At 62.4% G+C, this 55,991-nt stretch carries 51 protein-coding genes and 2 pseudogenes (1 of these 53 only partly in view); 16 read left to right on the forward strand and 37 right to left on the reverse strand.

The genetic code is table 11. From position 1 onward, the window contains the following. The 4 genes from AC0QUY_RS01665 to AC0QUY_RS01680 form a co-directional block, all read right to left on the reverse strand. A protein-coding gene (locus AC0QUY_RS01665) for a hypothetical protein (RefSeq protein ID WP_475385475.1) crosses the window boundary here: on the reverse strand, nt 1-118 show its 5' portion. The gene continues 65 nt to the left of window position 1, outside the view; the window shows 118 of its 183 coding nt (coding positions 1-118); it begins with the start codon at nt 116-118; the stop codon falls past the left edge of the window. Continuing rightward, entirely contained in the window at nt 115-558 is a 444-nt protein-coding gene (locus AC0QUY_RS01670) for a DUF5681 domain-containing protein (protein ID WP_475385476.1), read from the reverse strand. Before AC0QUY_RS01670 ends, AC0QUY_RS01665 begins: the two co-directional genes overlap by 4 nt. Before the next feature lie 477 nt (nt 559-1,035). After that, a complete protein-coding gene (locus tag AC0QUY_RS01675) occupies nt 1,036-1,566 on the reverse strand; it encodes a discoidin domain-containing protein (protein ID WP_475385477.1) in 531 nt (176 codons plus the stop codon). A gap of 190 nt (nt 1,567-1,756) precedes the next feature. Then, nucleotides 1,757-3,823, reverse strand: a complete 2,067-nt coding sequence (locus AC0QUY_RS01680) for an FG-GAP repeat domain-containing protein (protein WP_475385478.1) — start codon at nt 3,821-3,823, stop codon at nt 1,757-1,759. A gap of 392 nt (nt 3,824-4,215) precedes the next feature. On the opposite strand from AC0QUY_RS01680, the pseudogene AC0QUY_RS01685 reads away from it, so the two are divergent. After that, nucleotides 4,216-4,949 (forward strand): annotated as a pseudogene (locus AC0QUY_RS01685) (IS5 family transposase). Further along, entirely contained in the window at nt 4,949-5,164 is a 216-nt protein-coding gene (locus AC0QUY_RS01690) for a hypothetical protein (protein WP_475385479.1), read from the forward strand. The pseudogene AC0QUY_RS01685 and the gene AC0QUY_RS01690 overlap by 1 nt, the downstream one beginning before the upstream one ends. 224 nt (nt 5,165-5,388) lie before the next feature. Here the strand turns inward: AC0QUY_RS01690 and AC0QUY_RS01695 are convergent, their stop codons facing one another. The 23 genes from AC0QUY_RS01695 to gatC all read right to left on the reverse strand — a co-directional run bounded on the left by AC0QUY_RS01695 (nt 5,389) and on the right by gatC (nt 32,848). Next, entirely contained in the window at nt 5,389-7,329 is a 1,941-nt protein-coding gene (locus AC0QUY_RS01695; protein ID WP_475385480.1) for a hypothetical protein, read from the reverse strand. A gap of 33 nt (nt 7,330-7,362) precedes the next feature. Then, on the reverse strand, nt 7,363-11,010 hold the full coding sequence (locus AC0QUY_RS01700; RefSeq protein WP_475385481.1) for a hypothetical protein: 3,648 nt from the start codon (nt 11,008-11,010) through the stop codon (nt 7,363-7,365). Between the two features lie 315 nt (nt 11,011-11,325). After that, nucleotides 11,326-11,466, reverse strand: coding sequence for a hypothetical protein (locus AC0QUY_RS01705; protein ID WP_475385482.1), 141 nt, complete (start codon nt 11,464-11,466; stop codon nt 11,326-11,328). Between the two features lie 343 nt (nt 11,467-11,809). Then, nucleotides 11,810-12,022 carry a hypothetical protein gene (locus AC0QUY_RS01710; protein ID WP_475385483.1) on the reverse strand — a complete coding sequence of 71 codons (213 nt, stop codon included), beginning with the start codon at nt 12,020-12,022 and terminating at the stop codon, nt 11,810-11,812. Further along, on the reverse strand, nt 12,013-12,438 hold the full coding sequence (locus AC0QUY_RS01715; protein ID WP_475385484.1) for a hypothetical protein: 426 nt from the start codon (nt 12,436-12,438) through the stop codon (nt 12,013-12,015). The genes AC0QUY_RS01710 and AC0QUY_RS01715 overlap by 10 nt, the downstream gene beginning before the upstream one ends. Beyond that, on the reverse strand, nt 12,419-14,230 hold the full coding sequence (locus AC0QUY_RS01720; RefSeq protein WP_475385485.1) for a DNA polymerase: 1,812 nt from the start codon (nt 14,228-14,230) through the stop codon (nt 12,419-12,421). The genes AC0QUY_RS01715 and AC0QUY_RS01720 overlap by 20 nt, the downstream gene beginning before the upstream one ends. Next, nucleotides 14,220-14,861, reverse strand: a complete 642-nt coding sequence (locus tag AC0QUY_RS01725; protein WP_475385486.1) for a hypothetical protein — start codon at nt 14,859-14,861, stop codon at nt 14,220-14,222. Before AC0QUY_RS01725 ends, AC0QUY_RS01720 begins: the two co-directional genes overlap by 11 nt. Before the next feature lie 271 nt (nt 14,862-15,132). Next, a complete protein-coding gene (locus AC0QUY_RS01730) occupies nt 15,133-15,435 on the reverse strand; it encodes a hypothetical protein (protein WP_475385487.1) in 303 nt (100 codons plus the stop codon). 342 nt (nt 15,436-15,777) lie between these two features. Beyond that, nucleotides 15,778-16,002 carry a helix-turn-helix domain-containing protein gene (locus tag AC0QUY_RS01735; protein ID WP_475385488.1) on the reverse strand — a complete coding sequence of 75 codons (225 nt, stop codon included), beginning with the start codon at nt 16,000-16,002 and terminating at the stop codon, nt 15,778-15,780. Between the two features lie 107 nt (nt 16,003-16,109). Then, on the reverse strand, nt 16,110-16,787 hold the full coding sequence (locus AC0QUY_RS01740) for a hypothetical protein (RefSeq protein ID WP_475385489.1): 678 nt from the start codon (nt 16,785-16,787) through the stop codon (nt 16,110-16,112). Between the two features lie 3 nt (nt 16,788-16,790). Next, on the reverse strand, nt 16,791-17,978 hold the full coding sequence (locus AC0QUY_RS01745; RefSeq protein ID WP_475385490.1) for a tyrosine-type recombinase/integrase: 1,188 nt from the start codon (nt 17,976-17,978) through the stop codon (nt 16,791-16,793). A 413-nt stretch (nt 17,979-18,391) separates the two neighbouring features. Next, entirely contained in the window at nt 18,392-19,369 is a 978-nt protein-coding gene (locus tag AC0QUY_RS01750; protein WP_475385518.1) for an HAD family hydrolase, read from the reverse strand. 127 nt (nt 19,370-19,496) lie between these two features. Further along, entirely contained in the window at nt 19,497-20,984 is a 1,488-nt protein-coding gene (locus AC0QUY_RS01755) for an arylsulfatase (protein WP_475385491.1), read from the reverse strand. A 104-nt stretch (nt 20,985-21,088) separates the two neighbouring features. After that, the gene (locus tag AC0QUY_RS01760; protein ID WP_475385492.1) at nt 21,089-21,880 is read right to left on the reverse strand and encodes a hypothetical protein; all 792 of its coding nucleotides are present in this window, start codon (nt 21,878-21,880) and stop codon (nt 21,089-21,091) included. A gap of 52 nt (nt 21,881-21,932) precedes the next feature. Next, nucleotides 21,933-23,528, reverse strand: a complete 1,596-nt coding sequence (locus AC0QUY_RS01765; RefSeq protein ID WP_161856721.1) for an arylsulfatase — start codon at nt 23,526-23,528, stop codon at nt 21,933-21,935. Nucleotides 23,529-23,664: 136 nt separating this feature from the next. Then, nucleotides 23,665-25,263, reverse strand: a complete 1,599-nt coding sequence (locus AC0QUY_RS01770; protein WP_246738759.1) for an arylsulfatase — start codon at nt 25,261-25,263, stop codon at nt 23,665-23,667. 281 nt (nt 25,264-25,544) lie between these two features. Continuing rightward, nucleotides 25,545-26,471: a formylglycine-generating enzyme family protein gene (locus AC0QUY_RS01775; protein WP_475385493.1), complete on the reverse strand. Its 927-nt coding sequence runs from the start codon at nt 26,469-26,471 to the stop codon at nt 25,545-25,547. Between the two features lie 738 nt (nt 26,472-27,209). Beyond that, on the reverse strand, nt 27,210-27,476 hold the full coding sequence (locus tag AC0QUY_RS01780) for a hypothetical protein (protein WP_161855045.1): 267 nt from the start codon (nt 27,474-27,476) through the stop codon (nt 27,210-27,212). 1,598 nt (nt 27,477-29,074) lie between these two features. Continuing rightward, nucleotides 29,075-30,559: an Asp-tRNA(Asn)/Glu-tRNA(Gln) amidotransferase subunit GatB gene (gatB, locus tag AC0QUY_RS01785; RefSeq protein WP_475385494.1), complete on the reverse strand. Its 1,485-nt coding sequence runs from the start codon at nt 30,557-30,559 to the stop codon at nt 29,075-29,077. Next, nucleotides 30,556-30,849: a hypothetical protein gene (locus AC0QUY_RS01790; protein ID WP_475385495.1), complete on the reverse strand. Its 294-nt coding sequence runs from the start codon at nt 30,847-30,849 to the stop codon at nt 30,556-30,558. Before AC0QUY_RS01790 ends, gatB begins: the two co-directional genes overlap by 4 nt. A gap of 2 nt (nt 30,850-30,851) precedes the next feature. Then, complete coding sequence (gene gatA, locus AC0QUY_RS01795; RefSeq protein ID WP_475385496.1) at nt 30,852-32,327, reverse strand: Asp-tRNA(Asn)/Glu-tRNA(Gln) amidotransferase subunit GatA; 1,476 nt, start codon at nt 32,325-32,327, stop codon at nt 30,852-30,854. After that, nucleotides 32,324-32,536 carry a hypothetical protein gene (locus tag AC0QUY_RS01800; RefSeq protein ID WP_057836657.1) on the reverse strand — a complete coding sequence of 71 codons (213 nt, stop codon included), beginning with the start codon at nt 32,534-32,536 and terminating at the stop codon, nt 32,324-32,326. Before AC0QUY_RS01800 ends, gatA begins: the two co-directional genes overlap by 4 nt. A gap of 24 nt (nt 32,537-32,560) precedes the next feature. Then, the gene (gene gatC / locus AC0QUY_RS01805) at nt 32,561-32,848 is read right to left on the reverse strand and encodes an Asp-tRNA(Asn)/Glu-tRNA(Gln) amidotransferase subunit GatC (RefSeq protein ID WP_161855049.1); all 288 of its coding nucleotides are present in this window, start codon (nt 32,846-32,848) and stop codon (nt 32,561-32,563) included. Nucleotides 32,849-33,247: 399 nt separating this feature from the next. On the opposite strand from gatC, the gene AC0QUY_RS01810 reads away from it, so the two are divergent. From AC0QUY_RS01810 to AC0QUY_RS01820, 3 genes are all read left to right on the forward strand, one after another. Next, nucleotides 33,248-33,415, forward strand: coding sequence for a hypothetical protein (locus AC0QUY_RS01810; RefSeq protein WP_475385497.1), 168 nt, complete (start codon nt 33,248-33,250; stop codon nt 33,413-33,415). A 241-nt stretch (nt 33,416-33,656) separates the two neighbouring features. After that, entirely contained in the window at nt 33,657-34,448 is a 792-nt protein-coding gene (locus tag AC0QUY_RS01815; protein WP_475385498.1) for an alpha/beta fold hydrolase, read from the forward strand. A gap of 30 nt (nt 34,449-34,478) precedes the next feature. Beyond that, complete coding sequence (locus AC0QUY_RS01820; RefSeq protein WP_475385499.1) at nt 34,479-35,357, forward strand: MBL fold metallo-hydrolase; 879 nt, start codon at nt 34,479-34,481, stop codon at nt 35,355-35,357. A gap of 21 nt (nt 35,358-35,378) precedes the next feature. Here AC0QUY_RS01820 and AC0QUY_RS01825 read toward each other — a convergent pair. Together AC0QUY_RS01825 and AC0QUY_RS01830 are read right to left on the reverse strand one after the other, a co-directional pair. Beyond that, nucleotides 35,379-36,454, reverse strand: a pseudogene (locus AC0QUY_RS01825) (NAD(P)H-dependent flavin oxidoreductase). A gap of 114 nt (nt 36,455-36,568) precedes the next feature. Next, entirely contained in the window at nt 36,569-37,600 is a 1,032-nt protein-coding gene (locus tag AC0QUY_RS01830) for an NAD(P)H-dependent flavin oxidoreductase (protein ID WP_475385500.1), read from the reverse strand. A 103-nt stretch (nt 37,601-37,703) separates the two neighbouring features. On the opposite strand from AC0QUY_RS01830, the gene AC0QUY_RS01835 reads away from it, so the two are divergent. Further along, nucleotides 37,704-38,585 (forward strand): LysR substrate-binding domain-containing protein, encoded by an 882-nt coding sequence (locus AC0QUY_RS01835; RefSeq protein WP_475385501.1) that lies wholly within the window; start codon nt 37,704-37,706, stop codon nt 38,583-38,585. On the opposite strand, the gene AC0QUY_RS01840 is transcribed toward AC0QUY_RS01835, so the two are convergent. Further along, on the reverse strand, nt 38,554-38,787 hold the full coding sequence (locus AC0QUY_RS01840) for a hypothetical protein (protein WP_475385519.1): 234 nt from the start codon (nt 38,785-38,787) through the stop codon (nt 38,554-38,556). The two genes, AC0QUY_RS01835 and AC0QUY_RS01840, sit on opposite strands and share 32 nt — an antisense overlap. A gap of 210 nt (nt 38,788-38,997) precedes the next feature. On the opposite strand from AC0QUY_RS01840, the gene AC0QUY_RS01845 reads away from it, so the two are divergent. From AC0QUY_RS01845 to AC0QUY_RS01865, 5 genes are all read left to right on the forward strand, one after another. After that, nucleotides 38,998-39,933 (forward strand): cyclase family protein, encoded by a 936-nt coding sequence (locus tag AC0QUY_RS01845; RefSeq protein ID WP_475385502.1) that lies wholly within the window; start codon nt 38,998-39,000, stop codon nt 39,931-39,933. 97 nt (nt 39,934-40,030) lie between these two features. Further along, the gene (locus AC0QUY_RS01850; protein ID WP_475385503.1) at nt 40,031-40,207 is read left to right on the forward strand and encodes a hypothetical protein; all 177 of its coding nucleotides are present in this window, start codon (nt 40,031-40,033) and stop codon (nt 40,205-40,207) included. Between the two features lie 72 nt (nt 40,208-40,279). After that, nucleotides 40,280-40,762, forward strand: coding sequence for a Holliday junction resolvase RuvX (gene ruvX / locus AC0QUY_RS01855; protein ID WP_161855058.1), 483 nt, complete (start codon nt 40,280-40,282; stop codon nt 40,760-40,762). Next, the gene (locus AC0QUY_RS01860; protein WP_475385504.1) at nt 40,762-41,685 is read left to right on the forward strand and encodes an AEC family transporter; all 924 of its coding nucleotides are present in this window, start codon (nt 40,762-40,764) and stop codon (nt 41,683-41,685) included. Before ruvX ends, AC0QUY_RS01860 begins: the two co-directional genes overlap by 1 nt. A 139-nt stretch (nt 41,686-41,824) precedes the next feature. Further along, nucleotides 41,825-42,505: a P-loop NTPase family protein gene (locus AC0QUY_RS01865; protein ID WP_475385505.1), complete on the forward strand. Its 681-nt coding sequence runs from the start codon at nt 41,825-41,827 to the stop codon at nt 42,503-42,505. A 29-nt stretch (nt 42,506-42,534) separates the two neighbouring features. On the opposite strand, the gene AC0QUY_RS01870 is transcribed toward AC0QUY_RS01865, so the two are convergent. The 5 genes from AC0QUY_RS01870 to AC0QUY_RS01890 all read right to left on the reverse strand — a co-directional run bounded on the left by AC0QUY_RS01870 (nt 42,535) and on the right by AC0QUY_RS01890 (nt 47,945). Next, nucleotides 42,535-43,320, reverse strand: coding sequence for a lysostaphin resistance A-like protein (locus AC0QUY_RS01870; protein ID WP_475385506.1), 786 nt, complete (start codon nt 43,318-43,320; stop codon nt 42,535-42,537). 116 nt (nt 43,321-43,436) lie between these two features. Further along, nucleotides 43,437-45,080, reverse strand: a complete 1,644-nt coding sequence (locus AC0QUY_RS01875) for an acyl-CoA dehydrogenase family protein (RefSeq protein ID WP_475385507.1) — start codon at nt 45,078-45,080, stop codon at nt 43,437-43,439. 134 nt (nt 45,081-45,214) lie between these two features. Continuing rightward, nucleotides 45,215-45,628 carry a hypothetical protein gene (locus AC0QUY_RS01880; protein ID WP_475385508.1) on the reverse strand — a complete coding sequence of 138 codons (414 nt, stop codon included), beginning with the start codon at nt 45,626-45,628 and terminating at the stop codon, nt 45,215-45,217. 131 nt (nt 45,629-45,759) lie between these two features. Beyond that, nucleotides 45,760-46,518, reverse strand: a complete 759-nt coding sequence (locus AC0QUY_RS01885) for a M15 family metallopeptidase (protein ID WP_475385520.1) — start codon at nt 46,516-46,518, stop codon at nt 45,760-45,762. Then, the gene (locus AC0QUY_RS01890) at nt 46,518-47,945 is read right to left on the reverse strand and encodes a caspase family protein (RefSeq protein ID WP_475385509.1); all 1,428 of its coding nucleotides are present in this window, start codon (nt 47,943-47,945) and stop codon (nt 46,518-46,520) included. Before AC0QUY_RS01890 ends, AC0QUY_RS01885 begins: the two co-directional genes overlap by 1 nt. A 148-nt stretch (nt 47,946-48,093) precedes the next feature. Between AC0QUY_RS01890 and AC0QUY_RS01895 the strand changes: the two genes are divergently transcribed. From AC0QUY_RS01895 to plsY, 3 genes are read left to right on the forward strand one after another with little or no spacing between them, the layout of a single operon-like run. Beyond that, entirely contained in the window at nt 48,094-49,047 is a 954-nt protein-coding gene (locus AC0QUY_RS01895; protein WP_161855064.1) for an aspartate carbamoyltransferase catalytic subunit, read from the forward strand. Nucleotides 49,048-49,050: 3 nt separating this feature from the next. Beyond that, nucleotides 49,051-50,352 carry a dihydroorotase gene (locus AC0QUY_RS01900; RefSeq protein ID WP_161855065.1) on the forward strand — a complete coding sequence of 434 codons (1,302 nt, stop codon included), beginning with the start codon at nt 49,051-49,053 and terminating at the stop codon, nt 50,350-50,352. Nucleotides 50,353-50,387: 35 nt separating this feature from the next. After that, the gene (plsY, locus tag AC0QUY_RS01905) at nt 50,388-50,978 is read left to right on the forward strand and encodes a glycerol-3-phosphate 1-O-acyltransferase PlsY (protein WP_161855066.1); all 591 of its coding nucleotides are present in this window, start codon (nt 50,388-50,390) and stop codon (nt 50,976-50,978) included. Nucleotides 50,979-51,065: 87 nt separating this feature from the next. Here plsY and AC0QUY_RS01910 read toward each other — a convergent pair whose 3' ends face one another. Beyond that, on the reverse strand, nt 51,066-52,304 hold the full coding sequence (locus tag AC0QUY_RS01910; protein WP_161855067.1) for an amidase: 1,239 nt from the start codon (nt 52,302-52,304) through the stop codon (nt 51,066-51,068). Nucleotides 52,305-52,525: 221 nt separating this feature from the next. On the opposite strand from AC0QUY_RS01910, the gene dprA reads away from it, so the two are divergent. Beyond that, nucleotides 52,526-53,644, forward strand: a complete 1,119-nt coding sequence (gene dprA, locus AC0QUY_RS01915) for a DNA-processing protein DprA (protein WP_475385510.1) — start codon at nt 52,526-52,528, stop codon at nt 53,642-53,644. 102 nt (nt 53,645-53,746) lie between these two features. Here dprA and AC0QUY_RS01920 read toward each other — a convergent pair whose 3' ends face one another. Next, entirely contained in the window at nt 53,747-54,655 is a 909-nt protein-coding gene (locus tag AC0QUY_RS01920; RefSeq protein WP_475385511.1) for a LysR family transcriptional regulator, read from the reverse strand. Between the two features lie 121 nt (nt 54,656-54,776). Here AC0QUY_RS01920 and AC0QUY_RS01925 point away from each other — a divergent pair, with 121 nt between their 5' ends. Beyond that, nucleotides 54,777-55,748, forward strand: coding sequence for a Bug family tripartite tricarboxylate transporter substrate binding protein (locus AC0QUY_RS01925; RefSeq protein WP_475385512.1), 972 nt, complete (start codon nt 54,777-54,779; stop codon nt 55,746-55,748). Nucleotides 55,749-55,991: the final 243 nt, after the last annotated feature.

Raw genomic sequence — 55,991 nt, forward strand, 5'->3', positions numbered from 1 at the left:
GATCTCGCGCCGCATCGCTGTCCTCATCTCGGCAACACCGAATTGTCACGACCTTCTGCGGGCGGCTGGACGAAATCGGCGCTTCCAGTTTTGAGAGCCGTCTTTCCAGCAGCGTCATTTGTCAATCGCCTCTTCCAGTTTTTGAACGCGCTCTTCAAGCTCTGCCGTCTCGATGATTTTGGCGAACGCCTGCACCATTTTTGTCAGCTCTGCGGCCTCCGCCGGCGTCAGGTCGCCCTGCCCAACCGCTTTGACAAGGGCGCCCATGGCCGGAACCGCGTCGTTGAGCGTTTTCATCTCCGGCAAGTCAAAAGCCACTGGGCTGTCTTTGCGGGGCGGCAGGATACGATCCAGGCAGAGACGCAAAGCCGGGATATCACCGGTCAAGGCAACGTCGATCGCCTTTTGGGTCAACGCCTGCGCCTGGCCGTCAAGGAGAGTCTCAAGGGCGATCGTGGTGGCGTTGCGGGAGCCGTTCGGCCGTCCGTCCGGGTTGCCAGACTGACCTTTCTGAAATGGCCTCCCTCGTTGTTTTCCCACTGTATTTTCAGCCGACATCGGACCAGCACCCCCTCAGGTCAATGAGCAAACGAGTATGTCGCTCCGGAAACGTCCCAAAGGCAATCTATATCCTGATTTAAATTTTTGCGAGTAATGGTGGTCGAACTTGGTGGAGTGACGCTCTGCAACCCACCTCGGCTACAAGCTGTTCACCAGGGGCCTCATTCCAAGAAGCCTTTCTCCATCAAGCAACGCCTTGCGGGTATCCGGCTTACTCCAGATTTGCCGCAATTCGTCCTCGTCCTTAAAGAAGCGTGGAATTTCTCCGGTGTGCGCGGTAGGTTTTGACGCTTTGAAGATGTATCGGTTGGTACTGAAGCATAGGCCCAATAGCCCTCGTCATAGGCGTAAGGCCAGAACGTGTAGTAGAGCATCGCGTGTCCGAACAACAGGCGCTCGTCGTGTGCCGGCGTCGATCGATCGCGTTAGAGCTTGATCGCGCGGCCTTGCGAAGTGGCTCGCCATCGACGCTTGCTAAGGCGCGACGTCGCACGGGAACACGTCGAACTCCCACAGCGAATATCCCCACGGTGTTGCACGAGTTACGCCCTGTATGCGGATGTACTGAGCCGTTCGATAGATATCGACCAGATTTGGATCGGAGTTGTACTTGAATTGACGGACAACCTGCGCCCAGTTAATACCGTCGTCGGATACTTTGACATCATAAGTGGCCGCGTATGCGGTCTCCCAGACTAGGCGGATTCTAGCGATGTCACGTATACTGCCGAGATTGATCGTAATCTGCTCGTTGTCGTTGAAGTCGGATGACCACCGGGTGCCGATCGAGTTGTCGACGGCGTTCGAGGGCACGAACTGCGGCAGGTTGCTCTCGTACGACGACGCAGTCGCCGTCAGCCCACCGAGTTGCGCACCGTCGAACGTCACCGGCTGACATGACGAGTTGTAGAGCGCCTTGATCTCCGACTCCTCGAGCTTGCGATTGATGATCGCGAGCTCCTGGAAGTAGCCGGTGAAGTTTCCGCCGGTACCGACTCGACCCACAGTGACGGATCGGCCTCCACTAAGCGGGACAATGTTCCAGCAGTTCTAACACTTGCCGCTCCCAATATTGATCAGCGGCATATGCAGGATCATTGCCGATGTCGCACGCATGCAAGCAGCTCGGCGATACCGCGTCGTATCCTCATGGTGAACCCTCCTTGAGATCGGTCATCGCGATTTGTCTCGGAATTTAGCGCATAGCGTGCCAGGAAAGCTTTTCGAACCTGTCGCGCCGGCCGCCGCGCCAGATCATGAAGTGGTTGGTTAAGCCCGGGCCTGACTCGGCGGAGTAGTAGCTAACGACCTTGGCGCGAGGATCGCCGTCGAAGTGGCCAACAAGCAGCCGGCTGAGTTCCGGATACGCCCCCGATTGCCCGTCTCCCTCCCGCAAACTGTTAAGTGGGCCGGATCCCCCTGAACTGTAACTCCACATCTGGCGCCCCTCGTCGAAAGCGATGTCGCTTCTACCGTCGCCGTCAAAATCGGCGACGACCGCGCCGCGAAAACTGGGACGTCGCAGGGAGTTCAGCGGCGCCCAGGATCCGGTGGCTCCGCTCGATATCTGCCACTTGCCGCCCGTAATGACGGCAACGTCGGTGCCCTTCCGCTCGTCGAACTCACCGAACAGAAAATCGGTGATGGCGAAACCCGACGTTTGTGTCGGCCGCCAGTCCTTCAGGCTTCCGTACCACACCTGCCATTGCCCATTGTGGGTGTAGAAAATATCCGTCAGCCCGTCGCCGTCGAAGTCTCCGAAACGCACCTCCGTCATGGGCATGAGCGTTGTGGTCAGCGGCGTCCACGCACCTCGGCCACTTTTGAAAAAGCCGAGGTTGCCCGCCGGGTCACGCCAGAGAACATCGGTAATTCCATCATTGTCGATGTCGGCGAAACCCAGCTCGCGCATGAGCTTGTTCGATGGGCGCAGAAACTCCCAAGGTCCCTGGCCTCCGCGCGAGAAGAACCACGCTGTGCCGGTGGCTACAAACACATCGGTGCGGCCGTCGCCGTCGAAATCACCGGTGGCGAGATCGCCCGAGTGGTCGACTGAGAACTGATTGCCGACCGCTTTGAAATTGAACTGATCATGATCTTCACCCCAACCACTGTCGCGCTTGCCCATCTTCAACGAGACAGCGGCGTCAAGATCGTCGTGAACCGCGATATTCGCATCATAGCGCAATTCGATTGTCGGCTTGCCGCGCAGCATCAATGCAGATCGTGTTTTGAGGCAGAATATGAAGCAGTAGTAGGGCTGAGCGCCGCGAATGGCGTTGAACGCGACCTCATAATTTTCTCCAGCCGTTCCGCCATAGCCCGTGCTGATGTTGTTGCCGTTTGTGTCGTTGGTGCCGTGCACGTCGAAGTGTTGGTTGTAGGAGCTGCCCTGTTTGAAGCCGCCTTCGAGAACATAGTTGAAGCGGGTGATGTATCCGGTGTGAGCGAATCCGTCGGAAGTCACCGCGTGGCGGTTGAAGTCGAACACGTTCCCCAGGATGGTCGCGAAAGCCCCCCTGTCCACGCTCACTCCATAGCCGCCGTCCTCCCGTGCATTGTGGTGGAAGAAATTGCGTTCGACGCGGATCAATGCGGCGTCTTCTTTTGTCAGCCGCGCCCATTCCTTGAGGTACTGTTTCGGCGTCCGCGCCACTCGCGTGCTTAAGATTTCAACCGCGGCACCGGTCCATTCATCGAACTCGTTCTCTCCCACGTAGATTCCGCGACCCTGCTTGTTGTCGGGATCGGCGGTGATCTCGATCGCATGGACATAGGGTTGGTCGATGCTACGGCTGCCCATTGCGGGGCCGCGCAGATGCAGGCCGGTGACGGAGATGTTGTTGCCGGTGATCTGAAAGAGTGAATACCTTTGGCAGGCCTTGGACTCGGGGGGACTCGCAGATGGATCGGCGCACTTGGCGTCGGTGAACAAGCTTGGCCGGCTTCCCAATTCGCCGCGCTCGCCTTGTAGCCATACACCGGACTTTATCGGGATAGACAATCGTCCGGTCATATTCAGGAACTTGTCTTTGGCAACAACGACGCATCCGACGAAATCGGAAAAACGCAAAACCTGCTCCAACTGATCAGGCGTCTCCACCACCCGTCGCTCATCGCAAGGTCGTTGCTGTACATCCGGCACTTCGCCGACGCTGATCACCGGGCCGTGCCCGGGCGGCTTCGGCGTTACCGCGAAAAAGAAAAAGACGGCGGCGCTGACGAGCGACGCGGAAGCGACAAGAAGCAATACCTTGTTCATGCCACGGCACCCTAATGATGGGTCGCGCGCGAACCTGCAATTCGGTCTCGCCAGCCAGGCCAGATAGGGCAGCATATCAAATTAGTGGGGGTCCGTCAGCGGGTGCTTGAGTGATTTTGTCAGATCAATTGAAGCGCCGCGAGTTCATCACGTTGCTCGGCGGCGCGGTAGCCACGTGGCCCAATTGGGCCATGATGCGTTCCGGGTCATTTTCGACCGAGACAAGCCTAGCAGCATGTCCTGCCATGTCGGCTATGCCCCGAAAGCGGAAGTAAAACAGGGTACCAGCATCTGCCTCGACGGTCATAGCGGGTTGATGGCGTCGCCCGGCGCGTGATTCAAGCTTGCAAACCGGAGCCTCGAATCATGCGCTACGAACTCACCGACCGCGAATGGACTGCCATCAAGCCGATGCTGCCGAACAAGCCGCGCGGCATTCCCGGGTGAACGACCGTCGTGTGCTCAACGGCATCTTTTGGGTCTTGCGATCTGGGGCACCGTGGCGCGACCTACCGAATCCGTTCGGCCCTTACACTACTTGCTACAACCGCTTCGTTCGTTGGCGGCGTGCTGGCGTCTGGAGCCGGATTATCAACGCACTGGCTGGCGCTCATGACGCCGCCGTGCAGATGATCGACACGTCTATTGTCCGCGTGCATCAGCACGGCGCCTGCGTCACTCGGAACAGAAGACAGTCCATGGGCCGATCACGGGGGGGTTGACCAGTAAGATCCACGCGCTGGTCGATATGAATGGAATGCCGGTCCGGCTCGCCCTGACGGCCGGCGAGGCGCACGACAATCGGCTCGCGGGCGAGCTTCTGTCTCGCTTGAAGTCGGGAACAATGCTGTTGGCCGACCGGGGTTATGACGCCGACTGGATCAGAGCCCTTGCCGCCGACAGGGGCGCTTGGGCAAACATCCCGCCAAGAAGCAATCGCAACGACCCGATCTGCTTCAGCCCGTACCTCTATCGTGCCCGCAACTTGGTCGAGCGGTTCTTCAACAAGATCAAACAGTGTCGGCGCATCGCTACTCGCTACGTAAAGCTTGCGGCCAACTACCTCGCCTTCATCCAGTTGGCATCAATACGGCTATGGCTGCGTGTTAATGAGCCCACGCCCTAGTGACCAAGACCAAGATGATCCTCCTGGCACTGCTGACGCTCGCCGTCCTGATGAGCAAGGTGTCGGCGCATGTGCGCCAGTACTACGGCAGCACGAGCGACAGCAGCGGCACGGTCACGTATTACAATGCGAACGGATGGATCCTCAATCGAGCCGATGAGCCCCTATTTAGAAATATGCCGCGCGTTTCGCCAGGCTCCGTGACCGATGTTTGAGTGATCACTTGTTGGTACCTCAATACGTCGGAGGTTTATCGGTCGTCGGTTGTCACGCGATCATGGAGCTCTTGTCGAGCGGCACCGGCCTGAGCCGCTTGCCACGCTCCTGATCGAGCCTGTCTTGCAGGACGATGGATGCCAATATGGCCTGCACCCGCGGGGCACTCGCTCACTCCGCCCGCGACGCGCGTTCATGGCTCCGGTCGCCGAGGGTCGAGCCGTCACGGCAGCGGCGGTTGCTTCCAGCCGCTCCGTGACCAGAACTCCGACGTGGTTATCTTGCCCTTGGTCGGCTGCTCCCGCTTGGGGTAGTAACCGTCGTGCTCGCTCCGCTTGCAGCGCTCGATGAAGGCCTGGATCTGCGAGGCCAGCTGGGTTGTCTCGAACATCGGGTAATAATCCTTCTTGGGATCGGAGGGGACCAGTGCCTTGAGCTTAGGCGCCAGGAACTTCATCACGCGACTTGCCTCCATGATCATCGCGCGGCGCAGCGGACCGGCTTGCTCCGTGCCGACGAGTGTCTCAGCGGCTTGGTGCTTCTCAAGGAGGTTGCCAAGCTTGGTCAGCCAGTCGCGGACCTCGTAGTACCGCTCGAGGAACTTTTTGTCGGTTTTGGCTTTCACGGGGCCGATGCCGCCAACTACGCCCGTCTGTCCCTCGTAGACCACCAGGAGTGTTTCCTGGAGCCACTGGAGCGCGCCGAGGAGCCAGTCAAACGGCGTGAAAATCGGCTCGGACACAGTAAACACGATTTTCGTCGCCTTCCGATATTCCCGCGTCGGCAAGGCGATGACGACCACTGCGGTCACCAGGTCCCGGACTGGAACATGGTGGGGATTGTACTCGTACTTCTCAGTCTCCACCGGCTTCAGGGACCGCGCGCTCGACGACCACTGGTCCCAGTCCAAGCTATCGATGCTGACGTCCCATTTCTCGCCGCCTGGCAACACCATCATTTCCTGTTTCAAGTAGCGCGTGACCGTGGCGGTGATTCTCGCGTAGACGAAGCCGGGGCCGCCACTGTCTACGAACTCGATCAACTTAGCGGCGGCCTGTTGCCTTTGCTCCTTGACCTTCTGCTCGACCATCGCAGGCAACCTGTTGAGTTGCTTCTGGAAATTCTCCCTTTCCACTTTCTCGAAATAGGCAGTAACGATTTCCGTCAGCGCAAAGATGATAATCTCAATGATGATGGCCCCTGGTGTGAGCGGCGGAATCACCATGCGGAACGCGAACGAGCCGACCGAACGGATTCCGCGAAAGCCCTTGAGCGCTAGTTTCGAAGCTTGCTCGGCGCCCACATCAAGTGCTCCGGCACCTAGGCGCCTCAAGTTCGGTACCTTTGCCTCGGCCGCCAAGACGCCTGGTTCTGCCGCGGCCGTCGCTTGGCCGGCGACCGGGCTGGGTCCGGTTACTCCGGCGCGCGCCGCGATCCCCTCGGTGCGCGCGTCGACCATCTGCGAGCCGGCGGGAATACCCCGGTTAGCGGCCGTGATCTGTCCCCCGAGCGCGCGGGCTGCTCCGGGCGTGGGCTCGGGGACCCGGGAAACGTTGGTAAGTAACTTGTCTGGAACCTGGTGGTAGGTAGGCACCCTGGTCGAGTGCATGCCCTGGGGCGGCAGGTCGTGCACGACCTCTCGTCCAGTCACGGCGTCGTAGCCAGCCACCCGGATCGAGCCCCCTAGCCGCCTGGCCTCGTCGATTATGGCCTGGTCGGTCGCGAGTTGGCCGCGCACCGCAGTCTTCTCCTTGAAAGTGGCCTCTAGGTCTCCCTCGAGCCCCCCGGTGACGCTGTCCTTGATCGCACCGTGGCTCTTCAACTCGAATGGTATCGAACTTCGTTCGTTGTTTATCTGAAGGTTATCCCACGTGCGGGCCTTCTTGGGAGGAACGAGAGTTCCGTCTGGGAGCACGATTCCCTCGTACCTCGCGGAGAACAGCACGGTCGTTTCCGGCACTGCTAGCTTGATGGTTAGGCTCGTGACTCGCTCGAGCGCGTCGTAGATCGGTTTTGTTAGGCGAGCCCGTTGGTTTCTCCAGAGGGTCGGACCGTTCCTGCGCCACATCAGCAGCGCCTTGTGGTCCGCTACCCTCTTGCGGATGTCAGCTAGGACGTCCTTCCATAGTGCCAGCTCGCGGGCAATTTGCCTCGGGTCGCTCATGCCGCCACCTTGAATAACCAGCCGGCGCGGGGCCTAGGGGTGGGGTCCAACGATGCTTCCACCACCCTCGAACACGTACTTGCTTTCGATGTCCGGATCCTCGAGCTCGTTTTGCAGGATGCGCTCGGCCTGGCGAATGTTGTCGAGCTCGATCTCGCGAAGCCGGGCCTGCGCGCTCTTGACGTCGATGATCCGATGCAGGTGCTTGAACTGCTCCATAACCGAATGCGCGCCCGGGAGTGCCTCGATGTACAGGCCGTCCTCACAAGGTATGACAATGTCCTCGTCCCGGTGCGAGCGCTGCAGCAGCTTCTTCAACACAGCACGGAGTTCGGGCTGGAGCTTCTCGAACTCGTCGGTTCGGTTGTTTTTCTGGTAATGCTCGCGGAGGCAACAGACATAGTCGGCGAACTCGTCGAGGGTCATATTGCCGATCGGGTCAGGGTCGGAGAGGCCATATTCACCCTCGGCGAGAGTGACGTAAGGCTCCATCATGAACTCAGTGATCGGGTTCGCCTCATACATGGGCAAGACGAGATAGTTCGCGACGACACCGACCGGCTTGTAGATGTTCGCGACGCGCGACAAGGGCACCGTCTTGATCTTGTCCGCCTCGCTCAGTGGTGGCTGCTTGATACCAAGGCCGCTAGTCGCGTGGACCCATTTAGTGTCGATTGCGGCTACGTCAGTGGCTGCCGCGAAAACCGCGGGATTGATTTTGATCGTCCGCGACTTGTCCTTGGTGAAAACGGGGACCGGCACGTCCTTGAGGCGCAGGAAGCGCTGGTCGTCCGGCTCATGGGCCCAAACCGCCTGCATGTAGTAAAGGATGTTCTGCCAGATATGGTCGAGAAGCCGGTGGACCTGGCCGAGCTGCGAGAGGTGGCGGGACAGGCGCTCCGTATAATCGCGCTGCATCGACTCCAAAGTCGAGATCGCGCTCATCAGCCGTGAGGCGAGGTCCTGCTCCTCGCGCTGTTCGCGCTCATAAGCGTCGCGGGCCGCGCCTTCGCGCAGCTGGTCGGCCTGGCTCGGCTCACCCTCGCCGGTGACCATATCGATCGCACCCTCGACAATGCCGCCGACGATCGGAATGCCGCCGGCGATATCGCCGATCCCCCCGAGTATGTCGCCAAACAGCCCACCGCCGCCCTCGGCGGACTCGGCAGTCTTCTCGATCTGCTTCTGGAGCGCGCCGTAACGCAGCCCGGCTAGTGCGCGGCGATCGGCGAGGTCCTGCTTCAGATCCTCGACCAGTTTGCGCTGGCGGAACAGGCCCTCGCGCATCTCCCGGAGCGCGACATCGTCGCTGATCAGGCTCGTCGAAACATAGCCGAGCGCCGGCGCAAAGGACGGGTCGAGCAGCACGCGGCTAAGAATCCAGTCGTGGCGTATCAGCCAGGTATGGGTGAGCTCGCTTGGCGCCGGAACTTCCTGGGCGACGAAAATGACCGACTGGAGGGCATGGATCTTCTCCTCGATGCCGATCCGCCGCTGCAGCTCGTAGAAGAGGAAAGTGCAGGGAATCTCGTCATTGGGGTTCATGATTTCGCCCGACTGGGTGACCTCCTCCTCGAAGGTTTCTTCGGTCGAAATTTCGACCTTGCGCTCGTTTTTCACCTCCTCGCTCGCCTTGCGGACCGCCTCGTTGAACTCTTTCTTGACGGAGTCGGAATGCTTCTCGACGTCGCGAGTGAAGGTGGTGGTATTCGAGCCGGAGACGCCCATGCCTCCACCGCCACCCTGTTCGCCGCCACCGCCGCCGCTCCCGCCCGCACCATAACTGACGGTGCCGGTCGAGCTCATGGAGAAATTGGTCTTTGATGTCGCACGGTGAATGATCTCGGACTCTATCCGCGCACGGTCCTCGGACTCGCCGGTTCGCCGCTCGTAGCGCGACTCGACTTCCTGAACGGCGCGCTTGGTCCTGCGCAGCGTGCGGCGGTTATATTTGCGGACCTCCTTCGGAGCGAGCGGAACGGTGCTGACCAGCTCGCCGACCTGGTAAGCCTTCAAAGTCCAGATCTGCTTGTAGGTGACGAGTAGGCCGAAATTGACGCTGCGATACTGCGGGCTCGCGGCGAAGTGGCGGAACGGATAGGCGCGGCTGTGCTGCCGCTTCAGGTCCTCGATGATGGTGTGGGTCGGACGGAACGGACGGGTCGCTTCGTTTTCCAGCACGAGGCGGCGCGCTAGCGCAACGATCCCGTCGGCATCGGACTTGAGCAGCCGTAGCTTGGTTCGCAGCTGGATCGCGCTCTTGGTCAGCAGCGGCCCAAGGCCGGCTTGGATCAGGGCGCGGGTGGTGCCTGCTGCGGCCAGCAGGTCGAACAGCGATGTCTCGTCTTCGTCGATCTTGTCGAGCAAGACCTGGCGGATGTTGGCGATCTGGGTCGCGATCTGCGAAAGTTGGTTGCGCGCCAGCGTCGGCAGCGCGTTCCACTCCTCGCGGGTGATGATCAGAGTGCTGGCGACGCCTTCATAAGCGGTGTCGGCCGAAGTGCCGATATCGAGCAGCTCGTTGAGGAAGAAATTGGTGTTAAACACCCCGCCGCCAAGGAAATCCTTGACCCTCTTCACAGCCGGCGCGCCGCCGCGCTCGACGAACTTGTCGTAGGCGGCCTCGACGTCGTTCAGGAATCGGTCGTCGAGCGCCTCCTGCCAGATCGGCTCAAACGCAATCTGGAGGTCGTTGAAGAAATGAAGGGCTGGCACGTCGGCCGGGCCGGGAGCGAAGGTGACCTTGGCGATCGCGTTCGAGACGCCGTCGGCATTGAGGCTGGGCTCGAGCAGCTGGTCGCGCCCTTCCTTCTTCGGGCCAAAGACTAGCAGGTCCTCGGGAGAGGCCTGACGCTCCATCAGCTCGTTGATCGCCTTTTTGCTGACATAGACGGGCGCTTCGCCTTCGCGGGTGATCACGCCCGGCTCCAACGGTTCGGTTGGTTCGTGATGATGATCCTCGTCGCCGTCGAGACAGGCTTCGGCGTCGGTGCGCGGCCGGCAGGGATCGTCGGCGGGGGCAAAGCGGAAGACTTGGGCCGGCTTGTCGAGCGTGGTGCCTAGGATCTTCTCGAGCTTCTCTTCCGTGATCTCCAACGGGGCGGTGCCGCCGCCCGGCAGCCTCTCGAGCTGGGCCTTGGTCAGGCGGAGGCGACCCGTCCGCTCGATCTTGCCGCCTTCCTCCTCCGTGTCTGGATCGCGCGTTCCGGTCAGGGTCTTGAAATCCTTCTTTAGCGCCTGCTCTCCGACCTTGCGAATGTCGGCCGGCATCGGGACGAACCGGCTGCGCTGGCGGTCTTCGGGCGTCACTGTCGAGATGGAGTCGGCGAGCAGGTCGCGAACCTTTTGCCGGAATAGATCGCGCCGTTCCTTCACCTCGCCCAGCGCCTCGGAGAACGCCTTCTCCTCGACCTTGCGAAGCTCGGCACGCCGCGCCCTCGCGGCCGCGGCATCCGCTGGCGGCGTACGCGGCGGAGGGACGCCGCGGGCTAGGCCAGCGCGCTCGATCGAAAGTTGGGGAAGCTCGATCTCGAAGTGCTCGCGCGCCGCGGCGCCCTCGCGAATCTCGGATTCGAAAAGCAGTCGCCGCTTGCGATCGACGCCCGGCCGATCGGGCGCGAACAATCGCAGCTGAAGGTTGATCCGGTTTTCGGGACGCTGACCTTTGACAGGGATTGCCATAGAGAACTTGCCTGTCTCGATGGCGGCCGAGGCAAGCCGGACGATCCCGCCACGGCTACGGACATCGACTGCTTCGACCAGCAGTCCACCGATGTCGCCGCCGGTGTCCCGGAAAACTCGGCCTGTAACAATTAGGGACGAGCCGCTCGGAGGCTCATTCCGCGGCTTAACGTTGTCACCAGAGGATTGAGATACCACTCGCGCCATGTGCCGTCTCCTGAGCCGTGCACATTCTTCGGAACGGTTGCTCTTGCCTTCAGGAAACAGGCGCAAGAAGGCGGGATTGGAGGCGCCCATCCGCTCCTTCTACTCCGGTTAATACAGCAGATCGTTATTTTCTGAAAGCGTATTTTCGGCGTGGCGGATGTACCCGCGGAATTGTCTATCCCAGAAGCTCCCGACCCCGACGCCGATGGCGGTTATGCCGTCATCAATAACCAAGAGAACTCGCGCCATTGCGATCTCCCTTTGGTTCCGACAGGCATGATTGATGGAACAAACCGAAGGGCTAGAGGCCACTTCTCCCGAGCTTGGTCAGTTTTACAAATGCTCGGGGGTTGGTTGAGGGAAGAGCGGCGGTTTCGCAGCGGGAGGCCGAGGCTTGGGTTTCAGCATCACAGCGGCCGTCGCGACGTTCGCGCTCGCATCGCGAGGTACTGATTTTCGGAGAACGGCGCCGTTGGGGGAATATCACCAGGTGTTCCCATGATGGCGAGTTTTTCATCCGTGTTTACGAGTTGCGCGCCGGATAAGGGTATCAGTTTGTGACCTGCCAAGAGGTCGCTTTGGCGCAGGGCGCTCACGACAGATACCGCGCGCGCGAGACGACCGCCAAGGTCAATGACATCAGTGATTTCAGTGATCGTTGCTCACCTGCTGCTCCCACAGATTCTAAGAACTCAATTGAGAGAACAAGAATAGATAATAGGGACCCCTTGGGCGCGATCGCGCGCATGTTGCCGGGAATCTTGGGCGCGACCGCGCCCATGTGACTGTGCGCGATCACGCCCATGATTTCGGTGCCTGAGTGTGGAGCGGGGTGACCCGTGGCGACCTACGCGGCTTGCGGTCCACCACGATCAGCCCCACCCGTTCCAATTCGGCAAGGGCGTCCCATTTTGATCGAGCAGAAATTTTCACTGCCCTCGCCACCTTACCAGACACGGTGACCGGCTTTCCCTTACCATACCAATGCAGATACAGGATCTCGTGCGCCAGGCGGTAGGTGCTGATCCGTTTCGCATTCAACAGCCGCTGTTCCCATTCCCTCGGCACCAGGGTGTACTTCCGCAGCCAGCCCATCCGCCTCGACGCGTTTGGCGCGCTGGCCCTTTTCGTGGCCCTGACTACACGCCGGAACTCCGCTTCGATCTCGGCATCCCATTCGTCCAGGTTACGGGCGGGCTTCTCAGGCGGTTGCTGCGACACGGCCGCCCTCCGCTTTCAGGCGCCGGTACAGCTCCAGCAGTTCCAAGACTTCGTTCCACATCTTGACGCCCCGGGCGTCGGAATAGCTGTCCGGATAGCGGACGATGTCGACGCCCGTTCTCAATTCGGAGTCGCCGAGCACCACGCGCGAGGCGCGGCGCATGATCTCGCGCATCAAAGCCACGTCGGCGTCGATCCGCTCCAGCGAGCTTTCGATCAGCACCGCGTCGTGCACCGAACCGCACAGTTGCAGGCCGCGGCGGTGGCCCTCGATGCAGGCGACCCGCAAGATGTCGGCTCCCGTTGCCTGCACTATGAAATTGCCGATCGAGCGCGCGTTGAATTCGGTGATGCCGGTACGGCACGCCCAGCCGAGCGGCGTATGCATCGTGCCGGTGTTGAGCGCGTGCGCGATCCAGTCCTCCACCCACGTCCAATATTTCGAGAACAGCCCTCGGTGTTGGTTCAGCATCTCGTGCGCAGCGAACGTCGAGACGCCCAGCCGCTGCGCCAAGGTCACGTGCTGCATGCTGTACTGCGCGCCGAGACAGCCGACCTTGTAACGCTCGTGAATGTGCGGATGGGATTTCTTGGTCGATCCTGGCGGCGCTTCGTCGAACCGTTTCGCAAACTCGATGTAAGGGCTGCCGCTGGCATACAGATCGAGCATCGGCATGCAGCCGGACAGCGCCGCCGCGATCTGGAATTCCATCGCCGACCAGTCGATGTAGGCGATCGCCCGCCCAGGTCTTGGCTTGATGAGGGACCTCAAGAACACCGCGGGGCTAAAAATCCATTCGGAGGCTTTCGGCTGCGAGCGCCCGGTCTTGGAGACGAACGGCCAGAGCACCGTTCGATTGCGCCCATCGGCTCCGATCGCCAGCTTGACCCGCCGCATCTTGTTGCGGGCGTGGCGCAGCTGGCGCAGCGGCTCGGTCTCCGGATAGGCCTTGGCCATGCTGTCGAAGGTCTTGCTGCGAAGGTCGAGTTTATTGGAGCCTTCATGGCGGGGCCATGAGATGCCGGCGCGGACGCAGTACGCTTCGAACAACGCAGTACTGAAACTCCAATTCCCGGCGGCGTCCTGCACATAGACACCATATTGCGGGTTGATCCGGGGCACGATGGCGTCGCGCACATTGGCCCACGCGTCTTTGTCCTGAAGCTGGCGGACGATTTCCATATCGATCGGAACGCCGCGGTGCTCCATCGCCGCCGACACCGCGACGAACTCGCCCCAGTGCAATGCGATGTCCAGGTCGACGTGTGGCAGCAGCCGCTCCAACAGCGCAGGTAATCCTACAACGTCGCTCGTGCAGTATTCGAGGATCTGCGCGATCTCCTCCGCACTGTAAGGGCGACCTTGCAGGATGCGTGTGCGCATCGCCTCCTTGTACTTCTCGCCGGCAGTGTCGAGACCAAAATGGCGCAAGGCTCCAACCAGCCCCTTGCCTTCGGGCGACGGCACGCGCCCGTTGATGTAGCAGCGAAACATCGGGGAGAGATCGAGCACCTTGCTCGGCAGAGGCCAGCCGCGTGCAAGATGACAGCCGCATTCGGCGGTCGCGGCAAAGCAGACGAACAGTGCGCGGTCGTCCGTGCGGTGGGGTGGCGCGGGTCCGAGTTGATCCTCCCAGAGCTGGATGCGCCGCCCGGCGCGCAGTTCATACGCGCACAAGCAGAGCACGTCCGGGTGCTCGCCGGGCCGGGAAATAAATTCGAAATCAACGAACCATATTTCCTCGAAACCGGCGAACTCCGGCCGGTCGAACCATGCCGTGCTACCGGTCACGGGCCGCCCATTTCTTGAACAGCACATGCTCGAGGCTGTCGAGCATCCGACCCTTGTCGCGGAAGCAGAGTCGGAAGATCTTGGCCTCGCTCAGTGGCGGCCATACTGGGTCGTCGAAGCGACCCGCCGGCGCAGGGAACACCTTGTACATTTTGTTGTCCCTGTCGGAGTAGAGCCGCACCCACCGCTGCACACCGTCGAGCAACCCGATCTCTTTCGTCCTTGTGTATTCATTCTCGGTCTCGCAGTTGATCGGGATGACGTGATAGCTGCCGCGCGGCGACATGGTCAGATAGAGAGTATGTTCCGCACAGCCGATACCGATACCGTGAAGCGGTTGCTCCATATCCGGGGTGACGGCGAAGTAGTGTTGCTCCATGCCGACCTCGACGTTGACGAGCTTAACGGTCGGGCGGAACGTCGCGTGGGTCCGAAAGAACTCGTTCTTCGTCGGCATCCTGCTTACCGCGATCGCGACGATGCCTTGCGCCGACGCTCCAGATACGCCGGGAAGGTCGCGGCGCAGACTGCGGTACTCCAGTTCATCCTGGTCGAGCGCCGCCTCGTCGTCTGCGGATAGCGTCGGGTCAACCAGTTCAAGTTTTAGCTTTTCGTTAGACTGCTCGCTCATTTCAACCTCCAACTTTGGCCCGGCATTTCGGCGAACAACGCGTCGTCGACCGGGACTCGGATACATTGCTGGTGATGAGGTGGTGACGGCGCTGGGAACGGCCTTGCCACCGCTGAGGCGCCAGAGCCGGCGGCCCGCCTGGTATTGCAGGCACAGGGGTTTCTCGCGTCGCATGTCGGCGATCGCCCGGTTGGCTGCTGCGACGTTGTGGTCACGGCGGAGAGCTGTTGGAAGTCGATCGCAGGGACGCCCTGGCGGGTTCCGGCGGCGCTCATGCCAGCACCCGATCGGCGTGGGTGCTCGACAAATCGGCTTCCGGCGCTCCCGGGAATCGGTAACCGCCGATGACGTTGATGGGCGGCGTGGTGCGCCTAATCAGCACCCGGTGGGACTTTGGCAGATCGGGCCAGTTTTTAAAGTTGATCGGATCGGCCGCGGGACCGGCGATAATGCGAAAGGCTCGACCGGATTTGGTGCCGGTTTTTAGCGTTGATTTTGCTGATTTTTCTTGTGCGTTGTGACCCAACCCCGCTGTGGGGGTAGCGGAGACTGTTTTTGCCGCGTTCTGACCCACACGAAGCCGGTACTTCCCCGGGTGGCGTTGCAGCGCGTGGCGGCACTTTGAGCGCCAGCAAACCGCCCTCCGGCGAGACGCCTTTGCGATGGCCGCTTCGCAAACGATGCAGCGGCTAGCGAAGTGAGCGCGCTCGCAAGGCTCACAGCAAAACGCGGCCCTGCGATCGTTGGTGGGATTCTTCAAAAGACCGCCACAGCGGAAATTGCGACAACGGTGGCGGAGTTGTTGCGGAGGGCCGGCTCGATGATTATACAACACGCGTGAACTCCAGTGCTTGGCGGTGCTGGGAACGGAAATTGAAAGGGCGGCCCGTTGCGGGGTCGCCCTTTTGCTTGCGATTCAGGTTTGCGCGGCCTTGCCCGTAGCAGCCTCGCCATTCATGGCGGGCAGTGCGTCTAAAAAACTGTTCAGATCGCTGCGCAAGATGACGGTCCGCCCCCCAAACTTCCGGGCGGTGAGTTGCCCGTCCGCGATTGCTTCATACAAGCGGCTGCGGCCAATACCGGCAGCAAAGGCGGCTTCGGCAATCGTCAGCCCCAGTTTTTCAACAGCGGCATTGTGCATCGAGAAATCCTCCAATTGCGTCCACGCAATTTGCGTCGGACGCGGAGAAGAAAATCCCAATTCGGGTTATGCTGTCGAGAAAACCGGTAGCTCGCTATTTGCCGGATTTAGTGAGCCGATGGCTCCGCGCGGCGATTGCGCGCGGCAATTTCTTTCCCAAGGGCTGCGGAGCGAGCTTTCGCCTCCCCTATCGGCGGCGGCTTTTGCTTCAGGCGCGCGACGATTCCTTTCGCCAAGGCTTCATTGAAATTTGACAGCTCGCGCTGGTACAGATTCTTGGCTGCCGGAACTGTCATGCCGCAAATCGCGCTTATTGTTTTCCACCCCGGGCGCGCCGGTTGGCCTTGCTGGGCCTTGCGTGTCGGACCTCTGGGCTCAAGCAGCAGAACTATATCGAGCAGCTTTTGTAGGATTTCGTCGCGCCGGTCTTGAACCACGGGGCGGCCGCGTCCGGGCGTTAGGCCGAGTAGCTGCTCAAGGCTTTCCTTGTTTTTCTCCAAGCCGTAGACCTTCACCGCACGAAAAAACCACCAGAGACGCCGCCTATCGGCAAGCCACTGGTCGCGCCGCCCGTGCGCGGCGGCGTAAGACTTCACGTCATCACCGGCAACCGGTGCTGGCGGCTCATGCGCCCCGTATGACTTATAGGTTTCCTTGATGTGCTCGGCTATGGCGCGAAGCCACACGAGCGCCTCTGCTGGGTTCGGGCGGTCCCCCTCGGCTTTGCGCTTGGCCCTGCGCTTGACCGTCACAACCTTGCGCTTGGCCTTGCACTTGACCGCCACGGCCTACGCCTTGCCCCTGAACGGCACGACCTTGGGGGTCGGGTCCGCCGCGCAATAGGACGCCCATGCCTCCATCAGTTGGCGGCGCTTCTCCAGCGCGTCGCTGCGGCGATAGGCCTGCTCGGCCTTGTCGCCAATGACATGCGCGAGAGCGGTTTCTATCAATTCGCGTGGATAGCTGGTTTCGTTCCCGGCCCAGTCGCGGAAACTGGAGCGGAAGCCGTGGACCGTCGCGTTCTCAATTTTCATGCGGCGGAGCATCATTTCCATCGCCATGTTCGACAGCGGTTTGTCGCGGCGCTGGCCGGGAAATACGAAGTCGCCCGAACGGGCCTCGCCTAGTCTGGCAAGGATGTCGGTGGCGCGTTGAGACAGGGGGACCCGATGCTCGCGGCCCGCCTTCATCCGATGGGCAGGCACCCTCCAGATTTTCTTGCCGAGGTCGATTTCACCCCAGCGCATGCCGAGGATCTCGCCGGAGCGCGCGGCGGTGAGGATGCACAGTTCCAGCGCCACCGCGGCGAGAGCCTCGCGCCCGCCAAGGTCCGCTACAAACCCTGCTACCTCGTCGTAGGGCATTGCGGGGTGATGCCCGCGTGACAGCTTCGATGGCCGGGGTAACAAGTGGTCAAGGTGGCCGCGCCAGCGCGCCGGGTTCTCGCCGTCCCGGTAACCTTTGGCTTTGGCGGCGTCCAAGACTTTTTCGATCCGCCCCCGTAACCGCGAGGCCGTTTCGGCCTTTATGATCCAGATCGGCTTTAGGATGGCCAACACATCGTCGGTTGTGACGGTATCCACCGGCTTGGCGCGCATGGGGGCGCCGTAGGTCTCCAGCGTCGATTTCCACTGCGCCTTGTGCTTCTCGTTGCGGAAACCAGCCGAGAGAGCCTCACGCACCTGATCAGCCATTTCGGCGAATGTGGGGACGCCACCGGTGCGTTTCCGGTCGTCAATAGGGTTCAGGCCTTGGGCTATCTTCCGACGCGCGCTGGCGGCCTTCTCCCGGGCATCAGCTAGGGAGACACTGACGGCGCTGCCAAGGCCCATTTCCTTGGCCCTGCCGCGCCAAGTGAAGCGCAAAACCCATTTCCGCGAACCTGATTGTGAGACGACCAGGTAGAGGTTGCCGCCGTCAGCGTATTTGCCCGCCTTCGCAGTCGTCACCCTGCGCGCAGTGAGCTTACCTGTCATCCGCCCCTCCCCTATCCGGTCCCCAATCTAGTCCCCAAAAATAGCACGGCTTGAGGCGGACGGGAATAGACGGTGGCGAACAAGAGCGGAGGAAAAGACCTATTTCTATGCTAGATGCGCGATCGTTGACGGACAGTGGCGGACCACAGAAATCAATAGTTCGTCGGTCTCCGGCTCCGCCAAGGCCAGAAAGGTCCAGCCCGGGGACATAGGGCGTCCGGTGGCCGATCATGCCACGATTGTAGGCGCTGATGTCCAGTAATCGCCGATGTCATCGCCCATGATACAAGGATGCTGCGCTTTTGCTGTTGCTGCACAGGTCAGCCGTCGATAGCGCGTAATTCTCGCGCGGTCTTCGCTAAGACGCCAGTGCGCGCACCTGCAGTCAGCTTGTCATTTTTTGGGGTCAAACGTCATTCGAAGCCAAAGATGCGTTTCCAATCCTTCTTCATGTCAACCACGGTCCACCTGTTCACCGCTGCGGCGTCGAGCGCCACGTCGAGCTTGCCGAAATGCGACTGGCGGTCGTAGGCATATTCGCGCTCTGCATCGGTGTGATGGACGATCAGGCCGAATCGCGCGCCACTGGCGCCGAGCGTCGCCCATTGCAGCATTTCGAGATCGCCGTCGGAGTTGCCGAAGGCCGCGATCGGACGGCGGCCGATGTGCTCGTTGATGCCGATCGGCTTTCCCGCCTTGTCGTCGATGAAGTTGACTTCGGGCAGCCGGAAAAGTGTTGGCGCGCCGTCCTTCATCTCAAATCGCGTCTTGATGGACGATCCGATCACCTGCTCCGGAGGTATTCCGTAGATCCGCTCGGTCCAGGGCCGCATGAATTCGATGCCGCCGCCTGACGCGATGAAGGTCTTGAAGCCATTGGCCCGGAGGTAAGCGAGCAGTTCGAGCATCGGCTGGTAGACCAGTTCGGTATAGGGCCGCTTGAAGCGGTGATCGCGTGCGGTCGCGAGCCAGTCGGTGACGATCTTCTCGAACTCCGCCGTGGTCATGCCGGCATGCGTCACGGCGATGATTTCGACCAATCCCTTTTCGCCTGAAGCCGCAAGCGCCTTCAGGTCGCCGTCCAGCACCGCCGCGAACGGCTGCTTGGTCTTCCAGTCCGGATGCATGGGCGCCATGGCCTTCACACGGTCGAGTGCGAAGGCCAATTGGATATACATCGGCTGCTCGATCCAGAGCGTACCGTCATTGTCGAAGGTCGCGATGCGTTGCTCGACCGGGACGAAGAAGGGCCCGCCTTGCGTCGTGACGCGCGCGACGAAGTCGAGGATCGAGGCTTTGGTGGCGCCGTCGTTCCAGGACGGGAGCGGATCGCGTTGCGCTTGAGCCCCCGCCGGGGTCGAGCGAAGCGAAGCAGAGAGCAATGGAAGCATCGCCAGCGACGAGAGCAAGACTCGGCGGTCCAAGTGAAGCGATGCCGGCAGACCGTGCCAGGTGTTCGAGGTTATGCTCATTCTCTATCTCCTCGGCGTTAAATCGCGCTGCTCACATGTTCGCTGTTCAAAACCGTGTCATGTTCGCGGCCGGCGGGTTCGGCGATTTCACGAGGCTTGCCTTGTATTCCTCAACCGTCTTCAGCGCCGGGCCGATCACCCATTCGTACATCTCTCCGATGTTGTGTTCTTCGTGCGGGTCCGCTTCGATGTTGAACACTTTGGGGTAGCCGTTCATCGGCGCGGCGCTGGCGCCGACTCCTCCCAATAGGGTCGCGCCGCCGGAGCCGCTACGGCCCGGCGCCACGTCGGCAAAATAGATGCGAAACTGCTTCCAGCGCGCCGCAACGAGAGACGGGCCGACGAAGGTCAGGAGATGTTCGCGCCGCCCGCTGTCGTTCCCGCCAAGCAGCAGGTCGGTCTGGTCGATGCCGTCGATCGGGCGATCATCTGGCACTTTGCCGCCGGCAATCCGCGCGAAGGTCGGGAAGAAATCCATGATCGAAAACATGGCGTAGGACGATCGCGGCCTTATTCGCTCCGGCCATCGAATGATGGCGGCGGTGCGGATCGATCCTTCACTCACGTCACCCAGCGCCCCGCGCCACGGCCCGGACGAGCCCATGTCCGGCACGTCGCCGCCGAACGGGCGCGAGACGGGACCGTCAGGGCCATTGTCGGACGCGAACACCACGATGGTGTCGCGCGCGAGGCCGAACTGGTCGAGTGCATCGAGCATTCGGCCGACGATGGCGTCGCCTTCCATCAGGGAATCGCCGAACTGGCCAATGCGGGATTGGCCTTCGAAGCGTTTCGACGGCAGGTTCGGGAAGTGTGTTCGGGAGATCGCCATATAGAGAAAGAACGGCTTGCCGGCCGCCTGCTGGCGCCGCATGAAATCAACGCCGCGGTCGACCAGTTCCCAATCGATCTCGCGTCGGACTTCCGCGGTGTAGGGTTTCACCGTCCTCAGCGCCTCCCCGCGCTTGGCCTCGACGATCTGCGGTCCTTTGTCGAGCGGGATATCGAGCGTCTTGGTCTGCCGAGCCTGCTGGATCATCAGGAAGGCATCCCAGGTATCGCCGGGTGGGATGCCGTAGAATTCGTCGAAGCCCTTGTTCTGGGGCTGGCTGTAAGGCTGGGCGCCGAGATGCCATTTGCCGAACATCGCCGTGGCGTAGCCGGCCTCGCGCAGCATTCCGGCCACGGTGATTTCTGTCGCTGGCAGCGAGATTGAAGTCCCCTCGACCGCAACCAGCGACAGGCCGGAGCGAATGGAGTAGCGTCCGGTCATGAAGGCTGCGCGCGACGGCGTGCAGGCCGGTTCGACCAGGAACTGCGTCAACCGCAAGCCTTCGGCCGCGAGCCGGTCGATGCGCGGCGTCGGCGCCCCGCGCAGCTCGCCGCCGCCGTAAGCTCCGATGTCGCCATAGCCGATATTGTCGGCGAGAATGAAGAGAATGTTCGGTTTTTGCTGTTGTGCTGATGCGGGTGCGACCATCATGGTGGCGAGCGACGCCACCATGCCGAACCAGATGTCCCTGCGCCGATTCATCATCGATCTCCTGCAGAGGGGCTGATCGATCGGACCTCGTGGTTTGCGGGCGCCGAAGCGCGGGCGCCCGAGATTCTTTCCCGCGTCGAACGACGCACCTTCCCTCAGTAGCAGGGCGGGTACGGATAATAACCGCAGTAGGGATAGGTGCTGGCTGCCGCCGCACCCAGCGCAGCCCCACCCACCGCGGCCGCACCGACCGCTGCAGCACCGTAGCCCCCGCGATACCAGGCACCGCGAGCGACGTAGGGACGACGCCAGACGCCGACTGCGCCGACGCGGTCAACACCGACGCGACCGATACCGACCGTCCCCACGCGGTCGAAGCCGCCGCGGAAGCCGCCGGCGTGGAAGCCGCCCATGCCGCCGCCGTGGAAGCCACCGAAGCCGAAGCGGTCGATGAAGAGCGCCGCCGGCCCGTCGCCGCCGGAAAGATCGCCTTCAAGCACATCGACATCGAAGGTCAGCCGGTCGCCCTCGAGCTTCGCCGTCTTCAGCACCACGACGGCATCGCGGATTTTCGACCCGTCCGTGCCGAGCATCGAGACCGTGGCGTTCGGCGGATCCCTGGTAAAGCTCTCAGCGCTATCATTGCTCGGCGACCATTCCGCCAGCAGGTCGGTCGTGAGCGAATGCCCTGCCGCCCGCACCGGGCGGTCCGCGAAAACGATCGAGTTGGGCGCCACGCCGGTGAGTGTCAGCTTCCCGCCCTGCAGGCTGGCGCCGCGGGCGTTCATTACGATCAAGGACGGCACAATCTCCGGCCTGGCTTGGCCGATCGTCTTCTGCAGCGGCTCGTGCTGCGGCGTCGAAGGTGTGGTCTGGGCCAGCGCCGGTGCCGCCCCGCAGAGCAGGAAGGCGATGGTCATACAGGCAGTTCGACTCTTGATGGTCATGGTGGACTCCTTGAATTTTCGCTATTCGCTTCCAATCGGAATGATGCTGAATTCAATTGCTGGAGGGTGGATTCCTTAGCTTTTCCATCGCCTGTTCGACGGAGAATGAACCAGGTCTTTGCCTCGGCGGAAACTGCTGGAAACTCATGAGATGCTGTCCCACGACCGCCTGAGCGGGGAGCAGCACAAAGGCGTGCTCGATGAACCACCTGACGTAGTCGCCGGATTCATGCTGAGCCCGCTCGAACGGGTCGGATCGGAGGTTAAACAGCGACGGCAGCCGAAGTTGAATCATCGGCTGCGCCCACACGTCGAGCCCGTGCGCCTTCTGTTCCAGGAAGACGGCCTTCCATTGGTCGTAGCGAAGCCCGGCCAGGTTGCCGTCGTCGGTCCAGTAGAAAAATTCGCGGCGCTTATTGGCGCCCTTGCGGGCGAGAAGGTCGCGCTGGTCGTACCCGTCGAGGTGGACCTTGAAGTTCTTTCCAGCGGCATCGTAGCCCACCAACAGCTTTGTCTTGATGTCGGGCTCGCCCGCCGCCGCGACCAGCGTCGTGGCCCAGTCCTCCGCCGAAAACACGTCGTTGATTTCGGTCCGTGCCGGCACCAGTCCGGGCCAGCGAACCATTGCGGGGACGCGATAGCCGCCTTCCCAGTTGGTGTTCTTCTCGCCCTTGAATGGCGTGGTTCCGCCATCGGGCCACGAGAATGTCTCGGCCCCGTTGTCGGTCGTGTAGATGACGATCGTGTTGTTGGCGATGCCGAGGTCGTCGAGCTTCTTTAGAATCTGCCCGACCTGCCCGTCATGCTCCACCATGCCGTCAGGATAGATGCCGAGGCCTGTTTTCCCCTGAGATTCCGCTTTGAGACGAGTCCAGATATGCATCCGGCTTGGGTTGAACCACACGAAGAAAGGCTTCTTGTCTCGATTCGCGCGTTCGATGAAATCAGTCGAAGCACCGAGGAATTCCTCGTCGATCGTCTCCATTCGCTTCTTCGTTAGCGGCCCGGTATCCTCGCACTTTTGCTTGCCCCAGGGACCGAAGCGCGGATCGTCGCCCGGTGTGTCGGTAGCCGTCGCCGTACATTTCATGACGCCGCGCGGACCAAACTGTGCTCTGAACGCGGGATTTTTGGGATAGTCCGGATGCTCCGGTTCGTCTTCGGCATTCAAATGATAGAGGTTGCCGAAGAACTCGTCGAAGCCGTGCACTGTGGGCAGGAACTCGTTGCGATCGCCAAGATGGTTCTTGCCGAACTGCCCTGTCGCGTAGCCTTGCGGCTTCAACAGTTCAGCTATGGTAGGATCTTTGGCGGAAAGGCCTTCCTTTGCCGCGGGCAGACCTACTTTGAGCAGCCCGGTGCGCAAGGGACTTTGCCCGGTGATAAAAGCCGAGCGTCCGGCGGTGCAAGACTGTTGCCCATAGTAATCAGTGAATATTGCGCCTTCGTTCGCAATGCGGTCGATGTTGGGCGTGCGGTAGCCCATCATCCCGCGATTATAGGCGCTGATGTTCCAGTACCCAATGTCATCGGCCATGATGACGAGGATATTGGGCTTTTGTTGTTGAGCGGAAAGCGGCGTGACCAATGCAGCCGCCGTGGCGACAGAGGTAACCAGACCTAGGCATGCGCGTTTGAAAATGCTCATGATTCTTGGCCCTCGTTTTTTATCGCGTGGCAGAATCCATATGTGACGCACCGCAGCTTCCGTCGGCTGTGCACGCCGGGGCCGAAATCATCGACGGGCGCAACGGCAACGCGCCCGTCGAGTTTGCTTCAGCCTGTTAGTTAGACCGGTTAGCGTTCTTCTTGAGAGCCGCCAGAACCTGATCGAGGTTGTAGCTCGCAGGATCCTGCATCGGTGGGAACTCCTTGAAGGATTCAAGTTCCTTCAGCCAGAGCAGCTGACCAATCGGCAGGATATTCCAGTCGTAGAGATACGCCGTGCTGGCACCAGCAAGCGCGCCGCTCAGACCCGCGAGGCTCTTTTGATCGGTACCCACAGTATATTCGAACGGATCGCGCTTGATGTTGGCGATCTGGGTCCAGTGGTAGGTGGTCGCCCCTACCAGCCCGTCCATCGGGCCGGCGCCGACCATGGTGTAGTAGAGCTTCCAGTTCTTGTACCGCACCGCCGAGGGTTGCGCGCCGGTGTAGTAGAAGAAGGTGTCACGCGCCGATTTCTCCGACTTGCCGGTGAGATAATCAGCCTGGCTGAAACCATCGAGCTTGGTCTTGACGATGCCCGGATAGCTGCCGGTCATGATGCGCTCGTTCAAGGCATTGCCCTTCGGTCCGCCGGCGAGTTCGACCAGCGTGGGCAGCCAATCCAGCGCTGCAAACATCTGGTTCTTGACCGTGCCCGGCTTGATGCCGCCGGCCGGCCAGCGCACTACCAGCGGAGCGCGCATGCCGCCTTCCCAAGTGGTCAGCTTGCCGCCCTTGAACGGCGTGACGCCGCCATCCGGGAAGGTAATCACCTCGGCGCCGTTGTCGGTGGTGAACGCCACAATGGTGTTGTCGAGCTGGCCCATGTCGGCGAGTTTCTTGAGGACGACGCCGATGTTGTCGTCCATCTGCTTCATGCCGACTTCGTTGATGCCCCAATCCTTGCCACCGCGTTCGCCAAGCATGGCTTCATATTGCGGCGAGAACACAGTCGTGATGTGCATGCGCGCCGGGTTGTACCAGGCGAAGAAGGGCTTGTTGGTTTTCTTGGGATCGTTGCGATCGAGGAAATCAACGACCTTGGCCGAGATTTCCTCGTCCACCGTCTTCGAGCGCTCCAGCGTTAGCGGGCCCTCGTCCGTACAGGTCTGGTTCCTGGCCGTTCCATCGGAAGACTTGCATGCGAGCACTGGACGTGGCGGCGTCAGGCAAGTCGTCACCTTCGGGTCCACCGCGCCGGGGACTTCGGCAAGACCTGGAATAGGCGTGTTCTTGCACGGCGGAACGATCGTTTGCTGGGTTGGCGTTTTGTTGATGTCGGGGAAGCTCACCCCCTGCATTGCATCGAGATGATAGAGGTAACCCCAGAATTCCTGGAAGCCGTGCGCTGTCGGCAGTGCATCCGTGTGATCGCCAAGATGATTCTTGCCGAATTCGCCAGTGTTGTAGCCGAGATCGATCAGGAATTTGGCAAGCGCGGGAGTCCCCGGCCGCAGATAGGAGGGGCTGCCGGGAAGTTGCGGAGGTATCATTCCCGTACGCAGTGGATGCATGCCGGTGAAGAAAGCGTTGCGGCCGGCCGTGCAACTCTGCTCGGCGTAGTAATCCATGAAGATCGCGCCTTCGTTGCCGATGCGATCGATGTTCGGCGTCTCGCCGACCATCAGGCCGCGATGGTAGATGCTTGGCTGCATCCAGCCGATGTCATCGCCCATGATGATAAGGATATTGGGTCTCTGAGCCGGCTGCTGAGCGGGCTGCTGCGTCGTCTGCTGAGCCGGCTGCGGAGCCTGCTGCTGGACCGGCTGTGGAGCCGGCGGCCGAGCCGGTTGCTGTGCTGTTGCCGGCGTGCTGGCTGGCCCGGACAGCGACATCAACATCGTCGCGCTGAGCAGCGAGGCGCAGGATAGCAAACCAGGTGTCTTGCGGGGCGGCGTTGCAATAAATGGTGGCTTGGCAGCGAATACGGTACTCAACATGGCTTCGCTCTCCTTCTTTATGATGCGTCAGTGGCTCCTCGCCTGATGCATCGAAAGCCAAGATGGCTCGTGGAAGTATCGACCGGCTCAGCATGGCGCGCTGCCGGCCGGTAGCGTCGGCAGTAGTTCGGCGCGCACAAATGCGAGCCGCCTTTGATGACCTTCCGTGGAATCTTCACGTTCGTCGTTCTGGGGTCGTAACTGTCGGCCTCGCGGCCGCCGCGCGGGTTCTCCGGGATGCAGCAAGCCTTCGGAGCATCTGCCTGATGCTTTGGCGAATACCAGTCGGCCGTCCATTCCCAGACGTTGCCGATCATGTCGTTGAGGCCATACCCATTCGGCGGGAATGCGGTGACCGGTGAAGTGCGCTCGAAGCCGTCGGCATTTACGTTCTGCCGCGGAAACTCACCCTGCCAGGTGTTTGCCATGTGATGGCCGGCCGGCGTGAATTCATCGCCCCACGCAAATTCGGTGTCCTCGAGCCCGCCGCGCGCTGCAAACTCCCATTCCGCTTCGGTTGGCAAATCCTTGCCAGCCCATTTCGCGTAGGCGAGCGCATCGTTGAAGGCCACATGCACGACCGGGTGATCGTCCAGCCCACGGATGTTGCTTCCGGGTCCGTAGGGATGCCGCCATTGCGCGCCCCTGGCGAAGGTCCACCACTGGCTGAAGTCGCGGAGACTGACCGGATGGTTGGGCGGGGAGAACATCAGGGAGCCCGCGTAGACCATATGCGGGAGTATTCCCGGATAATCCTTGGGGTCAGGTGTGATTTCAGCGACGGTGATGTGTTTGGTCGCTCTTACGAACTCCCTGAATTGACCGTTCGTCACGGGATAGCGGTCCATCCAGAAGCCGTCCACGGTGACGCGGTGCGCCGGAGCTTCTTCGGGATAATGCTTGTCCGATCCCATGCGGAAAGTGCCGCCGGGTATCCAGATCATTTTGTCGATATCTGAAGGACTATCACAAATGGCGATATTGCGCGTTGGCTCTGGCTTCGCTTTCACTGCGTTACCTCCCAGCCGATGCATCCCCAAGTTACGCAAAATCTTCGGTAGATATCGGACCAAGGTGCAATTTTGGTATCGATGCGGCCGCTCGGCAGGAACGATCTTGATCTAAATCAATGCCAACGAAGGACATGATAATGCGTCGACTCCCATGTCCACCTTTACACGGCGATGTTCGGTGAGGTCGCCCGGCAGCACTTGGCGCGCAGCGTTATCGCTAGTGGATTTGATCGGATTGAATCAAACAAGACCTAACAGGGTTGATTCCATGGATGAATTTCAACCAGCTAGACTGTGTTGGATGCTATTCGGCCAGGCGGAGAAGTTCTCGGGCTCCGCGGGTCCGATCCAGCAGCGAGGCCGCGCGACGAGCCGCGCCAGTGGCGTCATCGTCCAAGTGCCGCGATTTCGCGCGCGCCTGATTTTCGCGGCTCATGCGATCCAGCCGTTTGGCGAATGAGGCTTGGGATCGTAGATGATGTCATGCCACCATATGGCTTCAATCAAGGTAGCCCTGTCGCGTTCCGACAAAACGGACGCCTGCGAAACTGGCAGACGCTCCGGTCCCGGAGTGTTTCCCCCGATGGCCATAGAGAGCCGCCCGGGCGGTTTTTCGCCCTGGCCGCCTCATGCAATCCGAGGTCGGCTCACCTGTCGAAACGACGGAAATTAGTGCGCAGTCATCCAGGCGCGGGCTTCGCGCTGGGCGGTGGCGATTTCCGCATCCGACATCATCGCGGCGACCTCGCGGCGCATCGAGATTGCATCCGCGCGTCCCTTCAGCGCGGCGAGATTGAACCATTTGTGGGCCGCGACGAGATTGACCACGCCGGAACGGCCGCTCGCCCAGTAAAGGCCGCGCTCGAACAGCACGTCCGGGATCGCGGTGGCTTCCACCGGAATTGCACTATCGAGATCAATGTTCCCCTGAAACATCCTCAGCTCCCCTTTTTATTGTTGCCGCCCTCCCCCGAGCGCGGCCCCTGTCCACTGTTAGCCTGCCTGTTATCCCAGCGCGCGATCAGCAAAAGTGGGAACCGGTTCTGCGTCCGATCGCGCGCCCTTTTTTAGAAAGCGCATGATCTAATCGCCAAACCGCCCACACTTTGGCGGATCATGCGCGTACCGTTTTCCGGTCTGTTGTTGGGATGATCATGGCCGATCAAATTTGAAGGGCAGTTTAAGGTTCGCGATGAACGGGATGTAAACGCGCGCAGCGCGCCGCCGAACGCGAAATCGCAGAAGTGCCTGCGGCACAGGGAGAAGTTGCCAATCGTGAAGGTCGGTTTACCCTGCGGTTTCGCAAAACGATAACCATTGCGGCAATGTCGGCGTCATCATCGCTCGGCACCGGCTGGCGCGATAGCTCAGGATCATCGGAGCATATTCGGCGAGCCGAACGGCAAGCGACAACGCGCCTGGAGCGATAGGCGGAACCGAGACGTTCGACGCCTGCGAATGATGGACAATGAAGTGGGGGAGGTTTCAAGGCCGCGCGCCTGATGCGGCGGCTGTCGGAGCGCTCCAGCGAAAGCGGGCGTTCCGGGGGACGAGTACGCCCCTTAGGGGACGAGTACGCCCCGAGGAACGAGGGCGTCGGCGAACACGTCAGGACCAGATTTCATACCGGGCTTTGGCCCCGGTGAAACTGCGGGTAGTTAAGGATACCCGCACCGAACGAAGAAACCCTGTTTCTTCTGCCGGACCGGTTTTGAAAGAGCGAGCCTCGTTTGAAGAGCACTCTTTCCGAAATACGATCCAGCCGTTGACCTGATGTCTCGCCGACACCCTCTTTCGTCGACCGGAGCCTTCAGCGTTTAGTCCTGGGGCTCTAGTGACGTGCCGGCATCAAGCCGCCGGCAATTTTCAAAGAAGCGAATTTACTTCTTCTTGGCGACCTTGCGGGTCTTCTTCGCAGTCTTCTTCACTGCGCTCTTCGCTTTCTTCGCCTTCTTAGCTTTCTTGGCCATGTTGCCCTCCTAATGTAAGTGAGATGGCTTAGTCGCTGCGTGCACTCGGGAATCGAGATGCACTACATCCCGAATACACCAACGCATCCAAAAAAACAGCGTCCCGCTTAAGGAAGTGTTGACACGGCGACGAGAGAGCGCGCGAAGCACTTCGTTCGACAACACAATGATGGATGCGCGCGTCGATGCAAAAAGTGGCGCAACGATCGACATCGGTGTTTGCCAATATTGAAGAAAGCGCTTGTGCCGCAGTGCTTTCTTTGATTCACCGAAGTGACGATCAATGCATGCGCGCGTTCACCGCGACTCAGTGATGCCGCCCAAAAGCCGGGTGCGCGGACTCTGAGTCGCAAGTTTTGGCAATAAAAAAATTTTCATGGTCACAGCGCTGGCGTCTCATCGCCGCTCGCCAAAACCGAACTTTTTTGCGAATCGCGCAGACCGATTCGCAACTGCGCTGTCGGTCGCGATGATGAATTTCAGATCGCGATGGACGACCGATGCACGTTCGCGCGCATCGATCGTTGCGCCATCAGCGCGGGAATCGTCCCGTTACGGGACGCTTCAGATGCCGAGCTTCGCTTTCAAGAGATCGTTGACCGCTTGCGGATTGGCCTTGCCGCCCGATTGCTTCATCACCTGGCCGACGAACCAGCCGGCGAGCTGCGGCTTGGCTTTCGCCTGCGCGACCTTGTCCGGATTGGCCGCGATGATGTCGTCGACGACCTTCTCGATCGCGCCCAAGTCCGTGACCTGCTTCATGCCGCGGCTTTCGACCAGCTCGCGCGGGTCGCCACCTTCGGTCCAGACGATCTCGAACAGGTCCTTTGCGATCTTGCCGGAGATCGTGCCCTCGCCGATCAGATCGACGATCGCCGCGAGCTGCGCCGCCGACACCGGCGAGTCCGTGATGTCATGGCCTTCCTTGTTGAGACGGCCGAACAGCTCGTTGATCACCCAGTTGGCCGCGAGTTTGCCGTCGCGCGCCTTGTCGGCAAGGCCTGCCAGCACAGTTTCGTAGAACACCGCGCTCTCGCGCTCGGCCACCAGCACGCCGGCGTCGTAGGGCGACAGGCCGAGGCTCTCGATGAAGCGGGCCTTCTTCTGGTCCGGCAGTTCCGGCAAATGCGCTTTCAGCTCGTCGACATAGCCTTGCGTGAATTCGAGCGGCAGCAGGTCCGGATCCGGAAAATAGCGATAGTCATGCGCCTCTTCCTTGGAGCGCATCGAGCGCGTCTCGCCCTTGTTGGGGTCGAACAGCCGCGTTTCCTGATCGATCGTGCCGCCATCCTCGATGATCTCGATCTGACGCCGTGCCTCGTACTCGATCGCCTGGCCGATGAAGTTGATCGAGTTCATGTTCTTGATTTCGCAGCGGGTGCCGAGCGGCCCTCCCGGCTTGCGCACGGAAACGTTGACGTCGGCGCGCAGTGAACCCTTCTCCATGTCGCCGTCGCAAGTGCCGAGATAGCGCAGGATCGAACGCAGCTTGGTCACGTAGGCCTTGGCCTGCTCGGCATCGCGGATGTCCGGTTTTGACACGATTTCCATCAGCGCCACACCGCACCGGTTGAGGTCGACATAGGACATGGTCGGTGACTGGTCGTGCAGCAATTTGCCGGCGTCCTGTTCCAGATGCAGCCGCTCGATCCCGATGGTGGCGGTCTTGCCACCGTCCAGTTCGACCACGACCTCGCCCTCGCCGACGATCGGCGACTTGTACTGGCTGATCTGGTAGCCCTGCGGCGAGTCCGCATAGAAATAGTTCTTGCGGTCGAACACCGAGCGCAAATTGATCTGCGCATTGAGGCCCAGCCCGGTCCTGACAGCCTGCCTGACGCATTCCTCGTTGATGACAGGCAGCATGCCCGGCATCGCGGCATCGACCAGCGACACATGGCTGTTCGGCTCGCCGCCGAATTCCGTCGAGGCGCCGGAGAACAGTTTTGACTTCGAGGTGACCTGGGCGTGCACCTCCATCCCGATCACGACTTCCCAGTTGCCGGTCTGGCCCTTGATCAGTTTTCCCGGTTTGACTGACACGTTCATGCTTTTCCACTCCCGAGCAGCGCGGTCACGATCCGCTCCCATTCGGCTTCCAGAGAATCCTTTGCCACCGGCTGGCCGGCCTGACGGTACCAGTAGCCGGCATTGCCGAGATCGCCTTCGACGCGGTGCAGATAGGCATGCACCCAGGCGGCCTCGGCACTGTCTTCATCCTGCACGACCTTGTGCGCCCGGTCCCAGTCGCCTTTGGCGGCCCACCATAGCCCAGCCAGCGGCGGCTCCAGACCAGATGCCGGCGCATTGTCCGCGAGACTGGCGCGGAAATCCGCCATCGCTACCACCAACGCGGCGGCGTGAAGCGGCCGGCCGCCTGCTCAACGACTTCACCGAGCGAGAACAGTGTCTCTTCGTCGAACGGACGGCCGATCAGCTGCAGGCCGAGCGGCAGTCCCTGCGCGTCCTTGCCGGCGGGTACGGCGATGCCCGGCAGGCCCGCCATGTTCACGGTGACGGTGAAGATGTCGTTGAGATACATCTCGACCGGATCGGCGCCGCCCTTTTCGCCGACGCCGAACGCCGCCGACGGCGTCGCCGGCGTCAGGATCGCGTTGATGCCCTTGGCGAAGCAATCCTCAAAATCCTTCTTGATCAGCGTGCGCACTTTTTGCGCGCGCAGATAATAGGCATCGTAATAGCCGGCTGAGAGCACATAGGTGCCGATCATGACGCGGCGACGCACTTCGTCGCCAAATCCTTCGGCGCGGGTGCTTTCGTACAGCTCGCCAATGCTGCGGCCCGGCACGCGCAGGCCGTAACGGACGCCGTCGTAGCGCGCGAGGTTGGACGAGGCTTCCGCGGGCGCCACGATGTAATAGGCCGGCAGCGCATATTTGGTGTGCGGCAGCGACACCTCGACCAGTTCGGCGCCGGCTGCCTTCAGCCACGCCGCACCTTCGGTCCAGAGCTTTTCGATTTCCGCCGGCATGCCGTCGAGGCGGTACTCCTTCGGGATGCCGATCTTCATGCCCTTCACCGACTTGCCGATCGCGGCCTCGTAATCGGGCACGCCGATGTCGGCCGAGGTCGTGTCCTTGGGGTCATGGCCGGCCATCGAGCGCATCAGGATCGCGGCGTCGCGCGTGGTGCGTGCGATCGGCCCCGCCTGATCCAGCGAAGACGCGAACGCCACGATGCCCCAGCGCGAGCAGCGGCCATAGGTCGGCTTGACGCCGACGGTTGCGGTGAACGCAGCGGGCTGGCGGATCGAGCCGCCGGTGTCGGTCGCGGTCGCGCCCATGCACAGCAGCGCCGCCACAGCGGACGCCGATCCGCCGGAGGAGCCGCCCGGCACCAGCGTGGTGTTGGAACCCTCGCGCCGCCACGGATTGACGACGGGGCCGAAGCACGAGGTCTCGTTCGACGAGCCCATCGCGAATTCGTCATTGTTGAGCTTGCCGAGCATGACAGCACCGTCGCGCCAGAGCTGCGAGGTCACGGTCGATTCGTACGGCGGCACGAAATTGCCGAGGATCTTCGAGCACGCGGTGGTGCGCACGTCCTTGGTCGCGAACAGGTCCTTGATACCAAGCGGAATGCCGGCCAGCGGCCCGCCCTCGCCCTTGGCGATCTTGGCATCGACCGCGCGTGCCATGGCACGCGCCTTATCAGGCGTTTCCAGCACGAAGGCATTGAGCGAACGGGCCGCTTCGATGGCGGCGAGATGTGCATCCGTCAGTTCAAGCGAGGTGAAAGACTTGCTCGCGAGGCCCTCGCGGGCCTCGGCGATCGTCAGGGATGTCAGGTCGGTCATTTATTGATCGGGCTGCAGAAGAACGGAGAAAGCGTCTTGTCGTTGGCGGGATCGTTGGACTTGGGCCGGGTCCTTTCATTGGCCTCGAGCTGATCGAGGACAGCGTCCATCGCCTTGTCGGGATCGGCGGCCTTGCCCTGCCGCTCCATCGCGTCGAGATAGTTCATGTAGGCCTGGTAGGCCTTTTCATCGTCGCAGAGCAGACACATCGGACTTCCGATCTCTAGGTAGAGTTATTCAATGACCTTCGGCACCAGGAAGAAATGATTTTGCGTCTCCGGCGCATTCCTGACGATATCGTCGGGAATTTCGCCGTCGTTGACCACGTCGGGCCGCTTCTTCATTTCCATCGGTGTCACCGAGGTCATCGGTTCGACGCCGTCGACGTTCACTTCCGAAAGCTGCTCCACGAAGGCCAGCATAGCGTTCAGTTCGCCCTGCAGATGGGGAACCTCGGCCTCGGTAACCGCAATTCGCGCCAGATGCGCGATGCGGCGAACGGTGGCGGCGTCAACAGACATAATATAGGCCTCAAACGGGGAATTGGCATCCGCCGTATAGCAGAGGCCGCTTTTGCGCCGCAACCGCGGGAACAGGCGGCCGGGGCCTTCGGTGCCGAATACCACCCCTTTTTGGATCAAAGTCGCCCCGCCCCGACGCACAAGATTTTGAGCGCCAAGCGCCCATTTCATACGCAAAAGCACCCTGACGAAACCATTTTACGTCCCTACGTAGTCATCCTGAAACAGTCGGGGAATGTAGTCACGGCCAGAAGATCGGGAGGCCGTGTCATGTCGACCATCGAAAATGACGGCGCCGGATCGGAAAGCTGGGATCCTGCCCTCTGGTCCATCGGGACCGTGCTCGGCATCGCGATCGTCTACCTCGCCTGCTTAACCTGACCGACGGGAGGGAGAGGCATGTCCCAACAGGCTAAAATCCTGCAGGAAAAGGCTGAAATGTTTGAGCGCCGCGCGGAAGGTGCGACCGATCCCATCTCGAAGCAGCACTACAAGGAGATGGCGGCGCATTACAGGTCGCTGGCCGCCGAGCATCTCGACGTCGGGCGCGACGAACCGGCGCACTAGACCGGAAGGGCCAGGCATTCGGCGGCGCGAGGCCGCCGCCTCGGCCGTATCGTGAGCCCGCGCGTTAGCGCGGTCATGCGCGACCCTGCTCACCGGCGTCAAAAGCCGACATCGCGCCCTGCTCCGTTCACGATTTGAGATTCATATCGTCTCCGGTATCGTAGACTTCCGATACCAAGGCTGACCGGCCAGTCGCTCGCCGGATGACAAACAAAAAGAACAAGAACACCGGGGGCGCAGCATGGATTTCATCGAAGTCAATGGCGCCGCACTGCGTTGCGAGCTGAGCGGCGGCAGCGACCGCACGCTGGTGCTGGTCCACGAGATGGGCGGCTCGCTTGAAAGCTGGGACGACGTCGCACCAAAGTTTGCGAAGTCGCACCGGGTCCTGCGCTACGACACCCGCGGCGCCGGACTGTCGCAGAAGGTGCGCGGCGAACTCACCCTCGACACGATGGCCGCCGACATCGCAGCCCTGCTCGACCAATTCGGGATCACCGGCAAGGTCGCGCTGGCCGGCATCGCCGTCGGCGGTGCGATCGCCCTGCATTTCGCGGCCCGCTATCCGGAACGCACCGATGCGGTTGCGGTCGGCAGCCCGACCACCGGCATTGCGGCGGAACGTCGAGCGTCGGCACTGGAGCGCCTCGCGCGGATCGAAGCCGCCGGCATGACGGTCGCGGTCGAGGATTCGATGTTGAATGGCTATGCCCCGGAGCTTCGCGGCGACTTCGCCCGCTTCGAGCGCTTCCGAACCCGATGGCTCGGCAACGACCCCTCGAGCTATGCGACGATCTGGCGAATGCTGGCGGCGGCCGACATGCAGGACGAACTCGCCCGGTTGAATTGTCCGGTGCTGGTGATCGGCGGCAGCCTGGATCGCGTGCGCCCGCCGGCGCTGGCGCAAAGCGTGGCCAAGACCATTCCCGGCGCCCGCTACACCGAGGTCCGAACAGGCCACTACATGGCGGTGCAAACCCCGTATCTATTGTTCGATTGCATCGATGAGTTCCTGAAATCGGTCGGTGCCTGACCGTCCCCTCAAGCCCCGAGGTCTTCCCACATGAATGCGCAACCGGCCCAGCAGATTCCCGGCATCTATCACCGCAAGATCGGCGATATCGTCGTCACCGCCGTCAGCGACGGTTATCTCGACGGCACGCTCGATGTCATGCGCAACGTCGACATTGAAAAGGCGCGTCAGATCCTTCACGACGCGTTTCGCCCGGCGCGGCGGACCAGCGTCAACACCTTCCTGATCCGCTCCAAGGGGCGCATCGCGATCATCGACACCGGATCGGGCAATTACCTGCAGCCCACGGCCGGCTTCGTTCAGCGCAACCTCGCCGCTGCCGGCATCGATCCGAAATCGATCGACACGGTCTTGCTGACCCACATGCATCCGGATCATTCCGCCGGCCTGACCGACATGTCGAACGGACAGCTTCTGTTTCCGAATGCGGAACTCGTGATGCACGAGAACGAGCTGGCGCACTGGTTCGACGACGGCGCAATGGCAAAGGCTGACGAGCGATCGGCAAAACTGTTTTTTCAGGCCGGCCGCGAGCAGGTCTTGCCCTACAAGAGCAGGACGCGGTTGTTTGGGGATGGCGAAGTGTTTCCAGGCGTCACCGCGATCCCGAGCCACGGGCATACCCCGGGTCACACCGCCTATCTGGTCGCTTCAGGCCAGGATCAGTTGATGATCTGGGGCGACACCGTGCACGTGCCGGAAGTGCAAACCGCCTTTCCCGAGGCCGGCATGGGGTTCGACACCGATCTTGCGGCAGCGGCCGCCTCGCGAAAACGGATGTTCGACCGCGTCTCCGCCGATGGCGTTCTGATCGCAGGAATGCATCTGCATTTCCCGGCGTTCTCGCGGCTGGCGCGGCGCGGCAACGCCTACGCGCTTTATCCCGAAGCCTGGGTCCACACGCTTTGATGGCCTGAGGTCTGCACCGCGCTATCCGCCCAACGCAGCAAACCGCGCCAACGCAGCGCCAGCCAGCGAACGGGTCAATTCCGCCGCCGGCATCTCGCGGCCCATCCGCACCGCCTGGCCGGCCCAGAGATTGGTGAAGTCGACCCTGCCGAGCTTTTCGGCCGCGGTCTTCAGCGGACCGAGCGCGGTGGCGGCATGCGGGAACGCCGGCGCATCGGGCGATATCGGGCCGACCTCGCGCATGACGCGGTTGGCGACGCCGCGCGCAGGCCGCCCGGTCATGACATTGGTGATGACGGTGGAATCGTCATGGGCCTGCGCCAGCGCGGTGCGCACAGGTCCGATCACCTTGGATTCGGGGCAGCGCAGATAGGCGCTGCCGATCTGCACGCCCGATGCGCCAAGCGCAAACGCCGCCGCAATGCCACGCCCGTCAGCGATGCCGCCGGCCGCGATCACAGGCACCTTCACCGCATCGACCACCTGCGGCACCAGCGCGAACGTGCCGGGTTGCTGGGCAATGTTGTCGGTCAGGAACATGCCGCGATGGCCGCCCGCCTCCGCACCTTGCGCGATGATGACGTCGGCGCCGTGCTCCTCCAGCCAGATCGCTTCCTTCACAATGGTCGCCGACGACATCACGAGTGCGCCCGTCGCCTTGACCCGCTTGACCAGCCCGGCGTCCGGCAGGCCGAAATGGAAGCTGACCACTTCCGGCTTCAGTTCCTCCACGACGGCGCACATCGCCTCATCGAACGGCGCACGGTTGGCGGCGTTGACGGGCGCGGCCGGATCGATGCCCAATTCCTTGTAGTAGGAGCCGAGCCTGGCCTTCCATCCGGCTTCGCGCGCGGGATCGGCATCGACCGGCGTGTGGCAGAAGAAGTTCATGTTGAGCGGCGCCGTGACGCGCTGGCGGATGATGTTGACCTGCTCGCGCGCCTTCTCCGCCGTGATCATCGCGCACGGCAGCGACCCCAGCGCGCCGCCCTGCGCCGCCGCGATCACCAGCTCGGCATCCATGGTGCCGGCCATCGGCGCCAGCACGATCGGAAATTCGGTCTTGAAGAGGTCGATGATCCGCGATCTGGCCACATGGTTGCTTTCCTTGCTCGTTGCTCAACCCCTCTCCCCTTGTGGGAGAGGGTGGATCGAATGAGCGGAGCTCATTCGAGACGGGTGAGGGGTTTGTATCCGCGGAGACAGACCCCTCATCCGGCGCGGATTGCATCCGCGCCACCTTCTCCCACAAGGGGAGAAGGGAAGGAAACACTGGCAACGGAATTGCGGCGACCGCTGAGTATCTGCTCGGCCTCGCCGACGATCCTGTCAACGATCTCGGCGGCCGGTGGGATATCGTGAATCAACCCGACCGCCTCGCCCGCGATGACGGCGGCGATGTCGAAATTGCCCGCGGCCCTTGCCGCCGCATATTCGGCCGCGACTGTCTTGATGTTCTGCATCAGTTCGACCTCGCGTCCCATCCAGCGCCGCGCATGATCGTTGATCAGGCAGCGCCCGGTATACGGCGCCGGCCAGACATTGTTACGCGAGAGATCGAAGATGATGCCGCGTACGCTGTTGCCGTTCGATGCCGCGCAGATTCGTTGCTTGGCCTGTTCCGGCCCATCACATTCCACGCTCGCGTAGAAGCGCGTGCCGAGCAGCACGCCGGAGGCGCCGAGCATCAGCATCGCCGCCAGCCCCCGGCCATCGCCGATGCCGCCTGCGGCAGCGACCGGTACACGTCCGGCCGCGAGATCGACGATCGCGGGCACGATATCGAGGGTGGTGCGCGAGGCGCCGTGGCCTCCGGCCTCCGTGCCCTGTGCGATCAGAATGTCGGCGCCGGCATCGAGGGCTTGCCGCGCCATCGCTTCGTCCTGCACCTGGCAGATCAAGAGCGCGCCTGACGCCTTGATGCGCGGCGCGAAGGGCTTTGGGTCGCCGAACGACAGCATGATCGCGCGCGGACCGGCTTCGAGTGCGATGTCCAGCAGCTCCGGCTGTTTGGCGAGGCTCCAGGTGATGAAGCCGATGCCGAAGGGATCAGAAGCGCCGTCGAGCTTGGCCGTCTGCTGCTCCAGCCACGCCCTGTCACCATAGCCGCCGCCGAGAATGCCGAAACCGCCGGCGGCGCTGACCGCCGAGGTCAGGCGTGCTCCCGCAATGACGTCCATCGGCGCCGACAGGATCGGATGCTGGATGCCCAGACGAGCGGTCAACGGTGTCGATATCGGCATGTCCCCTCCCTGCAATCTGGACAGGGATATTAAGGCGAACTATCATTCTCTAAAAATGAATACTAGAGAATGCTACGATCTCTAAAATGAAACGGACATCGCCATGGAATTGAGCGACCTCCTGACCTTTTCAACCGTCGCCCGGCTCGGCGGCATTACGCGCGCCGCCGACGAACTGAACACCGTGCAGTCCAACGTCACGCAGCGAGTGAAAGCGCTGGAGGCCGAGATCGGCACCGCGCTGTTCGAGCGGCACAGCCGCGGCATGACGCTGACCGGCGCCGGCCGCCGCCTGCTGCCCTATGCCGAGCGGATGGCGGCGCTGTCGCGCGAGGCGCTGCTGGCCGCGCGCGATGACGGCGAGCCGAAAGGGCCGCTCTCGATTGGTTCGATGGAAACGACGGCCGCCGTCCGCCTGCCCTCCCTGCTCGCCGAATTCCACCGCCGCTTTCCGGCGGTGCGTCTGAGCCTGCGGACGTCAACGACGGCCGAATTGGTGGCCGGCGTGCTCAACGGCACGTTCGACGGCGCGTTCGTCGCCGGCCCCGTCGAGCATGCCGAACTCGAGACGACGGTTGCCTTCCGCGAAGAGCTGGTGCTGGTCACCGCGCGGCGCTGGCAGAGCCTCGGCGCCTTGCGCGCGGGCACGCCAGGCTCGGGTCCGACCGCTTTGGTGTTTCGGACCGGCTGCACCTACCGCCAGCGGCTCGAACAGGTGTTTTCGGAATTCGGCTGGCCCTCTTCCGCGCGATTCGAACTCGGCACGCTCGACGGCATGATCGGTTGCGTTGCCGCCGACATGGGCGTGACGCTGCTGCCGCGCGCCGTGGTCGGGCGGAATGACACCGTCAACGTCCACACGCTGGCCCCGGCGCAGGCACGCGTCGAGACACTCTTCATCACCCGTCGCGCGGCCCATCAGTACAGCGCCCTGCAGGGCTTTGCGTCCTGCCTCAACAGCAAGGGCGAAGTGATCGCTGCCTGACATGCCAGCGCCGCAGCGCGACGCCGGTCCAGATCGCCTCGACCAGTCCAAACGGCCAGGCGCCCTGCAGAAATCCGTAGACCGAGCCCAGTGCGCAAGCGCCAGCGAACACCAGGATGAACCAGTGGCTGCGATCTTCCAGCGCGTAGGCCACCAACATCGCGGTTACCGCGAACAGGCCGAACAGGCTCAGCGCATCCATCGTCATCTTCGCATCCCGCATTCGTTCCGCCAAGCGAAACGCCCACGCCATATTTTTGCAACAAAGCAATTTGCGCAGCGCGCCTTCCTCGTTGCGACGTCGATCGCAACACGCGCGTTGCCTACAAAAAATTCTGGCCGCCCCGCCCTGCTACGTTAGTATGAGGCGCTAACTATCAAAAACCATAACGTCAATCTGGGAGGGACTGCGATGCGCATTGCGTTCGTATTGAGCTGTTCTGTTGCCTTGTTGGGTGCGGTCGGAACAGCAAGCGCTCAAGACTGGACGAAATCGAAATGGGGGCCGGACGACGAGATCGGCGCCGCCAACTACATGAAGCCCGAACTCGTCGTGAAAGCCGCCGGTCTGGTCAAGACCGGCAAGACCTACGCGCTCGGTATTCCCGTCGACTCCAAGACCCCCGCCTACCCGCCGCGGGCCTTCAAGGTCACGATCGTGCAGCCCGGCCAAGCCGGCATCCCGGGCCTAGGGCCGACCAAGACGACCTATAATGATGACATTATCGAGGGGTGGGTCGGCGTCGGCAGCCAGCTCGACGGCCTCGGCCATATCGGCGTCGAGCACGTCTATTACAACGGCAACAAGCTGCTCGATTTCGCCGATCCTACCGGGCTGAAGAAGCTCGGCGTCGAGAAGGTCCCACCGATGGTGACGCGAGGCGTGCTGCTCGACATGGCTGCCCATTACGGCACCGACGTGGTCAAGGAAGGCACCGCCTTCAACACCAAGGAGATTGAGGAAGTCTCGAAGAAGCAGGGCGTCGAAATCCGCCAGGGCGACGTCGTGATCTTCCATACCGGGTGGCTCAGCCTGATCGGCAAGGACGACAAGCGCTATAGCGCCGGCGAACCCGGCCTCGGCGTCGAAGGCGCCAAGTATCTCGCCGGCAAGGGCGTCGTCGCGGTGGGCGCCGATACCTGGGGCGTCGAAGCGGTGCCGTTCGAGACCAAGAACGTGTTCGAGGTGCACCAGGTCCTGTTGCCGATGAACGGCACCTACATTCTCGAAAATCTCGACACGGCAGAACTCGCCAAGGACAAGGCCTATGAGTTCCTGTTCGTGCTCGGCCAGCCGCGCTTCAAGGGCGCCGTACAGAGCATGATCAACCCGGTCGCGATCCGGTAGGACCATTGCGAGGGAACGGTGCGGCACCTTCGGAGTTGCCGCACCGTCACCTGCCCTGTAGCGGGTCCATTAGCCTCCTCGATCGCCGGACAAAGCGATGGTGAAGGAAACGAAGTTCTTTCGAAAGCAAGCTGACAAGGCTGAACGCATGGCGCGGTCCGCCTCAGACGTCGAGATCGCCCAAAACTTCCAGAATATGGCGCGGGCCTACCGCGCGCAGGCTGAGGTTATGAAGGCCAAGAGGAAGGCCGAAAAGAAACGCCGCGATGCGTAGTGTGACGTTCTCGCATGGACGCCACGCCCTGATCGGCTTTGCGCACATGGCGAGCCGGTGTTATGCGGGGTCATGCCCGCCCCTATCCTCCCTCTGATCGACGCTGTCACGCACTGGCCCGAGCGCGGCGCGCTGATCGGCCTCGATCTCGGCACCAAGACCATCGGCGTTGCCGTGTCCGATCCCGACCGCCGGCTCGCGACCGGGGTCGAAACCATCCAGCGCAAGGCTTTCAAGGCGGACGCGGCGCGGCTGCTCGCGATATCGGGCGAGCGCAACGCCGTTGGTTTCGTGCTCGGCCTGCCCATCAACATGGACGGCAGCGAAGGACCCCGCGCGCAATCGACCCGCGCCTTCGCGCGCAATCTTGCAAAGCTGACGGATCTCGCCATCGCGCTGTGGGACGAGCGGCTCTCGACCGCGGCGGTCGAGCGCGAACTGATCGGCATGGACGTCAGCCGCGCCCGCCGCGCCGAGGTGATCGACGAGCACGCCGCGATCTTCATCCTGCAGGGTGCGCTCGACCGGCTCAAGACCCTTCGCGGGGATCGTTGATGGCGGTGGTGATCTCGGCGCTGCTGCCGGTGTTTCTCCTGATCGTGCTCGGTTTCATCCTCAGGCGCAGCCTGATGCGGCTGGACACGCAATGGCATGGGCTGGAGCGGCTGACCTATTACGTCCTGTTCCCGACGCTGCTGATCCAGACGCTGGTGAAGGCCGATTTATCCAGTGTTCCGGTGGCGGGCGTCGGCGGCGCGCTGATGCTCTCGGCGCTGGCGATGTCGCTGTTGTGCCTGGCGCTGCGGCCCCTCTTCTCCCGCCGGAACATCGATGGCCCGGCGTTCACCTCGATCTTCCAGGGTGCCACGCGCTGGCAGACTTATGTCGCGCTCGCCGTCTCCAGCAATCTCTTTGGCCACACCGGGCTGGCGCTGGCCTCCGTCGCGATGGTCGCGATCATTCCGCTTGTGAATATATTCAGCGTATCGGTGCTGGCTCACTACGCTGCGCCGGAAAAGCAGTCGCTCCGTGCGATTGTCATGACGGTGCTCACGAATCCTCTGATCTGGGCCTGTGCGATCGGGCTCGCGGTGAATGTCACGCATCTGCCACTGCCACAGGTCTGGCATGATGTCGCAGAGGCGCTCGGCCGCTCCTCCCTCGGCATCGGCCTGCTCGTCACCGGCGCGGGCCTGCAGCTTGCGGGTATGTTCCGCCCGTGCCTGGCCGCTTCGATCGCGGTGTTCCTCAAGCTGATCCTGATGCCAGTTCTTGGCGTCGCGCTGGCGCTGTGGTTCGGCATATCGGGCTCAAGCCTGGTGATCGTGGCTGTCTGCTCGGCCGTGCCCACCTCGTCTTCCGCCTACGTGCTGGCGCGGCAGATGGGCGGCGACGCGCCGCTATTGGCGCAGATCATCACGTTGCAGACGATTTTGGCCGCGGTGACGATGCCGATCGTGATCGCGCTAGTGGCATAGAACAACCGCAGCGGATATTGTCGCGGCGCAAACTTGCCTCGTGCCAGCCCACTAGGTAGAAATAAACAACGCGCTTTGTCGATCACCACCCGATGCGCCCCACAGGCCCGAGCATGGTCATTCCACCTTGATCCCGCCATTGAGCAACGTCTGGCCAAGGCTTGTGATCGTCGAGGGGATCATGGGCTCCGGCAAGTCGACCGTCACAGTGAACATCGCTCGCCGGCTGGAGGCATCGGGCATCCCCGCCACCGGGATAACCGAAGGGGTCGATCCGCATCCGATCCGCTTCGATTGGGACCTGCCCTGGAGCGCGATGCCGCCGGCAGAGCTTGCCAAATCGTGCATCGCCAAGTGGCGCGCCTTCGTTGACAGTTCGCTGGCCGCCGACCGCATCCAGGCTGTCGACGGGCAACTGTTCCACGGCAATCTGACGTCGCTGCTGCTGCTCGAAGCCAACATGGAGTTGATCGCCGCCTATTGCCGGGAAGTTGTCGCGGTCATCAAGCCGTTGCGCCCGCTGCTGATCTATTTCCACCAGGACGACGTCGACAGCGCCATTCGCGCCGTCTCGGCGCAGCGAGGCGATAAATGGGTGAACTATCAGACCAACTGGAAACTGGAATCGCCGTACGCCAAGAGGCGCGGGCTGGCCGGTCTTGACGGCCTGATCGCCCTCTATCGTCAATACCGGACGCTCACCGACCAATTGTTTGCGGATCTCGATATTCCGAAGATCAGCATCGAGAACTCGCGGCAGCAATGGGCACTCTATGACGACATCATCGATCGCGCGTTGATGAACCCGAATACAACGTAGGCCCACACCCGTACATCGTCCGGTTTGACCTACCCACTCCCCGCCAGCCAGAAAGTCTGGATGGTCGCCGCCAGATTGTTGATGCCGTGCAGGACGATCGTCAGCCAGGTCGAGCTGGTGCGGTAGCGGAGATAGCCGAGCAGCAGGCCGATGGTAAACACCTCGCCGAAGAAGAACCAGTCGTACTGCAGATGCAGCGCGGTCCAGGCCAGCGACGACAGGAAGATCGCGCCGGTGACGCCGAGCCTTGATTCCGACCAGCCGCGATAGAGAAACCCGCGCGCGAAGATCTCTTCCCACATCGGTGCGGCGACGGAAAACGCGATCACCAAAAGCCACAGCGCGCCATCGGCTTGCGCTGATTTCAGGACATCGCCCATGAAGCCCGGCGTCACCTCGCGCCCGAGTGCGCGCGACAGCAGGTCCCAGCCGCCGACGAGAATGACCAGCGCGGCGAGGCCGGTGAAGAAATTGCGCCATGAAGTCCAGCGCAGTGCCAGATAGTCGGTAAAGGATATGCGCGTCGGGCGGATCGCGATCCACGTCGCCAACAGCACGGCGGGCAACCCGAGGATGACCGAGAGCGAGATGGTCAGGCCGCTGCCCACGACCCGGATCGCCTCGGCGATGTCGAACGATCCGCCCTGGCGCAGCACGAAGTAGATGATGACTGTGAGCTGGCCGAGGAACATCCCGGCGAAGATGAACAGGCCCCAGAGCGTGGTGCCCCAGAATTTCCAGACGCGTGGCGGCTGCGGCTGATCCGGGACCGCGGCCGGAGCCGTGACGGGACTTGCGGTGGTGAGGGAGTCCATCAAATAACTTTCATGGCGAGAGGATTATCTTCGTCATGCCCGGGCATAGGCGAGCGGCAGCGACGCCGTCCTTCGAACGGCTATGCCCGGCCATGACGGTGGGACGCATTCATTTTTCACGGCAGTGCGCGCTCCAAAAGGCCGCGTATATCGCCACGTGCCAGATCGACCGCGCCGTACATGCCGGCATGATTCCCGACAAGACGTGTGACGGCGAACAATGCCGCGTGCACCGGCGACACGGCATTGAGGGCGGCAGCAGCCGCCAGCAGCGCCAGCCTTTCGACCGCCAGCCGCGCCACGCGCTCGCTGTCCGGCCGGCGGAACGCCTTGCCGATGAAGGTGATCGCCTCGCCCGCGCCCGGCAATCCCAGCGTTTCGCCGGTCAGTTCATGCACGATTGTGGAAGCCGTTTCCGGCTCGCGCGACAGCGCGCGCAGCACGTCGAGGCACATCACATTGCCGGAGCCTTCCCAGATCGCATTGACCGGCGACTCCCGGTAATGCCGCGCCAGAATACCCTCCTCCACGTAACCATTGCCGCCGAGGCACTCCATCGCCTCATAGAGAAAGCCAGGCGCGCTCTTGCAGACCCAGTATTTGATCGCCGGTGTCAGCAGCCGCATATAGGCCGCTTCCTTGGCATCAACAGGCGCACGGTCGAACGATCGGCACAGCCGCATCACCAGCGCGACGGTAGCCTCGACATGCAGCGCCATATCCGACAGCACCGCCTGCATCAGCGGCTGATCGGCGAGATGCTTCTGGAACACGCTGCGATGCCGCGCGTGATGGAGCGCATGTGCGAGCCCCGATCGCATCAGGCCGGCGGACGCAATCGCGCAATCCTGCCGGGTCAGCTGCACCATCTGGATGATCGTGCGGATGCCCTTGCCTTCCGCGCCGACGCGTTCGGCATAGGCGCCATGAAACTCGACTTCCGACGAAGCATTCGAGCGGTTGCCGAGCTTGTCCTTCAGCCGCTGGAAGCGGATCGCGTTGATCGAGCCGTCGGGCGCAAAGCGGGGCATCAGGAAGCAGCTCAGGCCCTCTTCGGCCTGCGCCAGCACCAGGAAGGCGTCGCACATCGGCGCCGACATGAACCATTTGTGCCCGGTGATGCGGTAGGCGTCCCCGTCGCGCTCGGCCCGCGTCATGTTGGAGCGCACATCGGTACCGCCCTGCTTCTCGGTCATGCCCATGCCGAGCGTCATGCCGCGCTTGGTCCACCACGGCGCAAACGCCGGATCGTAGGATCGCGTGCCCAGCACCGGCATCAACCTGGCCAGTAGTTTGGGCTGCTCCGCCAGCGCGGCGACCGAGGCCCGCGTCATGGTGATCGGGCAGAGATGCCCGGTCTCGACCTGCGCGGCCATGTAGAATTTCGCCGCGCGTATCACCTCCGACGCGCCGCCGGCCGGCTTGCCGTCGGCGGCCCATGTCGAGTTGTGTACGCCGGCGTGCGCGCTGTGTGCCATCAGTTCGTGATAGGCGGGATGAAACTCGACCTCGTCGCGGCGATTGCCGCGTGAATCGAAGGTGCGCAGTTTCGGCGTGTTCTCATTGGCGACGCGGCCGCGTTCCGCCATCGCCGCCGAGCCCCAATGCTTGCCGAAGTCGGATAACTCGCCCTGTGCAGACGCGCCTCCATTGGAGGCGACCGCCTCCACCAATGGTCGATCGGCCATATACAGATCGATATCCCAAAACGGCGGCGACTGGTTGAAGACCTCGTGGGTCGAAATTGCTGCCTGGCTCATGGCTGGTCCTGGAACCGTGAATCACTTCCGCGGTGCGATCGGGAAATCATAGGCCCGTCCGCCGGCGCGGGGCAGCGAAAAAAAGCGATTCTGGCTATGTTTGAAACTCCAATCCCGCCGAGCCGCAGCGAAGCTCAGATCGCACGCGTCTTGTCCGCCTTGGTCTTGGAAGCCAGGATCGGAAGGATCTCCCCTGTGCGCAACGGCCGACCGCCGGGGAAGGCGGACATCTGCAGGCTTGATGTATGCGTTGCTCTATCCACCGGAGAGACGAAGACAAAGCGAACCTCAATCTTGTGCTTGACCGTATAGCCTTGCCACTTTGGGTGCTCACGCGTCAGGGTTTGGGCAAGTTCGCAACGCAGCAGGTCGGAGGTCGACGTGGTCTTCGTGATCCCCTCGCGCGTAACCTTCTCCATGTAGCATTGATCGTTGACGGCGCTCATCCGGGCATCGACGCGCTGAAAGTTGACTCGCTTGTCGTACTGATCGTGCGTGGCCAGCCCGGCAGCGCCGAGGGCAACAATTACAATGCCTACGAGACGCATCCTCTGTGCTCCTTGTTGCCCCCACATCATGTGCCGGCAATTAAGGAGGGTTGAACGCGCTCTCAGCTACTTTTGCGATGGAAACCGTTGCCTTGCGAAAATACTTCGGATTTGAAGAAATCTCTTCGCACCTACCGCGCCCGCGTGATCGGGAAATCATGGGCTTGCCCGCCCGCCCCCGGCAGCGAGAAATGCCACCACTCCTTCGAATAGTTTACAAAGCCTCGCCGCGCCATCACCTGAACCAGCTTCTCCCGCCAGCGGCGCTGCGCTGGCGTGATGGATTTCGCCGCCGTGTGCGACTTGGTGTCGGAGCAATCGTAGCCGGTACCCATGTCGACGCTGCCGTCCGGCGCGCGCAGGTTCGCATTGGCGGTGCAGTCGGCATAGTCCTTGGTGGAATCAAAGGTGGCCGAATTGTCGGCTTTCAGATCGACCAAAGTGAGATCGAGCGCGGCGCCGGTGGAATGCCCGGAACGTTCGGCGATGTAACCTAAGCGAAACAGGTCGGCCTTGCTGAACGAGGGATTGTAGCGCTTCTGCGCCGGCGTTTCGCGGCCGTCGCGCGACCAGGCCACCATATCGGCGACCGCGCGCGTCGGCCGGTAGCAGTCGAACATCTTCAGCGACAGGTTCTGCAGCGCGAGTTCTTCCTGAACGCTTTTCAGGAGCGTGCCGACCTCGCGCTTCACCACGCATTCGGCAGCCTCATATCCCCTGAGCGGGCGGCCGACAAAATTGTTCGAGCCGGCGTAGCGGATATCCTGGATAATGGTCGGATCGACATCGCGCAGATAGACGAAACCGGCGGGCAGTTTCTGCGCCTGCGCGGCGACGCTGGCCAGACAGCATGCCGCAAGAATCGCAGCAAGGCCTCGTCCTGCGCGGATCACGGCGCCCGCTCCGAACCGACCACCAGTTTCGTGAGCGCGGTATCGGTGTATTTGTTGCCGGCCCAGACATCGTCGATGATGAACTTCACCCAGTAGGCCCTGATCGGTTTGGACAGTGTCAGCATCTCGGAGCCGAGACTGTCGCGCAGCGTATAGGTCTGCGTCTCGCCTTGCGAGAACACTGCGCGCAACTGGCGCACGCGGTTGTTCTTCTGGAAGATATCATTGCTCTTCTGATAGCCGTTCCGGACGTTGATGGACTTCACCAGGCGCATGGCGTCGAACTCGATCGTGATCCACTCGCCGACGCCATTGCCGTCCCTGCCCTCGATCCATGCATCGCCGGTGGAGCCGACGAAAAGATTCTGCACGCCATAGGAATTGCCGAACTGCGGCTTGCGCACCGAACTGACGCAATAGGTCTCGTGGCCGTTGCGCACACAGGTTTCGCCCGGGGCGCCCGGCCGCGACGGCCGCACCGCGCGTTCGGATTCAGGCGCGACATTCGCAAGTTTGGTGGCAGGTTGCTCGACGCGGCCGCCGCTCAACTGCCCCGCCAGGTAGATCCGTCCGCCGAGAGTCTGATCGTAATAGGCTGGCGTCTGCTCATGCGGCGCGGGCTGGCCGCGCTCGTCGGTTGCCTTCAGGGCCAGTTCGGCGACGCGTTCACGCACTTCGACGGCGAGATCGCCGAGATGCAGGTCCGGCCGCCTGAGCTGCTCGGCGAAGATCCGCGTGAAGACCGAATTATGCGCGGCGTCGTTGCCGCCCAGGCGATCCAGCGCGGTCTGGCCGATGCCGGCGGAATACAGCGTGAAAATGCCGCGCGCGGGCTTGGCATCGGCCAGCCCGCGCGTGTTGCCGATCGAGCGGCCGGCGGCGCGCGGGAACGGATTGTCGCGGCAGGCATCGATCACCAGCAGCGCCACGCGAACCGACCGCGCCTGCAGCTCGGCAATCAGATCTGGTTCGGCAAGCGAGGCGCCGCGCACGCGCGCCTCCGCGCCTTCAGTCACGGCCGGCACGTCGCTCGGGACCAGATAGTTGACGCCGGAGATCGCGACGCCATGCCCGGCGAAGAACAGGGCTGCCGTATCGCCCGGCTGCAGCCGCGCGGTGAATTCGGCGAGCTTGTCGATCATGGCCTGACGGCCAAGGTTGGTGCCGACGATGACCTCGAAACCGAGCGACCTCAGCGTCCCCGCGACCGTGGTGGCGTCGTTGACGGCTTTCCTGAGCTGCCGGTCGGCGGGCAGATTGGGATAGCGATCGTTGCCGATGGCGAGCGCGACGCGCTTCTCGGCCGTGGCCGGCGTGGCGGCGAGAAGCACCAGCGCCATACAGGCAGTCGCGCCGGCCAGCGTCCGCGAGGCGATCACGATGGATTGAATGAAATGCCGCACTTTCCCTGCCCGATGCGCCACGCGCCAATCCTGTGATCCTAGCCGAAAACAGCCGCTACGGAACACCGGCGGGCGGCATTACCCTTTGGCCGAAGCCCTAGTGGATAAGTCCGGACGCCGGATTTGAGGCTTGCCCCGCGTGGCATCTCTCCCTATAGCTCTGGCTTTAATGACCCCTATATCGAAATCGACCTTCGTCCTCGGGCACCGGCATCTGCTGGGAATCGAGGGGCTTTCCGCTGCCGACATTACCGGCCTGCTCGACCTTTCCGAGGAATATGTCGAGCTCAACCGCCAGGTGGACAAAAAGCGCACCTCCTTGCGCGGTCGCACCCAGGTGAACCTGTTTTTCGAGGCCTCGACCCGGACCCAGTCCTCGTTCGAACTGGCAGGAAAAAGGCTTGGCGCCGACGTCATGAACATGTCGGTGTCCTCGTCCTCGATCCGCAAGGGCGAGACGCTGATGGACACGGCGGTCACGCTCAACGCCATGCATCCGGATATCCTGGTAGTGCGGCACCACGCCTCCGGGGCGGTGGAACTCCTGGCGCGCAAGGTCGACGGTTCCGTGATCAATGCCGGCGACGGTGCCCACGAACATCCGACCCAGGCGCTGCTCGACGCGCTGACCATCCGCCGCAATAAAGGCCGGCTGGAAGGGCTGGTGATCGCGATCTGCGGCGACGTCATGCACTCCCGCGTGGCGCGCTCCAATATCCTCCTGCTCAACACCATGGGCGCCCGCGTCCGCGTCGTGGCCCCCTCTACGCTGCTGCCCCGCGGCATCGAGCGGATGGGAGTCGAGGTCGCGCGCGACATGCGCGAGGGCCTCAATGGCGCCGACATCGTGATGATGCTGCGGCTGCAGCGCGAGCGCATGAACGGCTCGTTCGTGCCGTCGTCGGGCGAGTATTTTCACTATTTCGGCCTCGACCAGAAGAAACTATCCTACGCCAAGCCGGATGCGCTGGTGATGCATCCGGGGCCGATGAACCGCGGTGTCGAGATCGATTCGCTCGTCGCAGACGGCGCGCAATCGCTGATCCGTGAACAAGTCGAAATGGGAGTGGCAGTGCGGATGGCGGTGCTGGAAGCGCTCGCCCGCAACCTGCCGAACGCGTAAATCATGCTGACCGACCGCCGACCGATCCTGCTTGCCAACGCCCGCGTCGTCGATCCCTCCAGGGATTTCGACGGGCCCGGTGACGTCCTGATTGCCGATGGCACCATCCGCGATAGCAAGCGCGGCATCGGCGCCGCCGGCGTGCCCGAAGGCACCGACATCATCAATTGTGCCGGCAAGATCGTAGCCCCCGGCCTGATTGACTTGCGCGCCTTTGTCGGCGAGCCCGGCGCCAGCCACCGCGAAACCTTTGCCTCCGCGAGCCAGGCGGCCGCGGCCGGCGGCATCACCACTATCATCTGCCAGCCGGACACCTCGCCCGTCATCGACAATTCGGCGACCGTCGACTTCGTGCTGCGCCGCGCCCGCGACACCGCGATCGTCAATATCCACCCGATGGCCGCGCTGACCAAGGGGCTGGGCGGGCAGGAGATGACCGAGATCGGGCTGTTGAAGGCTGCCGGCGCGGTTGCCTTCACCGATGGCGACAAGAGCGTCACCAATGCGCAGGTGATGCGCCGGGCACTGACTTACGCGCGCGATTTCGATGCGCTGATCGTGCACCACACCGAGGATCCCGATCTGGTCGGCGAAGGCGTGATGAACGAGGGCGAGTTCGCCGCCCGCCTCGGCCTGGTCGGCATTCCCAATGCCGCCGAGTGCATCATCCTCGAACGCGACATGCGGCTCGTGGCGCTGACCGGCGGGCGCTATCATGCGGCTTCGCTGTCCTCGATGGAGTCGCTCGAAATTCTCAAGCGCGCGCGCGACGCCGGCCTCGACGTCAGCGCATCGGTGTCGATCAACCACGTCACGCTGAACGAAAACGATATCGGCCCCTACCGGACCTTCCTGAAACTGTCGCCGCCGCTGCGTACCGAGGAAGACCGCCTCGCTTTGGTCGCGGCCGTCGCCTCCGGCCTGGTCGACGTCGTGATGTCCGATCACAATCCGCAGGACGTCGAGGTCAAGCGGCTGCCGTTCGCGGAAGCCGCGAGCGGCGCGGTCGGCCTGCAGACCATGCTGCCGGCGGCCCTGCGGCTGATTCACAACGGCGAGATGGACTTCAAGACCTTGATCCGGGCGATGTCGACGCGGCCTGCGGAGTTGCTCGGCCTGCCCGGCGGCTCGCTCCGCGCCGGGTCCCCCGCCGATGTCATCGTAATCGATCCCGATACGCCTTGGGTGCTCGATCCCACCGACCTCAAATCGCAATGCAAGAACACTCCATTCGACGAAGCCCGCTTCTCGGGACGCGTCGTGCGTACTATCGTGGGCGGACGGACGGTCTATGAACATGTCTGATTCGCCCGAAACGGGCCGCGGTGGGAGCTACCGCAATGTCTGACGCATTCCTCATCGTCGCCTTCCTGATCGGTTATCTGCTCGGGTCGATCCCGTTCGGTCTGGTGCTGACCAAACTGGCCGGGACGCAGGATCTGCGCACGATCGGAAGCGGCAATATCGGCGCCACCAACGTGCTGCGCACCGGCAGCAAGGGCCTCGCCGCGGCAACGCTGATCGGCGACATGCTCAAGGGCACGGTCGCCGTCATCTTCGCCGGCTACTACGGGGGCGCCAATGCGGCGATGCTGGCTGCGCTCGGCGCTTTCCTTGGCCACCTCTTCCCGGTCTGGCTCAAGTTCAACGGCGGCAAAGGCGTCGCCACCTATATTGGCGTGCTGATCGGCCTGTTCTGGCCGGCAGCCCTGATATTCTGCCTGATCTGGTTAGCTACCGCCTTCACGACGCGCTATTCGTCGCTGTCGGCACTGGTCGCCGCGTTCGTGACGCCGCTGTTCCTGTGGTGGTTCGGCCACCCCGCGCTGGCCTCGCTGTTCGTCGTGCTGACGCTGCTCCTGTTCTGGAAGCACAGCGAGAACATCAAGCGGTTGCAGGCAGGGACTGAAGGGCGGATCGGGGCGAGGTAGGCGGCAGCGCGGTAGGGCGGATTAGGCGAAGCCGTAATCCGCCGATTTGGCCGCACAGTCTGGCGGATTACGCTGCGCTAATCCGCCCTACGATTTAAGCGCCTCCTCAACAAACCGCGCCGCCGCCAATGCCTTCGCATCCGCGCCGTATCGCGCAATCACCTGCACGCCGACCGGCAGTCCGCCATCTGCGACATACGCGGGAACGTTGACGCAGGGCACACCCATCAGCGTCCACAGCCGGTTGTAACGGGCGTCGCCGGTCGAGCCCAATCCCTTGGGCGCCGCGCCGGGCGCCGACAGGGTCAATATCACGTCGACATCGTCGAACACTTTTTCCAACGCCTGTCTGGCGCGGCTCGCAACGCCCATCGCCTCGTCATAGGCGGCTGCTGTCGTCCCCTTGCTTTCGTCGAGCCGCGCGCGCAAGAGCGGCGCCATCGCCTCGTAATTTTCGCGGTACTCCCAGGCGAGCGCCTGATGCGCCTCGAATTCCTGGATCACCGGATGTGCCCGCCATGCCTCCGCAACAATTTCCTGCAAATCAACCCCATGCACAGTAGCACCGGCGCGTTCCGCCACGCGCGCGGCGGTCTGCAGCGCCTCCGCGCCCGCGGCTTCGGGCGCTCCGGCAAACTGTTGCGTCACGACGCCGATGCGCGGCGAGGCGACCGATGCAGGCGGCGCCAATTCAGGCCGACCGGTCATCGCGGACAGCCCGCGCGCCACGTCGTCCACGCCGGCCGCAAACAGGCCTACCGTGTCGAGCGTCCATGAATAGCATTTGACGCCGACGGTGGGCAGCAAGCGGTAGGATGGCTTGATCGCGGCGACGCCGCAAAACGAGGCCGGCCGGATCACCGAACCGCCGGTCTGCGTTCCCAGCGCGAGCGGGATCATGCCTGCCGCCACCGCCGCCGCCGAGCCGGACGACGATCCGCCGGGCGTGTGACCATGATTGTGCGGATTGAGCGTCGGCGTCGGATCCACGGAAGCGAATGCCGTCGTCGTGGTCTTGCCGACGATCGTCGCGCCCGCCTGCTTCAACATCATCACCACAGCCGCATCGCCGCGCGACCGATATCCCCGGTAGATCGGCGAACCCATTTCGGTCGGGAAATCCACCGTATCCATGATGTCCTTGATGCCGACGGCAATGCCGCGCAGCGGCCCGGCGCTTGCCGCGCGCACATTTTCGGCACGGCAGACGAATGCACCGATGGTCTTTTCTTTCGCACGGATCGCTTCCTGCGATTGTGCGATGGCGGCGTCGGGTGAAAGTTCGCCGGCATCGATGCGGCGCTGGAGTTCGGCGAGTGAGATCATGGGGCGCTTCCTGCGATGACCGAAGGATTTTTAGAGACGACCTTGTCAGGGGACAAGTGGGCGCCCTCTTACGTCATGGCCGGGCTTGTCCCGGCCATCCACGTCTTACTTGGCCGCCGCAGCAGGAAAAGACGTGGATGCCCGGCCCAAGGCCGGGCATGACGACTGAATAACTTGAAACAGCTTGCTCGCAATCTCAGGTTGGGCAAAGCTGCATTCGCATGCATGACCGTACACCGCCTACCCCTCACCTCACCGACGCCGAGCGAATTGACCGGCTCCGGCTGATCCGGTCCGACAATGTCGGCCCGCGCACCTTCAACTCGCTCATCGGCCATTTCGGTAGTGCGCGCACGGCACTGGACCGGCTGCCCGATCTGGCGCTTCGTGGCGGGGCTGCGCGTTCGGGGCGCATCTGCAGCGCGGAAGAAGCGCAAGCCGAACTGGCCGCGAGCAACCGGATCGGCGTCTCGTTGGTCGTGCCGGGCGAAGCCGCCTACCCGCCGCGGCTGGCGGCGCTCGACGATCCGCCGCCCTTGCTCGGCGTGCGCGGCGCGCCCGAGGCGCTGATGCGGCCGATGATCGCGATCGTCGGCTCTCGCAACGCTTCCGGCGCCGGACTGAAATTCGCCGGCCAACTGGCGCGCGATCTCGGCGACGCCGGCTTCGTCGTCATCTCCGGGCTGGCGCGCGGCATCGATCAGGCCGCGCATCGCGCGACGGTCCAAAGTGGGACGGTCGCAGTGCTGGCCGGCGGCCATGACCGGATCTATCCGCCCGAGCACGAGGATTTGCTGGCGGCCCTGCTCGAAAATGGCGGCGCGATTTCCGAAATGCCGCTCGGCCACGTGCCGCGCGCCCGCGACTTTCCCCGCCGCAACCGCCTGATCTCGGGCGCGTCGCTCGGCGTCGTCGTGATCGAGGCCGCGTACCGCTCGGGATCGCTGATCACGGCGCGGATGGCCGCCGAGCAGGGCCGCGAAGTGTTCGCGGTGCCGGGCTCGCCGCTCGATCCGCGCGCCGCCGGCACCAACGATCTGATCAAGCAGGGCGCGGCGCTGGTCACCGAAGCCAGCGACGTCATCAACGCAGTTCAACCGATCCTGGAGCGGCCGATCGTGCTCGAGGCGCGTGAAGGCGGTGACGAGCCGCTCGATTTCGACATCGATCCGGGCGTACGCCAACGCATTGTCACGCTGCTCGGTCCGAGCCCGATCAGCCTCGACGATCTGATCCGGATGTCGGGGCTATCAGCCACCATCGTTCGCACGGTGCTGCTCGAACTCGAACTGGCGGGCCGCCTGGAGCGCCATGGCGGCGGGCTAGTGTCGCTGATCTAGGGCGTGTACCCACAAAAGCGACGTCGGCTTCTGAGGGCCGAGCGGAAACCTTCTGATCGGCTAAGCACTACTGCTGGTGACCCAAGGCGGACATGCGCAAAATCAGCTTGCCAGATGGTCCTTCGCAATGGCCCGAACCAAGTTGACGAATTGTCTAAGCACCGGCGACGGATCGCCTCGTCGCGATGCCAGTCCCAGAACCGCTTTCGGCCCTGTGCCTTGCAGGCGCCGATAAACAACCCCAGCCATGCGCACACTCTGCATCGTCGATGGCACCATGGCGATGCCGAGCCCAGCCGCAACTAGGCTAAGCGCCGACGTAATTCGCGGCGCCGGCTGGCCAAGACGCGGAACAAAGCCGGCTGCTCGGCAGGCTGCAATGGTCTCATCATGCAAACCGGTCCCCGGCGGGCCGATAAGGATAAACGGATCGCTCGCGAGGCCCTTCAGCGGCACGGCCTTGGATCTGCCGGTTCTTGCCAACGGGTGATGACGTGGCAAGGCTGCGACAATCGGCTCCTCCTGTAGGGGCGTTACTATGACACCCTCTGCATGGATTTGCGCCGCCCTCACGAACGCAACGTCCATCTGGTCATTGTTAAACCGCGCGACGATCTCGTTGCTAAGTCCCTCCTCGAGCACCAGCGACACTAGCGGAAAGGTTTCGCTGAACGAGCGAATGGCCTTCGGCACGAGCGGATTGAAAGGCGCCGTGGGGGCAATGCCGACGCAAAGTCGACCCTGTTCACCCCGTGCCGCACGCCGAGTTGTCTCGAGCGCGCGATCAAGATGCATGAGCATGGCTTTAGCTTCCGCGAAGAGTGCCTTGCCCGCGGCGGTCAACTCGACACCGCGAGGCAAGCGGCGGAAAAGCTGCACCTTCAGCTCTCGTTCCATTAGCTGGATTTGCCGGCTGAGGGGCGGCTGCTGCATATCGAGCCGCTCCGCAGCCCGTGTGACGTGCCCCTCCTCCGCAACCGCAATGAAGTACCGAAGGCGTTTCAGATCCATAGCCATACCGAAAAAGTATCGCATTCACTCTTTTAATATCATGGCTCAAGCCGGATCAAAACCCTATCGTGAAGTACCGGCTCAGCTAGGGGGCCGGCACCTCAGGAGAAGGAATTTTGACATGCCGCAGCGCCGCGACTTCCTACGGCTGATGGCAACAGCAATCATAGCCCCCTTGCCAGGGCCCGCAGTGGCTCAGGCCTATCCATCGAAGCCGGTGCGGCTTGTCGTCGGGTTTCCCGCGGGCGGCCCGGTGGATATCGCTGCCCGTCTCATTGCGCCGTGGTTAACTGAGCGATTGGGTCAGTCCTTCGTGGTCGACAATCAGCCCGGCGAGAGCGGGAACGGTGCAACCAGATCGGTCATCAGAGCGGTGCCGGACGGGTACACGCTGCTCATCTGTGGCCCGGTGAACACGATCAATACGACACTCTTTGAAAGCCTCGATTTCAATTTTGGGCGCGACATAGCACCGGTCGCCAGCCTTTGGCGTGTCCCGCTCGTCATTGAGGTACAACCCTCAGTTCCTGTGAGGACAATTCCGGATCTGATCGCTCACGCGAAAGCCAATCCCGGAAGACTGAGGGTGGGATTTGCGGGTCGTGGCACGCCGCAGCACGTAGCGATCGAGCTATTCAAAACGATGGCCGGTGCCGACTTAACACTTGTGCCCTATTTGGGCTCGACGCCTGCGCTTGCCGACCTGATGGCCGGCAGCATCGATGTCATGTTCGATCCGCTGCCGTCCTCCATAGCGCATATCAAGAGCGGCAAGCTCATAGCACTAGCAGTCACTGCCCCAACGAGGTCAGAAGCCTTGCCTGATGTCCCAATAGTCGCTGATTCTGTGGCTGGCTACGAGGCAGGATCGTGGTTCGGCATTGGCGCACCGAAAGGAACACCGGCTAATGTCATTGAGAAGCTAAACATGGAGGTCCAGGCCTCCTTCGGCAATGCAAGCATCAAAGCCCATCTCTCGGGGCTTGGCGCGTTCGTGATTCCGGGTTCACCGGATCAGTTCGGAAAATTCATCCGCGAGGAAACCGAGAAGTACGCAGGCGTCATCCGTACGGCGAAGATTGCGGTCAAGTAGCCCTCAGACATGATCTCAAGGTCCGCTTCTGGACCGATTCCGTTGAAAAAGGCGGCAGTAGTTTCGTCGTGAACGCCCGCTGTTCCGCGGACGAGTCGGCTTGATGAGGCTCACGCGGGCATCGGGATCAGCTTGGCCATCTTACGAAGGTTCTGAGCGGTTGCAGCGAGGGTGAACTCATCACGTGCGCCATTCGGACCCCTTAGTCGTAGCCGATCGAGCTTGAGAATGCGCTTGAGGTGC

It is taken from the genome of Bradyrhizobium sp. WYCCWR15520 (assembly GCF_056174665.1).

What these genes read in the sequence shown, in the direction of transcription:
- AC0QUY_RS01860 (WP_475385504.1), top strand. Translation starts at nt 40,762, where the DNA reads ATGGCGGTGGTGATCTCGGCGCTGCTGCCGGTGTTTCTCCTGATCGTG.
- AC0QUY_RS01820 (WP_475385499.1), top strand. Translation starts at nt 34,479, where the DNA reads ATGAATGCGCAACCGGCCCAGCAGATTCCCGGCATCTATCACCGCAAG.
- ruvX (WP_161855058.1), top strand. Translation starts at nt 40,280, where the DNA reads ATGCCCGCCCCTATCCTCCCTCTGATCGACGCTGTCACGCACTGGCCC.
- plsY (WP_161855066.1), top strand. Translation starts at nt 50,388, where the DNA reads ATGTCTGACGCATTCCTCATCGTCGCCTTCCTGATCGGTTATCTGCTC.
- AC0QUY_RS01700 (WP_475385481.1), bottom strand. Translation starts at nt 11,010, where the DNA reads ATGGCAATCCCTGTCAAAGGTCAGCGTCCCGAAAACCGGATCAACCTT.
- AC0QUY_RS01775 (WP_475385493.1), bottom strand. Translation starts at nt 26,471, where the DNA reads ATGATCTGGATACCCGGCGGCACTTTCCGCATGGGATCGGACAAGCAT.
- AC0QUY_RS01925 (WP_475385512.1), top strand. Translation starts at nt 54,777, where the DNA reads ATGCCGCAGCGCCGCGACTTCCTACGGCTGATGGCAACAGCAATCATA.
- AC0QUY_RS01765 (WP_161856721.1), bottom strand. Translation starts at nt 23,528, where the DNA reads ATGAGCATTTTCAAACGCGCATGCCTAGGTCTGGTTACCTCTGTCGCC.
- gatA (WP_475385496.1), bottom strand. Translation starts at nt 32,327, where the DNA reads ATGACCGACCTGACATCCCTGACGATCGCCGAGGCCCGCGAGGGCCTC.
- AC0QUY_RS01810 (WP_475385497.1), top strand. Translation starts at nt 33,248, where the DNA reads ATGTCCCAACAGGCTAAAATCCTGCAGGAAAAGGCTGAAATGTTTGAG.
- AC0QUY_RS01680 (WP_475385478.1), bottom strand. Translation starts at nt 3,823, where the DNA reads ATGAACAAGGTATTGCTTCTTGTCGCTTCCGCGTCGCTCGTCAGCGCC.
- AC0QUY_RS01910 (WP_161855067.1), bottom strand. Translation starts at nt 52,304, where the DNA reads ATGATCTCACTCGCCGAACTCCAGCGCCGCATCGATGCCGGCGAACTT.
- AC0QUY_RS01850 (WP_475385503.1), top strand. Translation starts at nt 40,031, where the DNA reads ATGGTGAAGGAAACGAAGTTCTTTCGAAAGCAAGCTGACAAGGCTGAA.
- AC0QUY_RS01840 (WP_475385519.1), bottom strand. Translation starts at nt 38,787, where the DNA reads ATGGATGCGCTGAGCCTGTTCGGCCTGTTCGCGGTAACCGCGATGTTG.
- AC0QUY_RS01670 (WP_475385476.1), bottom strand. Translation starts at nt 558, where the DNA reads ATGTCGGCTGAAAATACAGTGGGAAAACAACGAGGGAGGCCATTTCAG.
- AC0QUY_RS01870 (WP_475385506.1), bottom strand. Translation starts at nt 43,320, where the DNA reads ATGGACTCCCTCACCACCGCAAGTCCCGTCACGGCTCCGGCCGCGGTC.
- AC0QUY_RS01920 (WP_475385511.1), bottom strand. Translation starts at nt 54,655, where the DNA reads ATGGATCTGAAACGCCTTCGGTACTTCATTGCGGTTGCGGAGGAGGGG.
- AC0QUY_RS01790 (WP_475385495.1), bottom strand. Translation starts at nt 30,849, where the DNA reads ATGGCGGATTTCCGCGCCAGTCTCGCGGACAATGCGCCGGCATCTGGT.
- AC0QUY_RS01705 (WP_475385482.1), bottom strand. Translation starts at nt 11,466, where the DNA reads ATGGCGCGAGTTCTCTTGGTTATTGATGACGGCATAACCGCCATCGGC.
- AC0QUY_RS01815 (WP_475385498.1), top strand. Translation starts at nt 33,657, where the DNA reads ATGGATTTCATCGAAGTCAATGGCGCCGCACTGCGTTGCGAGCTGAGC.
- AC0QUY_RS01695 (WP_475385480.1), bottom strand. Translation starts at nt 7,329, where the DNA reads ATGAGCGACCCGAGGCAAATTGCCCGCGAGCTGGCACTATGGAAGGAC.
- AC0QUY_RS01755 (WP_475385491.1), bottom strand. Translation starts at nt 20,984, where the DNA reads ATGAATCGGCGCAGGGACATCTGGTTCGGCATGGTGGCGTCGCTCGCC.
- AC0QUY_RS01800 (WP_057836657.1), bottom strand. Translation starts at nt 32,536, where the DNA reads ATGTGTCTGCTCTGCGACGATGAAAAGGCCTACCAGGCCTACATGAAC.
- AC0QUY_RS01875 (WP_475385507.1), bottom strand. Translation starts at nt 45,080, where the DNA reads ATGAGCCAGGCAGCAATTTCGACCCACGAGGTCTTCAACCAGTCGCCG.
- AC0QUY_RS01745 (WP_475385490.1), bottom strand. Translation starts at nt 17,978, where the DNA reads ATGACAGGTAAGCTCACTGCGCGCAGGGTGACGACTGCGAAGGCGGGC.
- gatC (WP_161855049.1), bottom strand. Translation starts at nt 32,848, where the DNA reads ATGTCTGTTGACGCCGCCACCGTTCGCCGCATCGCGCATCTGGCGCGA.
- AC0QUY_RS01845 (WP_475385502.1), top strand. Translation starts at nt 38,998, where the DNA reads ATGCGCATTGCGTTCGTATTGAGCTGTTCTGTTGCCTTGTTGGGTGCG.
- AC0QUY_RS01900 (WP_161855065.1), top strand. Translation starts at nt 49,051, where the DNA reads ATGCTGACCGACCGCCGACCGATCCTGCTTGCCAACGCCCGCGTCGTC.
- AC0QUY_RS01750 (WP_475385518.1), bottom strand. Translation starts at nt 19,369, where the DNA reads ATGCTTCCATTGCTCTCTGCTTCGCTTCGCTCGACCCCGGCGGGGGCT.
- AC0QUY_RS01895 (WP_161855064.1), top strand. Translation starts at nt 48,094, where the DNA reads ATGACCCCTATATCGAAATCGACCTTCGTCCTCGGGCACCGGCATCTG.
- AC0QUY_RS01710 (WP_475385483.1), bottom strand. Translation starts at nt 12,022, where the DNA reads ATGGGCGTGATCGCGCACAGTCACATGGGCGCGGTCGCGCCCAAGATT.
- AC0QUY_RS01735 (WP_475385488.1), bottom strand. Translation starts at nt 16,002, where the DNA reads ATGCACAATGCCGCTGTTGAAAAACTGGGGCTGACGATTGCCGAAGCC.
- AC0QUY_RS01780 (WP_161855045.1), bottom strand. Translation starts at nt 27,476, where the DNA reads ATGTTTCAGGGGAACATTGATCTCGATAGTGCAATTCCGGTGGAAGCC.
- AC0QUY_RS01880 (WP_475385508.1), bottom strand. Translation starts at nt 45,628, where the DNA reads ATGCGTCTCGTAGGCATTGTAATTGTTGCCCTCGGCGCTGCCGGGCTG.
- AC0QUY_RS01725 (WP_475385486.1), bottom strand. Translation starts at nt 14,861, where the DNA reads ATGAGCGAGCAGTCTAACGAAAAGCTAAAACTTGAACTGGTTGACCCG.
- AC0QUY_RS01760 (WP_475385492.1), bottom strand. Translation starts at nt 21,880, where the DNA reads ATGACCATCAAGAGTCGAACTGCCTGTATGACCATCGCCTTCCTGCTC.
- AC0QUY_RS01830 (WP_475385500.1), bottom strand. Translation starts at nt 37,600, where the DNA reads ATGCCGATATCGACACCGTTGACCGCTCGTCTGGGCATCCAGCATCCG.
- AC0QUY_RS01835 (WP_475385501.1), top strand. Translation starts at nt 37,704, where the DNA reads ATGGAATTGAGCGACCTCCTGACCTTTTCAACCGTCGCCCGGCTCGGC.
- gatB (WP_475385494.1), bottom strand. Translation starts at nt 30,559, where the DNA reads ATGAACGTGTCAGTCAAACCGGGAAAACTGATCAAGGGCCAGACCGGC.
- AC0QUY_RS01770 (WP_246738759.1), bottom strand. Translation starts at nt 25,263, where the DNA reads ATGGGCGATGACATCGGCTGGATGCAGCCAAGCATCTACCATCGCGGC.
- dprA (WP_475385510.1), top strand. Translation starts at nt 52,526, where the DNA reads ATGCATGACCGTACACCGCCTACCCCTCACCTCACCGACGCCGAGCGA.